General features: G+C 71.0%; 45 protein-coding genes and 3 pseudogenes (1 of these 48 running past the window's edge). 19 read left to right on the top strand and 29 right to left on the bottom strand.

From position 1 onward, the window contains the following. On the top strand, positions 1-291 hold the 3' portion of the coding sequence (locus tag ACWER9_RS07910; RefSeq protein ID WP_452301078.1) for an aldehyde dehydrogenase family protein. 1,134 nt of this gene lie to the left of the window's left edge; 291 of the gene's 1,425 nt are visible here — the last part of the coding sequence; the start codon falls outside the window, past its left edge; the stop codon is at positions 289-291. 276 nt (positions 292-567) lie between these two features. After that, positions 568-1,401, top strand: coding sequence for a helix-turn-helix transcriptional regulator (locus ACWER9_RS07905; RefSeq protein ID WP_452301077.1), 834 nt, complete (start codon positions 568-570; stop codon positions 1,399-1,401). Here the strand turns inward: ACWER9_RS07905 and ACWER9_RS07900 are convergent. Next, on the bottom strand, positions 1,393-1,566 hold the full coding sequence (locus tag ACWER9_RS07900; RefSeq protein WP_452301076.1) for a helix-turn-helix domain-containing protein: 174 nt from the start codon (positions 1,564-1,566) through the stop codon (positions 1,393-1,395). The two genes, ACWER9_RS07905 and ACWER9_RS07900, sit on opposite strands and share 9 nt — an antisense overlap. Between ACWER9_RS07900 and ACWER9_RS07895 the strand changes: the two are divergent. Both ACWER9_RS07895 and ACWER9_RS07890 read left to right on the top strand, forming a co-directional pair. Next, positions 1,557-1,754 (top strand): annotated as a pseudogene (locus ACWER9_RS07895) (DUF2000 family protein); the annotation flags it as partial. The gene ACWER9_RS07900 and the pseudogene ACWER9_RS07895 sit on opposite strands and share 10 nt — an antisense overlap. Before the next feature lie 95 nt (positions 1,755-1,849). After that, the gene (locus ACWER9_RS07890) at positions 1,850-3,463 is read left to right on the top strand and encodes a ricin-type beta-trefoil lectin domain protein (protein ID WP_452301075.1); all 1,614 of its coding nucleotides are present in this window, start codon (positions 1,850-1,852) and stop codon (positions 3,461-3,463) included. Between the two features lie 50 nt (positions 3,464-3,513). On the opposite strand, the gene ACWER9_RS07885 is transcribed toward ACWER9_RS07890, so the two are convergent. Together ACWER9_RS07885 and ACWER9_RS07880 are read right to left on the bottom strand one after the other, a co-directional pair. Beyond that, positions 3,514-6,045 carry an FtsX-like permease family protein gene (locus tag ACWER9_RS07885; RefSeq protein WP_452301074.1) on the bottom strand — a complete coding sequence of 844 codons (2,532 nt, stop codon included), beginning with the start codon at positions 6,043-6,045 and terminating at the stop codon, positions 3,514-3,516. After that, positions 6,042-6,800: an ABC transporter ATP-binding protein gene (locus ACWER9_RS07880; RefSeq protein ID WP_452301073.1), complete on the bottom strand. Its 759-nt coding sequence runs from the start codon at positions 6,798-6,800 to the stop codon at positions 6,042-6,044. The genes ACWER9_RS07885 and ACWER9_RS07880 overlap by 4 nt, the downstream gene beginning before the upstream one ends. Positions 6,801-6,946: 146 nt before the next feature. On the opposite strand from ACWER9_RS07880, the gene ACWER9_RS07875 reads away from it, so the two are divergent. The 4 genes from ACWER9_RS07875 (at position 6,947) to sthA (ending at position 11,624) form a co-directional block, all read left to right on the top strand. Then, positions 6,947-8,140: a sensor histidine kinase gene (locus ACWER9_RS07875; protein WP_452301072.1), complete on the top strand. Its 1,194-nt coding sequence runs from the start codon at positions 6,947-6,949 to the stop codon at positions 8,138-8,140. Next, positions 8,137-8,775, top strand: a complete 639-nt coding sequence (locus ACWER9_RS07870; protein ID WP_452301071.1) for a response regulator — start codon at positions 8,137-8,139, stop codon at positions 8,773-8,775. Before ACWER9_RS07875 ends, ACWER9_RS07870 begins: the two co-directional genes overlap by 4 nt. A 372-nt stretch (positions 8,776-9,147) precedes the next feature. Then, positions 9,148-10,167 (top strand): fibronectin type III domain-containing protein, encoded by a 1,020-nt coding sequence (locus tag ACWER9_RS07865; protein WP_452301069.1) that lies wholly within the window; start codon positions 9,148-9,150, stop codon positions 10,165-10,167. Positions 10,168-10,220: 53 nt separating this feature from the next. Further along, positions 10,221-11,624, top strand: a complete 1,404-nt coding sequence (gene sthA, locus ACWER9_RS07860; RefSeq protein WP_357353289.1) for a Si-specific NAD(P)(+) transhydrogenase — start codon at positions 10,221-10,223, stop codon at positions 11,622-11,624. Between the two features lie 154 nt (positions 11,625-11,778). On the opposite strand, the gene ACWER9_RS07855 is transcribed toward sthA, so the two are convergent. The 9 genes from ACWER9_RS07855 to ACWER9_RS07815 form a co-directional block, all read right to left on the bottom strand. Then, the gene (locus ACWER9_RS07855; RefSeq protein ID WP_452301068.1) at positions 11,779-13,164 is read right to left on the bottom strand and encodes an endo-1,4-beta-xylanase; all 1,386 of its coding nucleotides are present in this window, start codon (positions 13,162-13,164) and stop codon (positions 11,779-11,781) included. A gap of 39 nt (positions 13,165-13,203) precedes the next feature. Further along, entirely contained in the window at positions 13,204-14,532 is a 1,329-nt protein-coding gene (locus ACWER9_RS07850; protein WP_452301067.1) for an extracellular catalytic domain type 1 short-chain-length polyhydroxyalkanoate depolymerase, read from the bottom strand. A gap of 309 nt (positions 14,533-14,841) precedes the next feature. After that, positions 14,842-16,980, bottom strand: a complete 2,139-nt coding sequence (locus tag ACWER9_RS07845) for an alpha-glucuronidase (RefSeq protein WP_452301066.1) — start codon at positions 16,978-16,980, stop codon at positions 14,842-14,844. Next, entirely contained in the window at positions 16,977-19,010 is a 2,034-nt protein-coding gene (locus ACWER9_RS07840) for a beta-galactosidase (protein ID WP_452301065.1), read from the bottom strand. Before ACWER9_RS07840 ends, ACWER9_RS07845 begins: the two co-directional genes overlap by 4 nt. Further along, a complete protein-coding gene (locus tag ACWER9_RS07835; protein WP_452301064.1) occupies positions 19,007-19,696 on the bottom strand; it encodes a DUF624 domain-containing protein in 690 nt (229 codons plus the stop codon). Before ACWER9_RS07835 ends, ACWER9_RS07840 begins: the two co-directional genes overlap by 4 nt. A 66-nt stretch (positions 19,697-19,762) precedes the next feature. Continuing rightward, positions 19,763-21,400, bottom strand: coding sequence for an ABC transporter substrate-binding protein (locus ACWER9_RS07830; protein ID WP_452301063.1), 1,638 nt, complete (start codon positions 21,398-21,400; stop codon positions 19,763-19,765). A 53-nt stretch (positions 21,401-21,453) separates the two neighbouring features. Beyond that, entirely contained in the window at positions 21,454-22,362 is a 909-nt protein-coding gene (locus ACWER9_RS07825; protein ID WP_452301062.1) for a carbohydrate ABC transporter permease, read from the bottom strand. After that, the gene (locus ACWER9_RS07820) at positions 22,359-23,360 is read right to left on the bottom strand and encodes an ABC transporter permease (protein ID WP_452301061.1); all 1,002 of its coding nucleotides are present in this window, start codon (positions 23,358-23,360) and stop codon (positions 22,359-22,361) included. The genes ACWER9_RS07825 and ACWER9_RS07820 overlap by 4 nt, the downstream gene beginning before the upstream one ends. 10 nt (positions 23,361-23,370) lie before the next feature. Continuing rightward, complete coding sequence (locus ACWER9_RS07815) at positions 23,371-25,731, bottom strand: beta-xylosidase/alpha-l-arabinosidase (protein WP_452301060.1); 2,361 nt, start codon at positions 25,729-25,731, stop codon at positions 23,371-23,373. Between the two features lie 317 nt (positions 25,732-26,048). On the opposite strand from ACWER9_RS07815, the gene ACWER9_RS07810 reads away from it, so the two are divergent. Further along, positions 26,049-27,089 carry a LacI family DNA-binding transcriptional regulator gene (locus tag ACWER9_RS07810; protein WP_452301059.1) on the top strand — a complete coding sequence of 347 codons (1,041 nt, stop codon included), beginning with the start codon at positions 26,049-26,051 and terminating at the stop codon, positions 27,087-27,089. A gap of 21 nt (positions 27,090-27,110) precedes the next feature. Further along, positions 27,111-28,109, top strand: coding sequence for an acetylxylan esterase (locus ACWER9_RS07805; protein ID WP_452301058.1), 999 nt, complete (start codon positions 27,111-27,113; stop codon positions 28,107-28,109). A 171-nt stretch (positions 28,110-28,280) separates the two neighbouring features. Here the strand turns inward: ACWER9_RS07805 and ACWER9_RS07800 are convergent, their stop codons facing one another. The 6 genes from ACWER9_RS07800 to ACWER9_RS07775 form a co-directional block, all read right to left on the bottom strand. Then, entirely contained in the window at positions 28,281-28,745 is a 465-nt protein-coding gene (locus ACWER9_RS07800; RefSeq protein WP_452301057.1) for a MaoC family dehydratase, read from the bottom strand. Positions 28,746-28,762: 17 nt separating this feature from the next. Then, complete coding sequence (locus ACWER9_RS07795; RefSeq protein ID WP_452301056.1) at positions 28,763-29,911, bottom strand: acyl-CoA dehydrogenase family protein; 1,149 nt, start codon at positions 29,909-29,911, stop codon at positions 28,763-28,765. Positions 29,912-29,957: 46 nt separating this feature from the next. Beyond that, positions 29,958-32,780, bottom strand: a complete 2,823-nt coding sequence (locus ACWER9_RS07790; RefSeq protein ID WP_452301055.1) for an AAA family ATPase — start codon at positions 32,778-32,780, stop codon at positions 29,958-29,960. Positions 32,781-32,844: 64 nt separating this feature from the next. Further along, a complete protein-coding gene (locus tag ACWER9_RS07785) occupies positions 32,845-33,456 on the bottom strand; it encodes a TetR/AcrR family transcriptional regulator (protein WP_452301054.1) in 612 nt (203 codons plus the stop codon). A 335-nt stretch (positions 33,457-33,791) separates the two neighbouring features. Continuing rightward, complete coding sequence (locus ACWER9_RS07780; RefSeq protein WP_452301053.1) at positions 33,792-34,265, bottom strand: NUDIX domain-containing protein; 474 nt, start codon at positions 34,263-34,265, stop codon at positions 33,792-33,794. After that, on the bottom strand, positions 34,262-34,984 hold the full coding sequence (locus tag ACWER9_RS07775) for an XRE family transcriptional regulator (RefSeq protein WP_452301140.1): 723 nt from the start codon (positions 34,982-34,984) through the stop codon (positions 34,262-34,264). The genes ACWER9_RS07780 and ACWER9_RS07775 overlap by 4 nt, the downstream gene beginning before the upstream one ends. A 266-nt stretch (positions 34,985-35,250) precedes the next feature. Between ACWER9_RS07775 and ACWER9_RS07770 the strand changes: the two genes are divergently transcribed. After that, complete coding sequence (locus tag ACWER9_RS07770; protein ID WP_452301139.1) at positions 35,251-35,499, top strand: flavin reductase; 249 nt, start codon at positions 35,251-35,253, stop codon at positions 35,497-35,499. 113 nt (positions 35,500-35,612) lie between these two features. Here the strand turns inward: ACWER9_RS07770 and ACWER9_RS07765 are convergent, their stop codons facing one another. The 6 genes from ACWER9_RS07765 to ACWER9_RS07740 all read right to left on the bottom strand — a co-directional run bounded on the left by ACWER9_RS07765 (position 35,613) and on the right by ACWER9_RS07740 (position 41,546). Continuing rightward, entirely contained in the window at positions 35,613-36,899 is a 1,287-nt protein-coding gene (locus tag ACWER9_RS07765) for an ABC transporter substrate-binding protein (RefSeq protein ID WP_452301052.1), read from the bottom strand. An 84-nt stretch (positions 36,900-36,983) separates the two neighbouring features. Continuing rightward, positions 36,984-38,096, bottom strand: a complete 1,113-nt coding sequence (locus tag ACWER9_RS07760; protein ID WP_452301051.1) for a branched-chain amino acid ABC transporter permease — start codon at positions 38,094-38,096, stop codon at positions 36,984-36,986. Beyond that, positions 38,093-38,971 carry a branched-chain amino acid ABC transporter permease gene (locus ACWER9_RS07755; RefSeq protein ID WP_452301050.1) on the bottom strand — a complete coding sequence of 293 codons (879 nt, stop codon included), beginning with the start codon at positions 38,969-38,971 and terminating at the stop codon, positions 38,093-38,095. The genes ACWER9_RS07760 and ACWER9_RS07755 overlap by 4 nt, the downstream gene beginning before the upstream one ends. 30 nt (positions 38,972-39,001) lie before the next feature. After that, positions 39,002-39,727, bottom strand: a complete 726-nt coding sequence (locus ACWER9_RS07750) for an ABC transporter ATP-binding protein (protein WP_452301049.1) — start codon at positions 39,725-39,727, stop codon at positions 39,002-39,004. Beyond that, positions 39,724-40,509 carry an ABC transporter ATP-binding protein gene (locus tag ACWER9_RS07745; RefSeq protein ID WP_452301048.1) on the bottom strand — a complete coding sequence of 262 codons (786 nt, stop codon included), beginning with the start codon at positions 40,507-40,509 and terminating at the stop codon, positions 39,724-39,726. Before ACWER9_RS07745 ends, ACWER9_RS07750 begins: the two co-directional genes overlap by 4 nt. Positions 40,510-40,646: 137 nt before the next feature. After that, positions 40,647-41,546 (bottom strand): alpha/beta hydrolase family protein, encoded by a 900-nt coding sequence (locus ACWER9_RS07740; RefSeq protein WP_452301047.1) that lies wholly within the window; start codon positions 41,544-41,546, stop codon positions 40,647-40,649. Between the two features lie 184 nt (positions 41,547-41,730). On the opposite strand from ACWER9_RS07740, the gene ACWER9_RS07735 reads away from it, so the two are divergent. The 4 genes from ACWER9_RS07735 to ACWER9_RS07720 all read left to right on the top strand — a co-directional run bounded on the left by ACWER9_RS07735 (position 41,731) and on the right by ACWER9_RS07720 (position 47,415). After that, complete coding sequence (locus tag ACWER9_RS07735; RefSeq protein ID WP_452301046.1) at positions 41,731-43,992, top strand: catalase; 2,262 nt, start codon at positions 41,731-41,733, stop codon at positions 43,990-43,992. A gap of 122 nt (positions 43,993-44,114) precedes the next feature. Further along, on the top strand, positions 44,115-45,257 hold the full coding sequence (locus tag ACWER9_RS07730; RefSeq protein WP_452301045.1) for an acyltransferase family protein: 1,143 nt from the start codon (positions 44,115-44,117) through the stop codon (positions 45,255-45,257). Continuing rightward, positions 45,254-46,396, top strand: coding sequence for an alanine racemase (gene alr / locus ACWER9_RS07725; RefSeq protein ID WP_452301044.1), 1,143 nt, complete (start codon positions 45,254-45,256; stop codon positions 46,394-46,396). The genes ACWER9_RS07730 and alr overlap by 4 nt, the downstream gene beginning before the upstream one ends. Next, entirely contained in the window at positions 46,393-47,415 is a 1,023-nt protein-coding gene (locus ACWER9_RS07720) for a D-alanine--D-alanine ligase family protein (protein ID WP_452301043.1), read from the top strand. The genes alr and ACWER9_RS07720 overlap by 4 nt, the downstream gene beginning before the upstream one ends. A gap of 18 nt (positions 47,416-47,433) precedes the next feature. On the opposite strand, the gene ACWER9_RS07715 is transcribed toward ACWER9_RS07720, so the two are convergent. Genes ACWER9_RS07715 through ACWER9_RS07700 form a run of 4 tightly spaced genes read right to left on the bottom strand, consistent with a single transcriptional unit; the run spans position 47,434 to position 51,080 of the window. Continuing rightward, complete coding sequence (locus ACWER9_RS07715; protein ID WP_452301042.1) at positions 47,434-47,940, bottom strand: hypothetical protein; 507 nt, start codon at positions 47,938-47,940, stop codon at positions 47,434-47,436. Next, positions 47,937-49,397: an ATP-binding protein gene (locus ACWER9_RS07710; protein WP_452301041.1), complete on the bottom strand. Its 1,461-nt coding sequence runs from the start codon at positions 49,395-49,397 to the stop codon at positions 47,937-47,939. The genes ACWER9_RS07715 and ACWER9_RS07710 overlap by 4 nt, the downstream gene beginning before the upstream one ends. Continuing rightward, entirely contained in the window at positions 49,394-50,086 is a 693-nt protein-coding gene (locus ACWER9_RS07705) for a response regulator (RefSeq protein WP_452301040.1), read from the bottom strand. Before ACWER9_RS07705 ends, ACWER9_RS07710 begins: the two co-directional genes overlap by 4 nt. A gap of 16 nt (positions 50,087-50,102) precedes the next feature. Further along, positions 50,103-51,080 (bottom strand): phosphatase PAP2 family protein, encoded by a 978-nt coding sequence (locus tag ACWER9_RS07700; RefSeq protein ID WP_452301039.1) that lies wholly within the window; start codon positions 51,078-51,080, stop codon positions 50,103-50,105. A 268-nt stretch (positions 51,081-51,348) separates the two neighbouring features. Between ACWER9_RS07700 and ACWER9_RS07695 the strand changes: the two genes are divergently transcribed. Then, entirely contained in the window at positions 51,349-51,852 is a 504-nt protein-coding gene (locus ACWER9_RS07695) for a winged helix-turn-helix domain-containing protein (protein ID WP_452301038.1), read from the top strand. A 75-nt stretch (positions 51,853-51,927) separates the two neighbouring features. Here ACWER9_RS07695 and ACWER9_RS07690 read toward each other — a convergent pair whose 3' ends face one another. Beyond that, a complete protein-coding gene (locus ACWER9_RS07690; RefSeq protein WP_452301037.1) occupies positions 51,928-56,259 on the bottom strand; it encodes a S8 family serine peptidase in 4,332 nt (1,443 codons plus the stop codon). Between the two features lie 351 nt (positions 56,260-56,610). On the opposite strand from ACWER9_RS07690, the gene ACWER9_RS07685 reads away from it, so the two are divergent. From ACWER9_RS07685 to ACWER9_RS07675, 3 genes and pseudogenes are all read left to right on the top strand, one after another. Beyond that, positions 56,611-57,114: a winged helix-turn-helix domain-containing protein gene (locus tag ACWER9_RS07685; protein ID WP_452301036.1), complete on the top strand. Its 504-nt coding sequence runs from the start codon at positions 56,611-56,613 to the stop codon at positions 57,112-57,114. A gap of 91 nt (positions 57,115-57,205) precedes the next feature. After that, positions 57,206-57,580 (top strand): annotated as a pseudogene (locus ACWER9_RS07680) (VOC family protein); the annotation flags it as partial. Further along, positions 57,579-57,671: pseudogene (locus tag ACWER9_RS07675) on the top strand (non-reducing end alpha-L-arabinofuranosidase family hydrolase); the annotation flags it as partial. The pseudogenes ACWER9_RS07680 and ACWER9_RS07675, both read left to right, overlap by 2 nt.

Genomic DNA, 57,671 nt, shown 5'->3' with positions numbered 1-57,671 from the left:
GCCCAGGAGGAGATCTTCGGCCCGGTGCTGACGATCATCCCGTACGCCGACGAGGAGGAGGCCGTGGCCATCGCCAACGGCACGCCGTACGGCCTGACCAGCGGCGTCTTCGGCGAGCCGGAGCACGCGCTGGCGGTCGCCCGACGGCTGCGCGTGGGCCAGGTCGACGTGAACGCCGGTCACTGGAACCCGCTCGCCCCGTTCGGCGGCTACAAGCAGTCCGGCAACGGCCGCGAGTTCGGCCGCCTGGGCCTGGAGGAATTCCTGGAAACCAAGTCCATCCAGCGCTAACCCCTCCCCGCCCCCGCGCCCCGCCCTACGCCCCCGCCCTACGCCCCGCCCTACGCCCCCGCCGATCTTGCACTTTCGGTCGTCGACATGGGCTGATATACCCGTTATGTCTCGACAGAAAGTGCAAGATCGCGAAACCCCGGGGGCGGGGCGCGGGGCGGGGCGCGGGGCGGGGCGCGGGGCGGGGGCACGGGCGGGGGTGGAACAGGGGGCTTGGGGTGCTGTGTTGCACTCGATGTGCCGGTCGACTGCCGGCACCCACCGATCGGAGTCACCGTGGACCGCGCTCAACTCGCCAGCTTCCTGCGCACCCGCCGTGAAGCCCTCCAGCCCGAGGACGTCGGGTTGCCCAGGGGCCCACGGCGGCGTACCGGGGGGCTACGGCGCGAGGAAGTCGCCACGTTGAGCGGGATGTCCACCGACTACTACAGCCGGTTGGAGCAGCAGCGCGGGCCGCACCCCTCGGAGCAGATGCTCGCCGCGTTGGCGCGTGGTCTGCGGCTGTCGCTCGTCGAACGGGACCACCTGTTCCAGTTGGCCGGACACGCAGTTCCGCACCGCGCGGTACGGGCCGACCACGTCAACCCGGGGATGATGCGGATCCTCGACCGGATGCAGGACACCCCGGCCCAGGTGGTGAACCACCTCGGCGAGACCCTGGCGCAGACCGCGCCGGCCGTCGCCCTACTCGGTGACGAGACCCGTCACACCGGGCTGGCGCGCAGCGCGCACCACCGCTGGTTCACCGACCCGACGGCCCGGCGGCTGCACCCGGCCGAGTACCACCAGACGCAGAGTCGACTGCTCGTGGCACACCTGCACGCGGCGTACACCCGGGACGGGCGCGGCTCGCGGGCCGCCGCGCTCGTCGACGACCTGCTGGCCAGGAGCACCGAGTTCGCGCAGCTGTGGCGGGAGCACCCGGTGCCCGCCGGCTACTGCCCGCCCAAGCACTTCGTGCACCCCGAGGTCGGCGCGTTGGAGCTGCACTGCCAGACCCTTGTGGACCCCGACCAGTCACAGACACTGTTGGTCTTCACCGCCGCGCCCGGGTCGCCGAGCGACGAGAAGCTGCGGTTGCTCTCCGTCATCGGCGGCCAACTAGTCTGAGCACTTTCCGCTCCGGGCGGGATAGCGCGCGGGGCTGACGCCCAGGTAGCGCCGGAAGTGGCGGGTCAGGTGGGCCTGGTCGAAGAACCCGGCCGCGACGGCGGTCTCGACGGGCCGCTGCCCGGCGAGGAGCAGGCGACCCGCCAGCTGGACCCGCGCACTCACGCGCCCTCACCCGCGGTCTGCGGATGGCGATCTTCACGTCCGACTTGTTCGGCACCGGCAACGACCGGGACAACCGTGCCGCCGTGCGGGCGGTCGGACGGGAGAAGCTCGACCTGGTGGGCCTGGCGTTGCACGCGCCCCGCGCCGTGGTGGACAAGGTGCTCAAGGGTGCGTCCATGCACCCGTAACGGCATCCGTGGCGACGAAGACATTGATATCGGTCCGTACGACTGTAATGATTAACACACTTTACAGTTGTTTCGTCGCCCGGAAGGAACCCGACATGGCGCGCCGATTGGCCGGGCTCGCGCCCCGCCGCCCCCGCATCAGACTGACCTCCGCGCTCGCCGCGGCCCTGCTCGCCGTACCGACCGGTCTGGTCGTCGGCGCATCACCGGCGACGGCCGCCGCGACGGGCGCCATCACCGGGTACGGCGGCAAGTGCGTCGACGTGGCCGCCGCGAACCCGGCCAACGCCACACCGGTCCAGCTCTACGCCTGCAACGGCTCGACAGCGCAACAGTGGACGGTGGCCGACGACGGCACGATCCGGGCGCTGGGCAAGTGCCTCGACATCGCCGCCGCCAGCACCGCCAACGGCGCCCGGGTGCAGATCTACGACTGCAACGGCACCGGGGCGCAGCAGTGGTCGGCAAGCGCCGGGCAGCTTGTCAACCCGACCTCGGGCAAGTGCCTCGACGCGACCGGCCAAAGCTCGGCCGACGGGACGCCACTACAGATCTGGAGCTGCACCGGCACCGCCAACCAGACCTGGGCGCTGCCCACCGGCGGCGGCACCACACCACCGCCGTCGAGTGGGTTCGCCCACCCGGGCGTGCTGGTCAGCCGGGGCCAACTCGACTTCGTCCGGAGCCGGGTGCAGGCCGGCGCGCAGCCGTGGGCGGCGGCCTACAACCAGATGATGGGCAGCCGGTACGCCTCGCTGTCGCGCACCCCGGCGCCCCGTTCGGTGGTCGAGTGCGGTTCCTACTCCAACCCGAACAACGGCTGCACGGACGAGCGGGAGGACGCGATCGCGGCGTACACCGACGCGCTGGCCTGGTACATCACCGGCGACGCCCGGTACGCGCAGAAGTCGATCCAGATCATGGACGCGTGGTCGGCCACCATCACCGCGCACACCGGCAGCAACGCCCCGCTGCAGACCGGCTGGGCCGCCTCGGTCTGGCCCCGGGCGGCCGAGATCATCAAGTACACGTACACCAGCTGGCCCAACGCCAACCGCTTCGCCACCATGCTGCGCAACGTCTACCTGCCGATGGTGCGCAACGGCTCGAACAGCAACGGCAACTGGGAACTGACCATGATGGAGGCCACCGTCGGCATGGCCGTCTTCCTGGAGGACCGGAGCGCCTACGACGCGGCGGTCACCCGTTTCCTCAACCGCACCCGGGCCTTCGTCTACCTGCCCAGCGACGGCGCGTTGCCGTACACGATGCCCGGTAGCGGTCTGGACACCAGCTCCGAGATCATCGGCTACTGGCAGGGCCAGTCGACCTTCGTCGCCGGCCTCGCCCAGGAGACCTGTCGCGACTTCGTCCACACCGGGTACGGGATCTCCGCCATCTCGCACGTCGCGGAGACCTCGCGGATCCAGGGGCGGGACCTGTACCCACAGGTCGGTGAACGGCTGCGGCAGGCGCTCGGCTTCCACTCGCGCTACCAGCTCGGCGAGGCGCCGCCGTCCTGGCTCTGCGGCGGCAGCCTCACGCGGGGCCTCGGCCCGGTCACCGAGGTCGGCTTCAACGCGATGGGCAACCGGTTGGGCAACGTCATGACCAACACGCAGACCCTCACGCTGCAACAGCGTCCGGCCGGAACGAACAACCTCTTCGTCGCCTGGGAAACGCTGACCCACGCCAACAACCCCAACTGACCATGCTGCCGTGGGGTGGCGCCGAGTGCGCGGCGCCACCCACGGCGTGCTCAGGTGTCGGCCCCCAACGCCACCACCGGGCTGACCCGCGACGCCCGGCGGGCCGGTAGCACCCCGGCCAGCGCGGTCAACAGGACCAGGGCCACGAAGAGCCCGGTCAGCGGCAGCAGCGGCGCGGTCAGCGGTGCCTCGATCCCGAGAGTCTGCACCGCCAACCAGGCGTACGGGATGCCGAGCACCAGACCGATCGTCGCGCCGATCACCCCGTACAGGCCGGACTCGACGGTCAGCATGGTTCGCAGGCCGGCCCGGGACAGCCCGACCGCCCGGAGCAACCCGGACTCGCGGACCCGTTCCACCACCGAGAGCGCCGTCGTCGAGCCCACGCCGACGACCGCGATCAGCACGGTCAGCCCGACCAGACCGACGGCGATCCAGACCAGGGTGCGCACCAACGCGTCGTTGCGGTCGCGGTCGTCGGCGAGCACGGTGAGGCCCACGCCGTCGCTGCCGCCGATCGCCTGGCGCAGGGCCCGTACGCCGGCGGTGCGACCGTCCTCGCCGGTCCCGGCGGCGTCGGCAAGCAGACCGGTGTACGCGGCCGACACGTCGAGCCGGTCCAGGTCGGCCGGGTCGGCGAGGATGCCGGCGTGCAGCGGGCCGTCACCGGGCAGGATCGCGACGACCCGCACGTCGACTCTGCTGGTGGCGACGGCGAGCGCGACGGTGTCGCCGACCCGCAGGCCCGCGTCCCGCGCGACCCAGCTGTTCAGCACGATCCGGCCCGGGCCACGATCGGCCAGGGTGCCCTGGGCGACGTCCAGGTCGTCGGTAGTCGGCAACGCCGCCACGTCCAGGTCGCTCGTCGGATATCCGGCCTCGACGTGGCCGAGCTTGTCGGTGCCGCGCAGCAGCGTGGCGTCGCCGACCATCCGGTACGGCACCACCCGGGCCAGCGCGCCGTTGGCCGCCTCGGCCCGGGGCACCACCGCCGGCGGCAGCGTCCCACCGTTGCTGGTGACCTCGAAGTCGGTCGGGGCCGAGAGCGCCATCTCCCGGTCGGCGAGGATCTGCAGCGACGCGCCGCCGATGACCACCCCGGAGATCAGGGTCACGCCTAGCGCGACCACGACGGAGACCGCGGCCGCCCGGCGCGGCACCCCGCCGATCCCGCCGACCGACATCCGCCCGAGTGGGCCGAACTGCCGCAGCGGCCACCCCACCACGGCCAGCACCGGGCGCACCAGCAGCGGACCGAGGGCCACCAGCGCACAGAACGCCAGCGCGCCGGACGCGACAAGCAGGAGCAGCGGCATCGTCGGGTCGTAGGTCGACTGCTCCGGACTCGGCAACAGACCTATCGTCGCGACCGCCGCCAGGACCGCGCCGACGGCCAGGAGTAGCCCGGAGACCAGACGCAGCACGCCGATGCCGCGCCGGCCGGCGGTGGTGCTCGACGTACGCAGCGCCTCCAGTGGAGAGACCCGGGCGGCGGAGAGCGCGGGTGCCAGCACGGCCAGCACGGTGATCACGACGGCACCGATCACCACGGTGACCGCCGCCGCCAGCGGCAGGCCCGGCGAGGAGACCGGGTGGCCGGTGGCGCGCAGGACCGCCGGCAGCGCGTACCCGAGGGTGAGCGCTGCCGCGACCCCGACGACGCCGGCCACCAGCCCGGTCAGGGCTCCCTCGGCGGTCAGGGCCGCTACCAGCGTGCCCCGACTCGCGCCGACCGCCCGCAGCAGCGCGAGCTGCCGCATCCGCTGGGCGAAGACGATGCGGAAGGTCGAGGTGACCACCAGCGCCGCCGCGACGACCGCGATGGAGACGAACATGCCGACCAGGAGGAAGAGTTTCCCGACCTGCTCGGCCGCCGCGTTGGCCTCGGCTTCGCGTACCTCGGCGCCGGAGCGGATCGGCTGCCCGGCGACCGCCGTGGTCACCCGCTGGCGGACGACCTCCGACGCGGTGTCGGGGGCCACCCGCACGTCGACGCGCTCCACAGCCGTCAGACGCGCCCAGGCGATCACGGCGCGGTCCGGGGCGTACGCGTCGTAGCCGGCGTCGGCCGCGGCGTCCACCATGCCGGTCACGGTGAGCGGGGCGGGCGTGGTGAGTTCGCCGCCCATGGCGCGGGTGGTGGTGCCGACCGAGAGCCCGAGCCGCTCGGCGGTACGCGGGGTGATGGCGATCTCGCCGGGCTGGTCCGGGTAGCTGCCCTCGATCACGTGGACGGTGCTGAGCGGGCCGGTGCCGGGGTCGGCCTGGAGGTTGAGGTAGTCCTCGCCGATGGAGACCCCGGTCGCGACCCGGGCCACCGCCTCGGCCACCCCGGGCACGGCCCGGATCTGCCGCAGGTCCCCCACCGTCGGTGGCGGAACGTCGGTGCTGCCGATCACCAGATCGGTGACGGCCGGGGTGCCACTGAGGTTGTCCCGCACGGTCCGTTCGGTGATCTGCTGGACCAGCACGGTGCCGAAGACCACGAACGACGCGACAAGGACCGCCAGGCCGGTCAGGATCAGCCGGCCGGGCCGCCGGGCCGCGGCGGTCGTCTGGGTACGCAGCACCGTCGCCCTCATGCGCCTGCCGCCAGGTCACGCAGCGCGTCGGTGACCGACACCTGGTTCGGCTTGTCGATCTCGCCGGCCAACCGCCCGTCGGCGAGCAGCACCACCCGGTCGGCGTACGCGGCGGCGATCGGGTCGTGGGTGACCATGACGACGGTCTGGCCGAGGTCGCGTGCCGAGTCGCGCAGGATGGTGAGGACCTCCGCACCGGAGCGGGAGTCGAGGTTGCCGGTCGGCTCGTCGGCGAAGACCACCTCCGGCCGGGCCACCAGCGCGCGGGCCAGCGCGACTCGCTGCTGCTGGCCACCGGACAGCTCACTGGGCCGGTGGTTCAGGCGGTCGCCGAGGCCGAGCACCCGCACCAGGTGCGCCAGGAGTTCGGCGTCTGGCTGCCGACCGGCGAGGTCGAGCGGCAGGGTGATGTTCTGCGCGGCGGTGAGCTGCGGCAGCAGGTTGAAGGACTGAAAGACGAAGCCGATCCGCTCCCGGCGTACCCGGGTCAGCGTCCGGTCCGACTGGCCGGTCAGCTCCGTTCCGCCGAGCAGGACGCGACCGGAGGTGGCCGTGTCGAGGCCGGCGAGGCAGTGCATCAGTGTCGACTTGCCGGACCCGGACGCGCCCATGATCGCGGTGAACTCGGCACGGCCGAAGCCGACCGAGACCCCGTCCAGGGCACGGACGGCGGTGTCGCCACTGCCGTACACCTTCACCAGGTCGACCGCGGCGACCGCGGCGTGGCTGGTCTCCGGCGGGGCGTGGGTTGTCATCGTTCCTCCAGTGGCTGCGTGGTGACCCGGAAAGCCTCGCCAGCACCGCCGGTTTGGCGCATCGGCCCGGAGCCGGGTATCGCCGACGCCGGGTCTGCCTTTCGGCCGATCCGCCACCTCCGTCCGGCTGGCTACGCTGGGTCACCATGAGCACGCCGGATCTTCGACGATGGTGGGTACGCCTGGCCCAGGCCGCCGGACTTGTGGCCATCGGGCTGCTCGCCCTCTTCGACCTCCGGTACAGCTCGCCCAGCGGCCTGACCGCCCTGCTGCTCGTGCTGGTGCGGGTGGGGCTCGCGGTGGCCACGGTGCCGCTCTGGCTGCCGGTGCACCGGCCGGGCTCCCGCCGGCTGCCGCTGGGCGCGCTGATTCTCGCCTCGGCGTCACTGGCCGTGACCGCGGCGAGCGTGATCATTCCCGACGGCCGCTACGGGCTCGGCGGCAGCTGGGGCCTCGCCGAGTCGGCCGGGCTGATCGGGGTGGTCTTCGTGGTGGCGCGCTGGGGGGCACCCCGACTCGCCCCGGCGGCGGCGGTGGTCGCCGGCCTCGCCGTCGCCGCCCTGCCGCTGCGGTCCGGCGCCGAAAGCCTCCTGGTGATCTTCGGTCTGCTCCAGGTGATCGCCGCCGCCGGCGCCGCCGGCGTGGGCCTCTACCTGCGCATCGTTGCCGCCGGTCGGGAGCGGGCCATCGCGCTGGTACGGGCCGAGCAGCGTGCCGAGTTCGCCCGGGACCTGCACGACTTCATCGCCCACCACGTCACCGGCATCGTGGTGCAGGCGCAGGGCGCGCGGTTCGTCGCCGAACGGGACCCGCAGCGGGTGATCGTCGCCCTGGAGCAGATCGAGCATGCCGGCGCCGAGACGATGGCCTCGATGCGACGGATGGTCGGGATCCTGCGCAACCCGCACGCGCCGCCCGACGCGCCGCTGGCCCCACTGGCCGGGGTCACCGAGTTGGAGCCGCTGCTGACCGGGTTCAACGGCGCGGCGAACGCGCCGGCACGACTGCACGTCGACGGCGACCTGAACGGACTGCCGGTGGAGGTCTCGACATCGGCGTACCGGGTGGTGATGGAGGGGCTGACCAACACCCGCCAGCACGCACCCGACGCGCGGTCCGTGGACGTGGCCGTGCGGCGTACCCCGGACTGGCTCCTGGTCCGGGTCGCCGACGACGGGGCGTCGCCGCGCACCACGCCGGCCCGGGGGCACGGCTTCGGGCTCATCGGCCTCAGCGAGCGGGTACGTGCCCTCGGCGGCACGGTCACCGCCGGGCCGGGCGTCGCCGGTGGTTGGGTGCTCGACGCGGCGTTCCCGCTGCAGGTGGCGGCGGTCCGGTGATCCGGGTGCTGATCGCCGATGACCAGGCCATGGTCCGGACCGGCTTCGCAATGATCATCGGCGCCCAGCCGGAGATGGAGGTGGTCGGCGAGGCCGCCGACGGAGTCCAGGCCGTCGAGTTGGCCCGACGACTACGCCCGGACGTGGTGCTGCTGGACATCCGGATGCCTCGCCTCGACGGTCTCGAGGCCCTGCGGCTGCTCGCCGGGCCGGGCGTCGTCGAACCGGTCCGGGTGGTCGTCGTGACGACCTTCGACCTCGACGAGTACGTGCACACCGCGCTCTCCAACGGCGCCTGCGGCTTCCTCCTCAAGGACTCCGGCCCGGCCCTGCTGGTGGAGGCGGTCCGCGCGGCCGTGTCCGGCGACGCACTCATCAGCCCTTCGATCACGGTACGGCTGTTGGAGCACCTCAGCTCACCCGCCCCGGCGCGCGACGACGGCGGCCTGTCGCCACGGGAACTCGACGTCGTGAAGCTCGTCGCCCGGGGCCTGACGAACGCCGAGATCGCCACTCAGCTCTTCATCGCCGTGGGCACGGTCAAGACCCACCTGGCGAGCGTGCAGATGAAACTCACCGCCCGCAACCGGGTCGAGATCGCCGCCTGGGCCTGGGAACGACGTCTCCTCAACTGAGCAGACAGCCTGTCTGCTGTGAGAGGTCCCAGGTCAGGCTCTCGGGAGGCGGGCGGGACGGTGTCCTGCTCGATGGCTTTGGAGCTGATGTCGCGAATGAATCGACGACCCCGGCGACCCGCACGGCCGATGATCCCAGCGATACCGCCGCAGCGGTGACACCGACCGCACCGACCACCGACCACACCGATGTCGTGAACGATTCAGCTCCAAAGGCAGCGTTCGGCACATCATGCGCCAGCCCTGAGCCGAATCCTCGCACCGAAGTCAGCGTCCGCCCCTCGGCGGGGCAGCCTCCCGAACCACGGTGACCTAACATAGACAGTGCTGTATTGCTGCTGGTGGGCGCGCGACCGAGGCGGGGAAATCATCATGCGTGATCGTCGAAATCGAGGAATCCGGTCGAAGGCCGCCGCGCTGGCCGCCGCCGCGCTGGCGGTGACCCTGGTGGCCGTCGGCGCGACCCCGGCGTACGCCGCGGAGGACACCGAACGCCCCAGCGCTCCCGGCCCCATCTCGGTCGTCGCCATCGACACCACCTCGGTCGAGCTGACCTGGGCCGCCTCGACCGACAACGTGGGGGTGGTCCGTTATCCGGTCTCCGCGCGGTTCGAGGACAACGGCCTGACCTGGTCGACCGACACCAACAGCATTCGGATCACCGGCCTGCGGCCGTCGCGCACGTACACCTTCTTCGTGTCGGCGCTCGACGCGGCCGGCAACGGCTCGCCGTCGACCGCGCCCCTGCGGTTGACCATGCCACCGGGGGACGACCAACCGCCGGGCGCGCCGGGTCAACCGGTGGCGTTCGACGTCACCGCCACGGTGGTGCGGCTGCGCTGGACCCCCTCGGTCGAAAACGTCGCTCTTGAACGGTACGAGGTGTTCCAGGTCGACGCCGGCGGCGCCCTCACCCGGGTCAGTGAGGTGTACCAGTACCCACCACGCAACAGCACCCAGGTCAGCGGGTTGACGCCGAACACCCCGTACACCTTCGTGGTGCAGGCCAAGGACGAGGCCGGCAACCGGTCACCGCTGTCCACGCCGGTCACCGTGACCACCCTGCCGCCACCGCCGAGCTGCTCGGTCCGGTCGACGGTGAGTCAGTGGCCGGACGGCTTCGTGGCGCGTCTCGCGGTCACGAACACTGGCCCGACCCCGATCGACGGGTGGACGATGAGCTGGCGGTTCTACGCCGGCCAGCAGCTACGCAGCCTGTGGGGCGCGGAGGTCGTCGACCGCGACAGCAGCTACCTGCGGGTGCGCAACCTCCGCCACGACAAGCAGATCCCGCCCGGCGGCACGGTGTCGCTGGGAGTCGTCGCCAGCGGCACGCAGACTCCGCAGGAGGTCACCGTCAACGGGGGCGTCTGCGTGGTGGCAGACGAATAACACTCGGGTACGGAGTCTGGCGTGGGCCGCGACATCTTGCGACGCTAACGCCTGTGTATGACTACGACCTGTTGGTGCTGGGCTCCGGGCCCAGCGGTCAGAAGGCCGCGATCGCCGCCGCCAAGCTCGGCAGGCGGGTCGGCATCGTGGACCGCCGCGACATGATCGGTGGGGTGTGTATCAACACCGGCACCGTCCCCTCCAAGACGTTGCGCGAGGCCGTGCTCTACCTGACCGGTCTGAGCCAGCGGGACCTGTACGGCAGCAGCTACCGGGTCAAGGAGGACATCACCGTCAGCGACCTGGCGGCCCGGACCCAGCACGTCATCACCCGGCAGACCGATGTCATCCGCAACCAACTGTCCCGCAACCGGGTCACGATGATCACCGGCACCGGGCGTTTCGCCGACGCGCACTCGATCTGGGTCGACGGCGGCTCCGGTCGCGAGTCCAAGGTGACCTTCGACAAGGTCGTCATCGCCGCCGGCACCCGCCCGGCCCGACCGGACAGCGTCGACTTCGACGACCGGACGATCGTGGACTCCGACGGCGTCATCAACCTTCAGGCCGTACCTCGCAGCATGGTCGTGGTGGGCGCCGGTGTGATCGGCATGGAGTACGCCTCGATGTTCGCCGCGCTCGGCACCAAGGTGACTGTGGTGGAACGCCGCGACCGGATGTTGGACTTCTGCGACGACGAGATCGTCGAGTCCCTCAAGTACCACCTGCGCGACCTGTCCGTGGCGTTCCGCTTCGGCGAGGAGGTCGCCGCCGTGGAGAAGCACCAGACGGCGGCGCTGTGCATCCTCAAGAGCGGCAAGAAGATCGTCGCCGACACGGTGATGTACTCGGCGGGTCGACAGGGGCAGACCGACGACCTGGCCCTGGAGGCGGCCGGGTTGGAGGCGGACCGACGCGGCCGGATCGCTGTGGACGCCAACTACCGCACGGCGGTGGAGAACGTCTACGCCGTCGGTGACGTGATCGGCTTTCCCGCGCTCGCGTCCACCTCGATGGAGCAGGGCCGGTTGGCCGCGCAGCACGCCTGCGGCGAACCGATCCGGGAGATGCACGGCCTCCAGCCGATCGGCATCTACACGATCCCGGAGATCAGCTTCGTCGGGCAGACCGAGGCGCAGCTCACCGAGCGCTCGACACCGTTCGAGGTGGGCATCGCCAGGTATCGCGAGCTGGCCCGGGGTCAGATCGTTGGCGACTCGTACGGCATGCTGAAGCTGCTCGTCTCCCCCGACGACGGCCGGCTGCTCGGGGTGCACGTGTTCGGCACCGCCGCCACCGAGATCGTCCACATCGGGCAGGCGGTGATGGGCTGCGGCGGCACGATCGACTACCTGGTCGACGCGGTGTTCAACTACCCGACGCTCGCAGAGGCGTACAAGGTCGCAGCCCTGGACGCGTCCAACAAGATCCGCAACATCACCCGCATCGACGGCTAACCCCCACCCCACCCACCCCACCCCCACCCCACCCACCCCACCCCTCCTGGTGATCAAGAGGTTTCCGTCATGCGACCTGGCGTGTCGTGACGCAAACCTCTTGATCAACGAGAGGGTCGGAGGGGTGGGAGGGGGGCCGGTGGCCCGGTTCGCGTCAGCCTGCGGAGCAGGTGGGGCTCAGGCTGCCGGCGGTGCCGTTGGCCTGGAACCCGAACTCGGTGGACTGCCCGGCTCCGACCTGACCGTTGTAGGCGACGTTGGTCCAGTTCGTCGTGCCGGTGTTACCACTGCGGTTGGCGCTCCAGGCGTTGGTGACGGTGGCGCCCGACGGCAGCCCGATCGACACGGTCCACCCGTTGAGCGCCGACGAGCCCGCGGTGACCCGTACGTTCGCCACGAAGCCACCGTTCCACTGGTTCACCGACACCGTGGCGGTGCAGCCACCCGTGCCGGGCGGCGGCGTGGTGGGCGGGTTGGTCGGCGGGTCCGTCGGAGGGTCGGTGGGCGGGTCGGTGGGCGTGGTGCCGTTGTTCAAGGCGGCGAGGACCGCATCGTACGCGGGCTTCTTCGAGCCGTTGCTGTTGAACAGCAACGGGGTCTGGTTGGAGCGCCACGAGTCACTGTCCCGGATGCCCCACACCGTGATCCCGGTGCAGCGCGAGACGGCGAGGCAGTCCTCGACCACGCTGCGATAGGTGTTTGCCGAGGCCCCCTGGATGTCCAGCTCGGTGATCTGCACGTCCACGCCGAGGGCCGCGAAGCTCGACAGGGTGGTGCGGTAGTTGCTGACGTACGGGGAGTCGTTGTTGAAGTGCGACTGGAAACCGACGCAGTCGATCGGCACACCGCGCGACTTGAAGTCCCGGACCATGTTGTAGACGCCCTGCGTCTTCGCGTGGGTCCAGTTGTCGGTGTTGTAGTCGTTGTAGCAGAGCTTCGCGCCCGGGTCGGCGGCCCGCGCGGCGCGGAACGCCGCCTCGATCCAGTCGTTGCCCGTGCGCTGGAGGTTGGAGTCGCGCCGGCCACCGGAGCTGCCGTCGGCGAACGCCTCGTTCACCACGTCCCAGGCCACGACCTGACCCCGGAAGTGCGTCGCCACCTGCGTGACGTGGTTCAGCATCGCCGACCGCAGGGCACTGCCGCTCATGCTCTGCATCCAACCCGGCTGCTGCGAGTGCCAGGCCAACGTGTGACCCCGGACCGTCATTCCCCGACTCCGCGCGTGGTTGACGATCTGCTCGGCCGAGCCGTAGCTGAACCGACCCTGCTGCGGCTCGGTGGCGTCGATCTTCATCTCGTTCTCGGGCGTCACCGAGTTGAACTCACGATTGAGGATCGTCGTGTAGTTGCTGTCCGACAACCGACCCGCCGCCACGGCCGTACCAAAGTAGCGGCCCTTCTCGGCGGCGGACGCGCCAAGTGTCGTCCCGGCGGCGGCCGGCGGCGCCGTCAGGAACAGCGCCATACCGGCGACGAGGGCACCCGCGCCGGTCAGCGCGATCGCGGCTCTCGATGCCGCCTTCCATCTCGCTCTTCTCATCGTGCGACTCCTTCTCAGGTGGTGGGGTGGGAGGGGAAATCAGGACACCGAACAGGCGGCACCGTTGAGGGCGAACGACGAGGGTTTGCCGGTGTCGCCCTCGTGCGTGGCCTGGAAGCCGATCTGGACCGACGCGTTCGGGGCGATGGTGCTGTTGTAGGAGACGTTGCGGGCGGTCACCGCGCCGCTCGCCGGGGCGTACTGGGCGTTCCAGCCACTGGTGATGCGCTGCCCGGTGGGCAGCGTGAAGGTCAGCGCCCAGCCGTTCACGGCGGTGGCACCGGTGTTGGTGATGGCGACGCTCGCGGTGAGACCGCTGTTCCAGGCGTTGACCGTGTAACCGACCCGGCAGGCACCCTCGCTCGGCGGCGGAGTGGTCGGAGGCGGAGTGGTCGGCGGTGGAGTGGTCGGAGGTGGAGTCGTCGGCGGCGGTGGAGTGGTCGGCGGTGCGGTGCCGTCGAGCCCGAAGAAGCGGATCACCTGCGCCGCGTCGACCGGCAGGTTGTGCGTGACACCCTGCATGCTGATCGCCTCGACCGGCGCCATCGGGCCGTTGCTGCCGTAGCGGGTGCGGGTGTAGCCGGACTGCGGGGAGTCGGTGTACGTCGGGGTCTGGCTCAGCCCGTGCACGTTCGTCCACTGCTTGACCTGCTCACCGAAGTTCGGGTAGCGCAGCGTGTCGTCGTTGGTGCCGTGCCAGATCTGCATGCGGGGCCGCTGACCGGTGTAGCCGGGGTACGCCTCCCGGACGAGGTCACCCCACTGCTGCGCGGTCCGGATGAGCTGCCCGTTCGCGCACTGGCTGTTCCACTCCGAGGTGCCGCCGGTGGCGAAACAGGCGAACGGCACTCCGGCGAACGAGGCGCCCGCCGCGAAGACGTCCGGATAGACGCCGAGCATCACGTTCGTCATCATCGCTCCGGAGGAGGTGCCGGTGGCGAAGATCCGCGAGGGGTCGGCGGCGTACCGCTGCTTCACGTAGTCGACCATGGACATCAGCCCGACCGGGTCGCTGCCGCCGCCACGGCGCAACGCCTGCGGCGAGTAGACGTCCCAGCACTTGCTGCTGCGGGTAGCCGACGGGTAGATCACGATGAAGCCGTACCTGTCGGCGAGGGACGCGTACTGGGTGCCCGAGTGGAACGCGGGGCCCGTCCCGGTGCAGTAGTGCATGGCCAGGAGGATCGCCGGTCGGGTCGCCACCCGGTCCGGGACGTACAGGTGCATCTGCAGGTTGGTGGGGTTGGTGCCGAAGTTGCTCACCTGGGTGAGCGTCGCCGCCGACGCGGGGCTGGCGAACGTCAGCGCGGCGGCTGCCAGCGTCACGGCGGCCATGACGGCGCCAAGCGTTCTCGTCTTCAGTGTCATCGTCGCGATCCCTTGCGAAAAAGGCGCGTGGAAGGGGACTTGAGTCGAGGAGTGCCCTTCGCCCGACCTTGACCGCGGCTCGCGTGACCATGCCAGCTTCAATCGAACACACTCGATTGTCAAGACTTCCGGAAACCTTTCGCCGCAACGGTTTCCGCAGTCACCTGCGCAGCAACCGGCATCGGCGGGCATCGTCGCCGGTGGCTCGTCCCGAGAAATTATCGGGACGTTTTTCGGAATCTGCCGGACCTCCGGTGGGCGCGACTCAGAGCGGCCCGACCGGACGGTCGGGCCGCTGCGTGGGGCCGGTCAGTAGATGTCGCGCCCCCGCTCGTCCGGCACCCCGGACTTGCGGAAGAAGTAGGTGTTGATCTGGTCGCGCCACTCGGTGGCGCAGCGCACCTGCTCCTCCAGCCGTTCGGCGACCCGCTCGTACACGCGCGGGTCGATCATGGCGGTCAACGTCTGCCACCTCCGTCGCATCCCCGCCACCTCTTCGACCCCCGCGAAGTGGGTGTCGTAGATGTGCTGGATGACTGTCGTGCCGCTGTGCAGCACGTGCCCGTACGGCACATGGTGGAAGAAGAGCAACAGCTCGTCGGGGCAGCTCTCGGGTGACTCGTACACCTCGGACCAGTACGGCGGGTACTGCCCGGTGAAGCCGGTGCCCGACGAGCGGCTGCGGTCCACGCCGACACCGTCCCGGTCGGCGAAGTGGTAGGTACCCCACCGGGTGTACTCGTACCCGTCGACGCCGGGGCCGTAGTGGTCGCCAGGGTTGACCATGAAGCCGACGCCGAGCGGGGCGGTGTAGCGCTCGTAGGTGTGCCACGAGTCGTCCATGATCTCGTGCAGCGTCCGCCGCACCAGCCCTGCGTCGGCGGTCGCCGACGGCGGGAAGGTCAGCGTGATCCACTCGTCGAGGATCGCCGTCGGGTCCCGCCGAGGGTCCCAGGCCAGCCGGCCGAACGTGTACAGGTTGGCCTGTGCCAACGGGTGCCCGGTCCAGAAGACGTCGTCGCCGACGTTGGCGACGGCGACCATCCCGCCACCCGCCGACGCCTCTCCCGTGACCACGTCCGCGATCGTCCGTCCGCCCGGCCCCCAGGGGGCGAATGCCAGCACCTCGCTCCACCACGGGCCGAGGTGGCAGACGTGCCGCTGTTGGCCGGTGTACTCCTGGGTGACCTGCAACTCCACCGCCATCCGGGTCGCCGGCATCGCGGCGAGCACCGGCGAGATCGGCTCACGCGTCTGGAAGTCCACCGGGCCGAACTTCACCTGGACGACGACGTTGGTGCGGAACCGCCCGTCGAGCGGGGCGAAGTGGTCGTACGCGGCCCGCGCCCGGTCGGTGGACCGGTCCCGCCAGTCCTGGTGGTGGTTGTAGACGAACGCCCGCCAGTGCACCACTCCCCCGTGCGGGGCGAGCGCCTCGGCCAGCAGGTTCGCGCCGTCGGCGTGGTCACGGCCGTACGTGAACGGGCCGGGTTGCCCCTCCGAGTCGGCCTTCACCAGGTAACCGCCGAAGTCCGGGATCCGGTCGTACACCCGCAGGGTGGTGCCGGCCCACCAGATCCGCACGGACTCGTCCAGGGGGTCGGCGGTCGGCAGGCCACCGAGGAGCACCGGCGCGGCGAAGCTGACCGACAGGTGCACCCGGATGCCGTACGGCCGCAGCACGTCCGCGATCTCGGCCACGTCGCCGAGCCGTTCGGTGAGCAGCAGCGCCTCCGCGCGGGCCACGTTGACGTTGTTCACCGAGATCGCGTTGACCCCGCAGGACGCCAGCAGCCGCCCGTACTCCCGTACCCGGGCCAGGTCGCCGCGCGGACGGCCGTCCTGCCAGAAGATCGAGCCGCCCGCGTACCCCCGTTCGACCTGGCCCATCACCGGGTGCACGGCCACGTTGTCCCAGTGGTTCAGCATGCGTCGACGCAGCGCCGGCCGGTGCCGCTCCGGCGGGCGGGCCGGGTCGAAGGCCGCCGCGCAGAGCCGGACCACGTGGAAGAGCCCGTACAGCAGGCCGGCGGGCGCGTCGGCGAGCACCGCCGTCACCTCGCCGGCCCGCGCCAACACGAAACCCTCGTCGCCGAGCGTCCCGCCGTCGCCCAGTTCGACAAGCGCTGCCTCGCCTGCGGCGCGCGCCGCTTCCACCGCCGGGTTGGGCAGCTCAGCGGCGTCGCGCAGGGCGAGCACCAGATCCACGTCGACGTCCCAGGAGGGGGAATGCCACACCCGGCCGCCGTACCGGGCACAGGCACGTGAGACCTCGTCGAGGACGGTGTCGACGAGCAACCCCTCGCCGTGCAGGAGGATGCGCCGCGCGCCGAGCGACCGGAACGCCTCCGGGGGCAGCCAGGCCGGATGGACGCGCGGCTCGTCGCCGTCCATCGGCTCCTCGACGAACATCAGCTGCTCCAACTCCACCGACTCTTCGGCGTTCACCGGTCCTCCTCCAGCACGACGACCCCGTACGCCGGCAGCCGCAGCGCCGCGCCGGCCACCGTACGGTCGCCGCTGAGCAGGTCGACGCCGCTGGCCCGGGCGGTCACCTCGACCGGCTCCGCACTGTGGTTGAGCAGAAACAGCAGCCGGGACCCGTCCGCCGCGACCCGTACGGCGGACTCGAGGTCCGGGACGTCCGGGTAGGGCCCGAGCAGGTCGTGTCGGGCGAGCACCTGCCGCACCACCCAGGACACCCCGGCCTGGTCCAAGCCGGCGGCCACGTACCAGCCGTCGCCCGCACCGAAGGAGTTGCGGGTCACCGCCGGGGTGCCGGCGTAGAAGTCGGCCTGGTAGGTGCCGACCACCTGCGCGCCCTGCGGGACCACCAGTTCGAAGAGCAGCCGGGCGTCGACGTCGAGAGACTCCGTGCCGTCGTCGAGGCGTACCGGGTTGACCGCCTCCGGGCCGCGCGCATCCCACTCGTCGACCCGGACGCCCATGAGCTGCCCGAGCGGGCCCGGCACGTCCATCAGGAAGACCTGGTCGTTCTCGTCGACCCGGCCGGACAGGTAGGTGGTCAGCACCGAACCACCGCGCGCCGCCACCGCCTCCAGGCGCTGCGGCAGGTCGCCCTTGAGCAGGTGCAGGGCCGGGGCGACGACCACGTCGTAGTGGGACAGGTCGGCGGTCACCGCGACGACGTCCAGGTCCACACCGGCGTCCCAGAGCGCCCGGTGGTACGCGAGCACGACCTGCTGGTAACGGACCAGCCGGGACGGGCCGTCGGAGAGTTCCAACGCCCACCAGCTGTCCCAGTCGAACAGCAGCGCCACCCGGGCCGGTGTCCGCGCGCCGAGCGTCGCCGGGCCGAGGCGTTCCAGTTCGGCGCCCAGCTTGGCGACCTCCCGGAACACCCGGGTGTCGGAGCGACCGGCGTGGCCGATGACCGCTCCGTGGTACTTCTCGCTGCCCCCGCGCGAGGCGCGCAACTGGAAGAAGAGCACCGCGTCGGCGCCGTGTGCCACGGCCTGCCAACTCCACAGCCGCATCAGACCGGGGCGCTTCAACGGGTTGACGTCGCGGCACGCGGTGAAGCTCGGGGTCTGTTCCATCAGCCAGAACGGCTGGCCGTCCTTGAGCCCGCGCATCAGGTCGTGGGTCAGTGCCATCCGGGCCGCCGACCCGTCGTCGGGCGGGTAGTTGTCCCAGGAGACGAAGTCCAGGTGGGGGGCCCAGCGGTGGTAGTCGATCGGCCGGTACATGCCCATGAAGTTGGTGGTCACCGGCAGCGTCGGACTCGACTCCCGGATGGCGGCCTTCTCGTCGCGGAAGTTGGTGAGCATCGCGTCCGAGGTGAACCTCAGGTAGTCGAGGGTGATGCCCGGGAACGCGGTGTGGTCCGGCCCGCGCCAGTGCTCGGTCAGGGCCGACGGCGCCTCGATCTCGTCCCAGTCGGTGAACGTGTGCGCCCAGAAGGTGGTGTACCAGGCCTCGTTCAGCTCGTCGAGGCTGCCGTAGCGGTTGCGCAGCCAGTCCCGAAAGCCGGCCGCGCACAGCGCGCAGTAGCAGGCGCCGCCGTACTCGTTGCCGACGTGCCACGCGAGCACGGCCGGGGTGTCGGCGTAGCGGCGGGCGACCCGGCGGGCCAGCTCCGTCGAGAGCCGGCGGAAGACCGGTGAGCTGGGGCAGGAGTTGTGCCGCTGACCGAACCGGTGCTTGCGGCCCTCGAAGTCGGTCCGGGTCACCTCGGGGTACGCCTTCGCCAACCACGGCGGGTGGGCGCCGGTGCCGGTGGCCAGGCAGATCCCACGTCCCTCGGCACTGGCCCGCTCCACGATCTTGTCCAGCAGCGCGAAGTCGTAGGTGCCCTCGGCGGGCTGGGTGAGCGCCCAGTCGAACACGCCGAGGGTGACCAGGTCGATCCGGGCGCTGTCGAAGAGACGGTAGTCCTGCTTCCATACGTCCTCGGGCCACTGTTCCGGGTTGTAGTCGCCCCCGAAGGGCACCTTGGCGCTGAGGGGCAGGCTCATGCGGTGAACTCCTTCCGGATCAGGTGGATCATCGGGTCGCTGACGCGCAGGAACGCCAGCACCGCGACCGACGCGAGCAGCATCAACACCGCCTCGGAGGAGACCGCGGTGATCCCGGCCGCCGCGGCCAGCAGCAGGGCGTTGCCGACGGGAACACCGGGGGTACGCACGAGGAAGTGCACGGCCAGCCGGAGCACGTCCCGGGTACGGAAGTCGAACAGCGAGGTGATCACCAGGGCGTTCGCCGCGCAGAGTGTCACCACCACCGCGATCAGCACCAGCGGCACCGCCCACAGGCTCGACAGACCGACCGCGCCCCGGTAGGCGAGGTTCACGGCGAGCACTGTCAGCCACAGCAGCGTCGGCACCCACACGCGCAGCACGCCGAACACGTTCGCCCGGTAGCCGCGCCAGAACAGGGCGGCCGGGCTCAGGTCGGTCAGGTCGGTTCGCTGGTGGCGCAGGGCGTACAGGGCGGCGGAGATCGCCGGGCCGAGCGGCACCAGGAAGAGCGCGACAAGCGGCAGGTTGCTGGCGTCGCGGCCGAGCACCAGCAGTGGGAGCAGGGCGGGCACTGTGGTCAGCAGCAGGAGCAGTTCGAGGACGAGCAGGATGTAGACGCGCGAGGTGATCCGCGACAGTGGGCCGTCGCCGAACTGTCGCCAGGTCTGGCTCACGCCACTCACGATCGCTCCCTCTGGTCGCCCGGGGCCCGGTCGGGCGGCGACCACCGCCCGACCGGACGCCGCTGGTCAGCCGTTGTTCTTCTGGAACCGCTCGTACGCCTTGTTGACCAGGTCGATGTACTTGTCGGAGTTCTTGGCCTTCAGCTCGGCCACGTACGCGTCCCACTCACCGAGCGGACGCTGGCCCAGGGCGAACTTCAGCGTGTTCTGGGTGACGAAGTCCTTCAGCGGGGTCTCCCAGAGCGACACCTGCTCGCGCTCCTCGTCGGTGAACGGGCGCGGCGGGGGTACCTCCCGCGGCTTGCGGGCGTCCATCACCTTCTGGAACTCCAACTCCTCCGGCGAGAAGAACCCACGAACCAGGTCGGGGGTGCCGCCGTAGGCGAAGACGCCGTTGTGGAAGCCGAAGTCCTTCTGCAGGTGCTTGGGCGCCTTCGGGTGCAGGCCGAGGAAGTCGATGCCGGGGTCGAGCGAGCGCTTGCCGGAAGCGTCCTTGGTGAAGGTGGTGCCCTCGACGCCCCAGCGGGCGAACTCCAGGCCGGCATCCGAGTACCACAACCAGTCGATGAACTGCATCATGGCCACGAAGTTCTTGCTCTCCCGTGCCTTCGAGGAGATCATGATGCCGTTCTCCAGCCGGGGGAACGGGTTGACCTCGCCAGCCGGGCCGATCGGCAGCGGGATCTTGGCCATCTTCGCGTTCGGCAGGGTCTTGGCCAGGTCGGGGCGGTGGTTGTTGACGAGCGTCTGCGCGTTGCCGGTGACCACGAAGGACTTGCCGTTGGCGAGCTTCTGCCGGGCCTGGTCGTCGGTCTGGGTGAAGCTCTCCGGGTCGAGCAACCCTTCGGAGACGAGCTTGTGCAGGTACGTGACCACCTGCTTGTACTGCTCGGACGAGCCGGTGTAGGTGAACTTCTTCGCCGTCGGATCCCAGGTGGCGTGCTGGAAGTCCCAGCCCGCGTAGGTGCCGTGGGACGAGCCGAGGATCCCCAGCAGTGCGCCCGTCGGGTTGGGCTTGCTGAAGAGGTCGGAGTACGGGTAGACGTTCGGGTACTTCGCCTTCATCGCCTTGAGGACCGTGTACAGCTCGTCCCAGGTCTTCGGGATGGCGAGGTTGAGCTCCTGCATGATGTCGGTGCGCACCAGCACCGTGTAGTCCTGCGTGGGCTTCTCGTGCATGCCGGGCAGCAGGTAGAACTTACCGTCGGCCTGCCGCAGGTTGTCGATCTCCGGCTTGAGGTTCCACTTGGTGATCTTTTCCTTGAGGTTGGGCATCAGGTCCAGGTAGTCACTCACCGGGAGGATCGCCCCGGAGGACACGAACGCGTCCTCCTGCGGGTGGTACGTCTTCGGGATGATCAACGGCGCGTCACCGGCGCCGATCAACAGGCTGCGCTTCTGCTCGTAGTCGCTCAGCGGCACGGCCACCGGATCGATCTTGACATTGGTCCGCTTGGTGAGTTCCGACCAGAACAGCCAGTCCTCCTTCAGCGGGTAGAACGTGTGGTTGTTGTAGAGGGTGGAGAACGACAGCGCCTCGGTGGCCTTGAACTGGTCGCCGATGCCGTAGGTGGCCATCGCGCCGACCCGGTTCTCGGAGAGGTCCGTGGACTCACCGGGGTCTTCGGAGCAGGCGGTGGCAAGGGAGAGCGCGAGCAGACCCGCGGTGGCTGCCGCCACGCGGCGCCACGTCTTGTGGAGCATGGCTCGTCCTTTCGGTGGTGGGGTTCGGAGGTGCAGCAGTGCGGTGCTCGCCGTCATCCCTTGACCGCGCCGAGCATCACGCCACGGACGAAGTACCGCTGGACGAAGGGGTAGACCGCCAGGATGGGCAGGGTGGTGAGCACGATCGTCACGGCCTGGAGGGTGGCCGCGGCCTGGACCTTGTCGGCGTCGGCGGCGGACGACTCCGCGCTTGTGGCGCCCGCGATGAGGTTGCGGAGGTACACGGTGACCGGCAGCAGGTCCTGCCGGTCGATGTAGAGGAACGCGGTGAACCACGAGTTCCAGAAGGAGACGGCGTAGAAGAGCACCATCGTGGCGATGATCGCCTTCGACAGGGGCAGGACGACCCGCAGCAGGATGCCGTACGTGTTCAGCCCGTCGACAGCCGCGGCCTCCTCCAACTCGCTCGGCAGACTCTCGAAGAAGGCCTTCATCACCAGCAGGTTGAACACACTGATGGCGTTGGGGACCACCACGGCCCAGATGGTGTTCTTCATTCCCAGGCTGGTCACCAGCACGTAGTTGGGGATCAGTCCACCGGAGAAGAACATGGTGAACAGCGCGACACCGATGAGGAAGGGCCGCCCCTTGAGCTGCGGCTTCGACAACACGTACGCGTAACAGGTGGTCAGCACGATGGAGATGAGCGTGGCGACCACTGTGTACACCACCGTGTTGCGGTAGTTCGTCCAGAACATCGCGTCGGACATGACCAGCTTGTACGCGGTCAGGTCGAACCCCCGCGGAACGATCGTCACCTTGCCCGCGAGGATTGCCGCCTCTTCGCTCAACGACCGGGCCACGATGGTGAGGAACGGGTACAGCGTCGCCACCACGACGCCGAGCAGGACGACGGTGTTGACGACCCGGAAGGCCCGGTAACCCCGGCTGTCGTCCGGCCCGCGCGTCGTCGGGGCGTCGGTCTTCGTACCGAGGGTCACCACAGGCTCGTCCCCACCGTGCGACGGGAGATGACGTTCGCCGACAGGACGAGGACCAGCCCGATCACCGCCTCGAAGAGGCCGATGGCGGCCGCGTAGCTGAAGTTGCTCGACTGGAAGCCCATCCGGAAGAGGTAGGTCGAGACCACGTCGGCGGTCGGGTAGGTCAACGGGTTGTAGAGCAGCAGGATCTTCTCGAACCCGACCGCCAGGAAGCTGCCGATGTTGAGGATCAGCAGGGTCACCATCGTCGGCCGGATGCCGGGCAGCGTGACGTGCCAGGTCTGTCGCAGCCGCCCGGCGCCGTCGATCCGGGCGGCCTCGTACAGGTCTTCGTCGATGGTGGTGAGGGCGGCGAGGTAGAGGATCGTGCCCCACCCGACGGTCTGCCAGACCTCGGACGAGACGTAGATGGTGCGGAACCACTCCGGTTTCTGCAGGAACGCGACCGGGTCGCCACCGAACAGGCTGACGACCTGGTTGGCGGTGCCCTCGATCGAGGTCAACTGCATGACCATCGCCGCCACGATCACGATCGACAGGAAGTGCGGCAGATAGGACACGGACTGGACGAACCGCTTGAAACGGCGGGCCCGGACCTCGTTGAGCAGCAGCGCCAGCACGATCGGCAGCGGAAAACAGAACAGCAGGGTCAGCGTACCGAGCACGAGGGTGTTGGTGAACACCTCCCAGAACGTCGGGTCGGTGAGGAACATCCGGAAGTAGCGCAGGCCGACCCAGTACTCGCCGAAGATGCTGCCGCCGGGCTTGAACCGGCGGAAGGCGATGATGTTGCCGATCATCGGCAGGTACCGGAAGACGAGGAAGAACAGCAACGGCAGGATGGCCAGGGAGTAGAGCTGCCAGTCCCGGCGCAGTGCCTGCCGCCAACTGCGACGGCGTCGCGGTGAGCGCGGGGCGGGGCGGTGCGCCTCCTGCGGGGGACGCGGGGGCGCCGGTGGCGGTGGCGGTGGCGGTGGCCGCAGGGTGGATGTCATCCTCGGCCTCCTATGCCGACTGTCGAACAGCCACGAGGGGCTCGACCCGCACCGAGGTGAGCAGTTCCCGGTCGTGACCGACCTGACGCTCGGCGCCGACAAGTCGCAGCGGCAGGGTCGCCGCCACGTCACCACTCGACCGGCCGAACCGCAGCTCGACGTCGCCGGGCTCGACGACCCGCCGGCCGGACAACCCGGTGAACGACGCCACGTCGGCGGGTACGCCGAACGTCACGTGCGCCGCCTCGCCGGGCGCCAACGGCAGTCGGGTGTAGCCGATCAGCCGGACCACGGGGCGGGTGGTCTGCGCGACCGGGTCGTGCAGGTAGAGCTGGACGACCTCGGTGCCGGCCCGCTCACCGGTGTTGGCCACGGTGATCCGCACCCGCACCTCGCCGTCGACGGGCCAGTCAACCGGGTCCTCGCGCGGCTCGACCACCGTCGCGTCGGACCACTCGAAGGTGGTGTAGCTCAACCCGTGACCGAAGGGGTAGGCCGGGGTCGGGTCGATCGAGGAGACCTTGTTGCGTCGACCGAGCGGTGGTGCGAGGTAGGTGCTCGGCAGCCCGCCGGCGTCGCGGGGAACGCCGACCGGCAACCGCCCGGAGGGGTTCACCGCGCCGGTGAGCACCTCGGCGAGCGCCTGCGCACCGAGCTGACCGAGGAAGAACGCCTGCACCACGGCCGCCGCGCCGTCGAACTCCGGGCCGAGCGCGTAGGGACGGCCGGCCATCAACACCAGGACGACCGGGGTGCCGGTGGCCAGGACGGCGCGGACGAGGTCGGCTTGCACGCCGGGTAGTCGCAGGTCGACGGCGTCGCAGCCCTCGCCGGAGGTGCCTCGGCCGAACATTCCCGCCCGGTCGCCGACGGCCAGCACGCACACGTCGGCGGCGGCAGCCGCGGCGACCGCGGCCGGGATACCCGAGGTGTCCTCGCCGGTGATCGCGCACCCCGGCTCGTGGGTGAGCAGCGGGACGCGTCGGGTCAACTCGTCGCGCAGTGTGGGGATGTCCAGGCCGAGCCCGAACTCACTGTGGTGGACCCCCACGTGGTTGGGGAACGTGTAGCAGCCGAGCATGGCCATCGGGTCGTCGGCGGCCGGGCCGACCAGGGCGACCCGCCTCCCCACCGGCAGCGGAAGGACGCCGGTGTTGCGCAGCAGGACGACGGACTCCCGGGCCAGGCGTACGGCGACGTCCCGGCTGGCCTCGTCGTCGAAGCGCAGGGACTCGACGTCGTCGGGCAGCGCCTGCCAGCCCTCGTCGAGCAGACCGACCTCGATCTTCTGGATCAGCACCCGGCGCAGCGCGCCGTCGATCAACGCCTCGTCGACGTCGCCTCGACGCGCCGCCTCCACAAGCGGCTCGCCGAACGCGTCGACAGTGGGCAGTTCGACGTCGATCCCGGCCCGCAGGGCGAGACGCGCCGCGTCGGCGGCGTCCCCGGCGACCCCGTGCAGGGTCTGCAGGAACCGTACGGCGAAGTAGTCGGCCACCACGGTGCCGGTGAAGCCCCACTCGTCGCGCAACAGCCCGGTCAGCAGCCCACGGTCGGCCGCGACGGGCAGGCCGTCGATCTCGGCGTAGGAGTTCATCACCGAGCGAGCGCCACCGAGGCGCAGCGCCATCTCGAACGGCGGCAGGATGACGTCGGTCAGCTCGCGGTGACCCATCGGCACCGGCGCGAGGTTGCGCCCGCCGCGGGAGGCGGAGTAGCCGGCGAAGTGCTTCAGCGTGGCCACCACGCCGGCGCGCTCCAGCCCTCGCACGTACGCGGCACCTGTCGTCCCGACCAGGTAGGGGTCCTCGCCGATCGTCTCCTCGGTGCGGCCCCAGCGGTAGTCCCGGGTGACGTCCAGGACCGGCGCGAGCCCCTGGTGCACACCGGCGGCACGCATCGACCGTCCGATGCGGTCGGCCATCGCCTCGACCAGGTCGGGGTCGAAGGACGCACCCCAGCTCAGTGGAGTCGGGTAGACGGTGGCCCGCCACGCCGCGAACCCGGTGAGGCACTCCTCGTGGACCTGCGCCGGGATGCCGAACCGACTGGCGGCGACGATCTGCGCCTGCGAGGCCGCCAACGACCGGGCGCCGAGCACCGGGTCGACCGGGGCGGTGCCGAACGGACGGGTGAGTTGACCCAACCCGTACCTGATGACGGTGCTCCACGGCGGCAAGTCGCTGATCATGTCCGACTGGTGCGGTGCGACGCCCTCGCCGCTGGCCTCGGCGCCGACCCAGACCCCGACGAGCTGGGCGATCTTCTCTTCGAGGGACATCAATTGCAGAAGTGCCTCGGCGCGGTCGGTCGGCGACAGCCGCTGATCACGCCACGGCGCGACGCCGTCCCCGAGCGACTGACCACTCATGCCATGACCCCTTAGCTCCGGCCACATCCCGCCGCCTCCGTGGAACCAGCTCCGTAGCCGCCGTTTCTCACGATCCGAAACTTTCCGGAAGCCCGCGTAACCTTTTCGGCAACTTAAGTGCCCCATCGACGCCTGTCAAGGGCATCAATCGAACTACCAGCGGGTGTTCCCTGCACACGGTGGCTCCACAATCGGCGCCCAGTCGTCGATGGGCCACATGGCGACCGCGAATGTGCGGACCGACTTCGGCACCGACTGGCGTGAATGTCTCGTCATGTTAAGGTCGGCCGAAACTTTCGATGCTGTATGAGGCTGCGATGACAGAGCACCGCCCGCTCGACCCACCCGCCTCCACCACCACCATCGCGACCATCGCCAATGACGTCGGCGTCTCGGTCGCCACCGTGTCCAAGGTCCTCAACGGACGCGGCGATGTCGCCCCCGGCACCAGAGCCCGCGTCGAGGCGAGCCTCGACCGCCACCAGTACCAGCGCCGCACCCGCCGGAGTGCGACAAGCGCCGGTCGGGTGGACCTCGTGTTCCACGAGTTCGACACGGGATGGGCGATGGAGATCCTGCGAGGCGTCGAGGCGGTGACCAGCGCGGCCGGCATCGGCTTGTCGATCGCTCAGCTCGACGGCGCGCACCGCCCACCAGCCCGATGGCTGGAGGCACTCCTCGCCGACCGCCCCCTGGGTGTGGTGTTCGTCCTCTCCCACCTGGCCGATGCCCAACAGCAGCACCTGCGGCGGCAGGGCATACCGTTCGTGGTCGTCGACACCGACAGCGCGACCTCGGCCTCCGTACCCACAGTCGGGTCGAACAACTGGAACGGCGGCCTGCTCGCCGCCCGGCACCTGCTGGACCTGGGGCACCGACGGATCGCCATCATCTCCGGGCCACCCGACGTGCTGTGCAGCCGCGCTCGTGCCGCCGGCTTCCAGTCGGCCCATGACGAAGCCGGGATAACTGTCGACCGCGAGCTGATCCGCTACGGCAGCTTCTCGGCCGGCGCGGGGCACGCCCACGGGCTGCAACTGCTCCAGCGACCGGACCGACCCACAGCGGTCTTCGCCGGTTCGGACATCCAGGCCATGGGGGTGCTCCGGGCCGCCCGGCAGTGCGGCCTGCGAGTGCCCGAGGACCTGTCGGTGATCGGGTACGACAACCTGCCCGTCTCCGCCTGGACCGACCCGGCCCTCACCACGATCAACCAGCCGTTGCGCGACATGGCCGGCATCGCCACCCAGATGCTGCTGGACCTGACCAGGGGAAACGAGCCGGCGACAAGCCGGATCGACCTGGTGACCGAACTGGTCGTGCGGGAGAGCACCGCGCCCCCCGCAAACCCGCACTGACCCCGGCCCCTGCGAGGACCTGTGCCCCACACCGCCTTCACCTTCGACGAACTCCAGCGGTACGCGCCCGAGGTCGCCGAGCCGGACGACTTCGACGAGTTCTGGCGCGACACGCTCGCCGAGGCGACCGACGTGCCGGTGCTCGTCGACGTCCGTCCCGAACCCACCGACCTGCGGTTGCTCGACTCCTGGGACGTCACGTTCGCCGGCTTCGGCGGTGACCCCGTACGCGCCTGGTACACCCGGCCGGCCGGGATCCGGGAGCCACTGCCGGCGGTGGTCGAGTACGCCGGCTACGGCCGCGGCCGCGGTCTGCCTCACGAACGGTTGACCTGGCCGGTGGCCGGTTACGCGCACCTGCTGATGGACAACCGGGGCCAGTCGGGGCAGCACGGCGCCGGGGACACTCCCGACCCGCACGGGGCGCCCGGCGGGCCCTCGCCGGTCACCTGGGGGATCCGCGACCCGCGGGACTACCACTACCGCCGCCTGATCACCGATGCGGTCCGGGCCGTCGAGGCGGTCCGCGCGCTGCCGGGGGTCGAGCACGACCGGGTCACCGTGCTGGGCAACAGCCAGGGCGGCGGCATCGCCCTGGCGGTGGCCGGTCTCGTCGACGATCTCGGCGCGGTGCTGACCACCGCCCCGTTCCTCTGTGACATGCGCCGGGCCGTCGCGCTCACCGACCTCGCGCCGTACGGCGAGATCGCCCGGTACCTGGCCGTGGACCGGGAGGCCGAGGAGGCCGTGTGGCGCACCCTGTCCTACGTCGACGGGGTGAGCTTCGCGCGTCGCGCGACGGCACCCGCGCACTTCGGGGTCGGCCGACGCGACACCGTGTGCCCGCCACGCACCGCCTTCGCCGCCTACAACCACTACGGCGCCGCGAACGGGAAGCCGGTCCCACCCGAGCGGGAGATGCACGTCTACCCGTTCAACGGCCACGAGGGCGGCGAGGCGGTGCACGTCCGGCGTCAGCTCCGCTGGCTGGGCGCGGTGCTCCCGACAGCCGTGGTCTGAGCGACCCAACGCCCCGTCCCGACTGGCCACGCTCGTCGACCGGATGTCACCTGACACCACCGTCGCGGTGCCGGGCCCACCGGCTCGGCACCGCGCGGACCGTTCCGGCGCGGTGCCGCACCGCCTACCGGGCACCCCAGCACCCCGGCATGCCAGCGGCAAGCCGGGCGGTCACTGCTGCGTGGCGCGGTAGAGACGACTCACGGTCTCGGCGACGCAGACGGGCTTCCCACCGCCGTCGCTCTCGACGGTGACCGTGGCGACCACCTGCACCCCACCGCTCACCGGAGACACCTCGGCGATGGTCGCGGTGGCGCGTACGGCGGCGCCGACCCGCAGCGGCGCGGGGAAACGCACCCGGTTCAGCCCGTAGTTGACCCCCATCGCCACCCCCTCGACCCGGTAGAGCCCGCCGGCCAACGCCGGCAACAGCGACAGGGTGAGGTAACCGTGTGCGATCGTCCCGCCGAACGGCCCCGCCGCGGCGCGGACCGGGTCGAGATGGATCCACTGGTGGTCGTCGGTGGCGTCGGCGAAGAGGTCGACGCGGCTCTGCTCGACGCGCTGCCACGGGCCGGGCCCGAAGCTCTCACCCGTCGCGGCGGCCAGGTCCTCGAACGAGGTGAACACTCTCATGCCGGGTCTCCAGAGGGCTAGAAGGCGTTGACGCCGGTGAGCGCGCGTCCGATGAGGAGTTGCTGGATCTGACTGGTGCCCTCGTAGAGGGTGGCGACCCGGGCGTCGCGCAGGTACTTGCCGACCGGGTACTCGTCGATGTAGCCGTACCCACCGAAGACCTGGACCGCGTTGTTTGCCGCGCGGACGGCGGCCTCACTCGCGAAGAGCTTGGCCACCGACGCCTCGGTGGCGAACGGCTGGTCCCGGTCGATCAGGTCGGCCACCTGCCACACCAGCAGCCGGGCGGCAGCGGTGTCCACCGCGATGGCGGCGAGCAGTTGTTGGACGAGCTGGTGCCCGGCGATCGGCTTGTCGAACTGGGTCCGCTGTCCGGCGTAACCGACCGCCGCGTCGAGGCAGCCCTGGGCGATGCCGACGCACCCGGCGGCCACCGACATCCGGCCCTTGGCGAGGGTGGCCAGGGCCAGCCGGAAGCCGCCGCCCTCGGCACCGAGAAGGGCCGTGTCGGGCACGCGGACCTCGTCGAAGCCCAGCTCGCCGGTGGCCTGGCCGCGCAGGCCGAGCTTGCCGTGGATCTCCCGCCGGGTCAGCCCCGGGCTGTCGGTGGGCACCAGGAAGGCGCTGATCCCTCGGTGCCCGGGGGCGCCGGTGCGGGCGAAGACGAGCGCGACGTCGGCGGTGGTGCCGTTGGTGATGAACGTCTTCGTGCCGGTGAGCAGCCAGTCGGTGCCGTCGCGGACCGCGCGGGTGCGCAGCGCCGCCGCATCCGAGCCGCTGTCCGGCTCGGTCAGCGCGAAGCAGCCGAGCGCGGTGCCGGCGCAGAGCTTCGGCAGCCACTCGGCCCGCTGCTCCGCGCTGCCGTGTGCGGCCACCGACTTCGCGACCAGGCCGAGGGAGACCGAGACGATGCCCCGCACCGCGGAGTCGCCCCGGCCGAGCTCTTCCAGGACCAGGCAGTACGCGAGGTGGTCGCCGCCGGAACCGCCGTCGGCCTCGGCGATGGTCAGCCCCAGGAAGCCCAGGTCACCGAGCATGCCGACGATGGCGGGGTCGACCGACTCGCGGCGGTCCCAGGCGGGCGCGTGCGGCAGCAGCTCGCGCTCGGCGAACTCGGCGGCCAACTGGCGGACCGCCGCCTGCTCGGCGGAGAGGGTGAGGTCCATGACGCTCAAACTAGCGGTGATAGTTAAACGCGTCCAGACCGGATGGTCACCGGTCGGAGGCCAGACCGACATGCCGTTCGGCGGTGAACGTGCGAGCCAGTTCGGTACGCGAACGGATGCCCAGCCGGTGGAACACGTTGCGCAGGTGGTGGTCGACGGTACGGGTGGAGAGGAACAGCCGGGCCGCGATCTCCCGGTTGGTGGCGCCCTCGGCGACCAGCTCGGCGATCCGCAGCTGCTGGCCGGTCAGCAACCGCGCCGCGGGCAGGTCCGGCGGACCGATCGACTCCCCGGCCGCCCGCAGCTCCGTGGTCGCCTGCTCGGCCCAGCGCTCCACCCCGAGCAGACCGAACATCTCGCGGGCCTGGTGCAGGTGCGTCCGCGCGTCGCGAGGGCGTCGACTGCGGCGCAGCTCCTGACCGAAGAGCAGTTCGGTGCGAGCCCGCTCGAACGTGCCGGCCTCCGTCGGGTGCAGGCGCAGCGCCGCCTGGAAGGCGCGCTCCGCCTCGGCGCCGCCGCGAGGCGCGAGCAGCGCGTGGCAGCGCGCGGACAGCGCCCGGCGCAGCGGGCTCGCGGTGCTGCTGGCCCACCTGTCGAACGCGGCGAGCGCGGCCGTCGCCGCCGGCCGGTGCGCCAGGTGCGCCGCCGCCTCCACCAGGTACGGGGTGGCCATCACCTGCACGAGGACCTGACCGCGGCCGGTGCCGAGCCGGGCCAGCGACGCCAACCGGGCCGCGGCCTCGGCGTGCCGACCGTCGACCAGGTCGAGCACCGCCAGGGCCCACGCGGCGAGCGCGTGCGGACGGCTACCCGGAGTCGGTGACTCGCCGATCTCGCGGATCCGCCGCAGGCTGGCGTCGCGGTCGGCCCGGATCGCGGCGAGGACGGCGAGCATGCCCAGGTGGACGTTCGCGCAGTTGACCTGGCCGGTGGCACGGGCGACGCGCAGCCCGTCGCGGGAAGTCTCCGCCGCCGCCTCGTGCCGACCCAACCAGTACTCGGCGACCGCCCGCAGCTCCAGGGCCCGCGACAGCATGGACAGCTCGCCCCGTTCCCGGGCCAGCTCGACAGCACGCTCGGCGAGCCGATGGGCCGCGCCGTCCACGGCCACCAGCAGGCCGGCCGCCGCGGCGCAACTGAGCGCGGTGGGGGTCGACGCCGCACCGGTCAGCCGGCCGCCCAGCACCACGGCACGGCGCAGCGCGGGGCCGGCCCGCTCGTGGTCGCCGCGCAGGGTCGCCGCCACCCCGGAGATCAGCGAGCCCATGAGTTCCACGGCCGGCGGGTCGTTCGGCCGCCGCAACGCCAGCGCCCGGCGGTCGACCTCGGCGTACCGGTACTGGTCACCGGAGAAGCAGACGGCCTCGCCGGCCCGGACCAACCCGCACAGCGCCAGGGCGCGGTGGGTGCCGGCCACCGTCGCCGCGGACGTCAGCAGCGTGACCGACGCACTCGACGCGGTGCCACAGCGCAGCTCCAGCTCACCGCGGAGCAGGTCGGCGCGTCCTCGGACGATCGGGTCGGCGCAGACCGCGCGGAGGCGGTCGAGCAGCAACCGGGCCGCGTCGGGCTTCCCCCCGGCCCAGGCGTAGCGGGCGGCGGTCAGCAGACGGGCAGCGGTCAGCGTCGGGTGGTCGCTCAACTCGGCGGCCCGGCGCAGGGCCGCCGAGGCGGTGGACCAGCCGTCGGACCCGCCGACCGCCGCCTGTTCCAACTCGGCGGCGAGGACCGGGTCGGCACCCGCCGTCGCGGCGGCCCGGTGCATCGCCCGACGGAGCCGCTGCCCGTCCGCGACAAGCACCTCGGCGAGCAGTCGGTGCGCCGCGCGGCGCTGCGCGAGTGGCGCGCTGGCGGCGATCATCGCGCGCACCAGCGGCTGCGGAAAGGTGACACCTCGTTGCTCCACGCGGACCAGGCCGGCGACCTCCGCCGGGGCGAGCGCCTCGACCTCGGCGCCGGCGGCCGCCGCGGCTCGGATCAGGGTGCCCGGTTCGCCGTCCTCGTCGAGCGCGGCGAGCAGCAGCACCCGTCGGGTCTCCGGTGGCAGCCGGTCCAGCCGGGCGCGGTACGCGCGAGCCAGCGCTCCGTCCGCCGGTGGCGCGGCCGGCAGCGACTCCTCACCCCGCCACTGCCCCGCGCTGAGCACCTCGGCGAGGTCCACCAGGGCCTGCGGGTTGCCACCGCCGATCGTGGCCAACGCGGCCAGGGCCGATGCGGCGGGCCTCTCGGGGAGTGCGTCGACGCCCGCACGCTCGACCAGCCGATCGAGCCGGTCGGTGAGGACTGCGGCGCTCTCGTGCTCGGTCAGTGCGCGCAGTCGGCGTGCCGGTATCCCGTCGAGGTTGGCGGTGACGTCCGCGGTGAGCAGGACGGCGAGCGGCAGGTGCCGCACGCGGCGGGCCACGAACGCCAGCGCCTGCGCGGTCTGCGGATCACCCCGGTCGATGTCGTCCATGGTGACGAGCAACGGCCGGTCCCCGGCGGCGGCGCTGAGCAGCCCGAGCACCGCCATCGACAGTGTCAGTTGCCGGCCGGAGGGGCAGCCCTCCCCGGCCAGCGCACGCCGCAGCGCCTGCCGTTGCTCGGTGGGCAGGCCGGCGGCCCGGTCGAGCACCGGGTCGAGCAGACGTTGCAGCCCGGCGTACGGCAGGGCGGCCTCCTCGGCGAGCCCACTGCCGGCGAGCACGTTGCAGCCCTCGGCGTGCCGATGGGCGTAGCCGACAAGCGCGGAGCGGCCCGATCCGGGCTCTCCGCACACCAGCAGGGCACCGCCGGCGGTGGTCATGTCGTCGAGCAGGCTTCGGACAGCCCGGCACTCGTCGTCCCGGCCACGCAGCACGGTTAGTTGCACTCTTGATGCAGTAACCATGTCTGCAAGTGTTACCCATCGGAAACCGAATGGAAAGAGCTGTCGATATCGGGCCGGGCCGCAATCAGTCGGGCGCGACCTCGGCAAGCAGGGCGCCCACGGTCCGGGACATCACCGCGCGGGCCTGGTCCACGCCGAGACCGAGCCCGTAGCGCAGCATCGACCAGGCCTGCCACGTGCTGGCCGCCACCAGGGCGTTGCGCAACTGCTCCCGCCCCTGCCCGGCCTCGGCCAGCTCGGCGGCGAACAGCTCCTCGACCTCGTCCCGGACCCGTTCGATGTGCTTGAGACGGTTGCGGTGCAGCTGCTCGGAGACCGGCTCACGCATCTGGGCGGCCCGCGCCGACGGCGCGATGAGCTGGAGCAGCCGAGCCCGCTGGCGGCAGTACGCGTCGACCCGCTTCGCCAACGGCAGCCCTGGCGAGATCGGCCGGTGGGCGGCGTCCTGCTGGCGCAGCACCTCCGCGCCGCTGGCCTCGAAGAGCGTCTCCATGTCCTTGAAGTTGGTCCAGAGGGTGCGCAACGAGATGCCGGCCCGTTCGGCGATGCGTTCGCCGGTCGGGCGGAGGTCACCCTCGGAGATGAGCGCGAGGTGCGCCTCGACGATGGCCGCGCGGGTCCGCTCGGCGCGGGCGGTGCGCCCGTCGACCCGGCCCGCCACATCGACCCCGTCCATCCGCCCCCGCCCCTTCACCGCCATGGCGTCCCCCGACGCACCGCCGAGTCTAGACAGGCGGTGATCAGCGGCCTCGGACGCTCCGCCGACGCCGTCATCCGGCCCGACCGCCCAGCGAGACGCCGCCGACACCGGCTGGCGACACGATCCGCCAGCCGGCACAATGTGCATTCATGGTGCAGATACTAGGTGGGTGATTCGGAGCCGGTCAACGCCTCGCACAATCGGCCGGGAGGTTGACCCCACCGGAGCCGCCATGACCTATCAATGATGATCATCGTGTATCCGGGGTGCACGCAGCGGCGTGGCCCCACTCCAGTCAGCTCCCGGTGGCGCTATCCGAGGTAGGGGGTGTCGCGGTGCTCGGCGTGGTGGTGGAGGCGAAGGCGAACGGTGTCGTGGATGGGGATGTGGTCGAAGTCGGTGGGGTGAATGAAGCGAACCTCGGTGGACTCGTCACTGACGGTCAACGTGCCGCCCGTGACTCGGGCGAGGTAGGTGACCGTGAACTCTTGCCGCACCTCACCGTCGGCGTACGCGATGACGTGCGCCGGGTTGGTATAGATGCCGAGCAGACCGGTGATCTCGATGTCGAGGCCGGTTTCTTCTTTGACTTCTCGGATGGCGCATTGTTGGAGGGTTTCGCCGATATCCATGGCACCGCCTGGTGGTGCCCAGTTGCCGGAGTCGGTGCGCCGTTGCAGGAGCACCCGGCCGTGCTGGTCGGTGAGGATGGCTGCGGCGCCGGGGACAAGGCTGTTCGCGGTGGGCGCGTGCGGGTCGTGGTAGTAGTCGCGCCGGCCCGTCACCGGGTCGCCTTCGGGTAGGCGGTGGTGGTCTGCCAGATCTGTTCGAACTGGTCGGCGTGGGCGGCGAAGATGCCGTGCGGTGAGAGTTCGCGCAGGTGTAGGGCGGGGTGTTGGTAGCCGCGGGCGCGGTACAGGTGTGGGGTGACGATCATCTGGTGGTCGAATCGGAACACCGAGTTGTACAGGTGAACGGTGTGCAGGCCGACCTCGACGCCGGGGACGTGGTGGAGTGGTTCGCAGAAATTTAGGGCGTTGCGGATCCGGCCGGGCAAGGTGCCGCCGATCTGTTCGAGAGCGTCGCGTTCAACGACGTGCGGGCAGTCGGGGTCGGCGAACGCGAGCCGGACGTGGGTGCCGTTGGTGGCTTTGTCGGTAATGAGTTGCATGGTGTTGGGCAGCAGTTCCAGCAAGAACGGGTAGGCGTAGCCGAGCAGATCCATCCGGGTGGTGGTGCCGGTGAGCAGGGCGGCCCAGACATGGTGGGGAATGTCGGCGCGGTGGGCGTAGGCGGCGACAACCTCGGCAGTGGCTTCCGCGCCGGGTGCCTGATCGGGGCGGGTCTGCGGCCACAGGTCGGCTTCGGATTCGCCGAGGGCGTCGGCGACGGCGAGGCGGGTGCGTTGGTGGGGGACACGGCCGGTGAGCCACCGGGTGACGGTCTTGACGTCGACACCGACGGCTGCGGCGAGGGCGGCCGGGTCGAGGTGGGCGCGGAGCATGGCTGCGCGCAGGCGGTGACTCATACCGTCCCACAGTAGTGGACATGGTGGGACGCGCCGGTGTCGTGGAAGTGTCCGGCGCGGTGTCCATCGGGATGTTCAGGTGCCCGAGGCTGGTTCGTAGGTTCTGGCGCAGGGCCTCGCCGGTTCGCCTGCGGCAGATTTGCCGGGCTGGTGGGTGCCAGGGAAAGGGGCACCGTCCGACCGAGCTGTGGTCGGGCCCGGTCGCACGGTGCCCCTTTCCCTTCCAACGATCCGGGAGGGTGGTGGGGTGGGTGTCGGTGCATCAGCCGGTACGGCCGCAGTGGACCTGCGCTGGATGCGGGGCGCCGTGGCCGTGTCGGACCCGTAAGCGGCAGCTCGTGGCGGAGTTCACCGGTGCGCGGATCTCGCTGATGCTGCACCTGTCGGCGTACCTGGTTCAGGCGTGCGAGGATCTGCCGCACACCCCGTCAGGGGTCCTGCACGCGCGGTTCCTCGCCTGGCCACGCTCGGCGGCACTGCGCAACGAGTAGCGGCACCCCGACCAGGATTCTGCTCCGGTCGGGGTGCCGCTGATCGGGTGTCAGTCGTCGGCCGGTGGAGTGCCGTCGTCAGCGGTCACGCCCCACTCGGGGGACGGGCGAGCTCAGGAGGCGGTCGGCACTCCGTTCGCCGGCGGCACGGCCGGGCTGGCGGTGTACTCGTTGACCGGCCCGTCCGCCTCGTCCGTCTCGTACGCCGGCCCGAAGTAGGTCTGCACTCCCCCGGTGACCCGGCTCAACCGCTGGCCGCCGTACCCGGAGTGGTCCTTGGCGGAGAAGCGCAGCGGCACCAGCCCGGGGCCCTGGAAGCCACCCTTCCGCACGGCGTCGACGACCTTCTCCCGGGTGAGGTCCTTGCCGGCGGCGAGCAGCGTCTGCACGAAGAGGTAGCCGACCGACATGCCGTAGACGGTGTTGCCGTCGAACGGCGCGTCTCCGTTGTGCTCCTTGTTGACCTTCATGAAGAGCTGGATCCACGGGTTCGCGGTGTCGTTCTGCATCGGCAGGTAGTTGGTGCCGACCATCCCCTCCAGCAGCGGCGCGGCCGCGCCGAGCTGCTTGGCCAGGGTCGGGTGGTCGGCGCCGACGTTGGAGACCAGCCACTGCGGCTTGAAGCCCAACCGGGCCGCGGTGCCGACGGAGAGCGCGGTGAAGCCGGGCACCGTGGCGAGCACGACGACCTGGCAGCCGGCCGCCTTGAACGCGCCGATCTGCGGTGCCACGTTGGTGTTGCTGGTGACGTACGTCTGCTTGACCGCCACGGCGGAGGCGCCGAGCACCTTCTCCACACCGGCCAGGCTGTCCCGGCCGAAGTCGTCGTCCTGACCGAGGAAGCAGACCTTCTGCCCGGCCAGGTCCCGCTTCGCGTAGTTGGCGAGGATCTTGCCCTCGACGGTGTAGTCCGGGTTGAAACCGAACGTGCCCGGGTACTTGTCCGGCTGGTCCCAGCTGCGGCTGCCGGAGGCGACGAAGAGGTCGGGCACGCGGTTGCTCTTGAGGAAGTCGAGCACCCCGGTGTGCGTCGGCGTACCCAGACCATTGAGGACGGCGAAGACCTTGTCCTGGAGGACGAGCTGGCGGACCACCTGCTGGGTGTTCGCCGGGTTGTAACCGTCATCCATGATCTTGTAGGTGATCTTCCGGCCGTGCACCCCGCCGTTGGCGTTGACGTAGTCGAAGTACGCCTTCGTCGCCGGGGCGATCTTCGAGTAGCCGGCCGAGGCCGGACCGGTCAGCGGCATGTGGGTGCCGACGGTGACCTCGGTGTCGGTGACGCCCGGCACCGACGCCCCGCCGGAGCCGGGACCGTCGTCGCCACTACAGCCGGCTGCGGTGATGAGCAGGGCGATGGTGCTGGCGATCGCGAGGCCGCGATGCGCTTTACGGTGCATGGGAGACACCGACCTTTCTCGGTCCGGTTTGCTGGGGAACGGTGTGGTGGTGGGGCGCCCGGCCGAGGCCGGACCGAGGACAGCTCAGGAACGCCGGGTCGGCCGCCTGGCCAGCAACGCCCGGCCGAGACGCGACAGCAGACCCTGCACACCGCCGGGGGCGGCGATCATGACGACGATCAGGGTGAGTCCGAAGATCGCCAGAGGAAGGTTGCCCTCGAGCCGCTGCGCCACCGCGGGCGAGAGCGTGAGCATCTCGGTCAGCGAGTGGGTCAGGTCCGGCAGGGCGACAAGCAGCACGGCCCCCCACAGCGCGCCGGTCAGTCGACCCAGACCACCGATCACCACCGCCATCAGCAGGAACAGCGACAGGGTCAGTGAGAACGCCCCGGGGGACACGCTCTGCGCGAGCACCGCAAGCAACGCACCGCCGAGCCCGGCGGTAGCGGCGCTGACCACGAACGCGAGGACCTGGGTGCGGGCCACGTGGATGCCCGCCAGGCGGGCGGCCACCTCGTCGTCACGGACCGCCCGGAAGGTGCGCCCGTACCGGCTGCGGATCAGGTTCGCCAACAGCAGCAACGCGAGCAGGGTCGCGGCGCCGGTGACCCAGAGCTGCCACCGCTCGTAGGGAAAGTACGCGCCGAGCGACAGCGGTGGCGGCTCCACCGGCACCGACAGCCCCTGCTCACCGTTGAACACGCCGTCGAAGGTGACGGCCAACGCCGGCACCACCACTGCCACGGCGAGGGTGACCCCGGCCAGGTAGGGACCGCGCAGCCGGGCCGCGGCCACACCGACCACCGCGCCGACCGCGACCGTGCTGACGATCGCCGCACCCAACGAGAGCGGCAACAGCCAGCCGCCGGTCATCCCCCGGTCGGCGAACGCGGTCTGGCACAGCGCCACCGTGTACGCCCCGGTGGCCATCAGCGCGCCGTGCCCGAGCGACAGTTGACCGTTGAGCCCGGTCAGGACGGTCAGCCCGGCGGTCGCGCAGAGGTAGGCGGCCACGGTGGCGAGCTGGAAGTTGCGGAACGGCTCGACGGCGTAGCTGACAGCCACCAGCAGCAAACCGGCGGCCAGCACCACCGCGAGGTGACGCAGCAGGGTGGAGCCGCGTCGCCTGTCGACAGGTCGACCGGCCGGGGCGTCGAGTTGCTGTGGCGGCGGCAGGGCCGCCCGGGTGGCGCTCACACCCGCCTCGCCGCGACCGGGGCGAACAGCCCACCGGGCCGTACCAGCAGCACCGCCAGCAGCAGGACAAGCACCGCGAGCGGGGTGAGGTCACTGCCGGCGTAGCCGCTCACGTAGGAGAGCAGCAACCCCACCACCAGGCCGCCGACCACCGCCCCCGGTGGACTGTCCAACCCGCCGACCACCGCGGCCGTGAACGCCGAGACGAACACCAGGTCCATCGCGTGCGGGTGCAGGCCCAACTCCGTCGGTAGGACCAGCATGGCGGCAAGCGCGCCCACCCCGGAGGCGAGCGCCCAGCCGAGGGTCAGCATGCCCCCGACGTTGACCCCCAGCAGCCGGGAGACCTCCGGGGCGAAGGCCGCCGCGCGCATCCGCAACCCCACCGGCGTACGGGCGAACATCCAGGCCAGGCCGCTGACCACCACGCCGATCGTGGCGAAGACGAACAGGTCGTACGGGGACAGCACGGCGACCCCGCCCACGGTCAGGGCGGACCGGCTGAACGGGGCCTCGGCAGGGCGGAACTCGCTGCCGTACACCATGCCCAGTACGGCCTGGATCAGCAGCACCAGCCCGAGCGCGACGATCACCGGGTTGAGCGGCGAGGCGTGGTCGACGTGCCGCATCACCACCCGGTCCACGAGCGCACCGAGCAGCAGGCCGGCGACGATCGCGACCACGAAGCCCAGCCAGTAGGAGCCGGTCGCGGTGCTGACGCTGTAGGCGACGTACGCGGCGGCGACGGCCATCGCCCCCTGGGCGAAGTTGACGACCCGTGCCGCCCGCCAGATGAGCACCAGGGCCAGCGCGAACGCGGCGTACACCGCGCCCCGGGACAGGCCGTCGACGGTGAGGAAGACGAAGCGGTCCAACAGTCCTCCCTCCGGGGGACGAGGTGGCGGTCAGAAACCGAGGTACGCGTGGCGCAGGTCGACGTCGTCGCGCAGCTTCGCCGCCGGAGCGGCGATCACCACCCGACCGAGGGACATCACGACACCCTGGTCGGCGACGGCGAGCGCGCTGCGCACGTTCTGCTCGACGAGCAGGACGGTCAGGCCGGTGCGGTCACGCAGTTGGCGGAGCAGGGCCATGGTCCGGGCGACCACCCGGGGGGCCAGGCCGAGCGACGGCTCGTCCAGCAGCAGCAGACGGGGTCGGCCGACCAGGGCCCGACCGAGCGCGAGCATCTGCCGCTCACCGCCGGAGAGCTGGTGACCGAGGTGCCGGCGGCGGCGGGCCAGCGGCTCGAAGAGCTGGTAGACCTCGTCGAGGGCCCGCCCCGCGTCGGCCCGGTCGCGCCGCCACAGCCCGCCCAGCCGCAGGTTCTCGTCGACGGTCAGCTCGCTGATCACGCCCCGGCCCTCCGGGACGTGCGCCATGCCGCGTCGGACGAGCTGCTCCACAGGCGTACCGCGAAGGTCCTCCCCGGCCAGCAGGACCTGGCCGGCGGCCGGGCGGATCATGCCGGAGAGCGCGCGCAGGAGGGTGGTCTTGCCGGCACCGTTGGCGCCGACGACCGCGGCGATGGTGCCGGCCGGGACGGTGAGGTCGATGGCCCGCAGCACGGGCGCGGCACCGTAACCGGCGACCAACCCCCGCACGACGAGCAGATCGGAGGCGGCGGTCATGGGGACACCTCCTCGACGGTCGCGCCGAGGTACGCGTCGGTGACCGCGGGATCGTCACGGATCTCGTCCGGGGTGCCGGTGGCGATGACCCGGCCGAAGTCGAGCACCACGATCTCGTCGCAGACCGCCATCACCAGGTCCATGTGGTGTTCGACCAGGAGCACGGCACAGGCGTCGGTGTCCCGCCGGGGCAGCTGCCGAACCAGCTCCGCCAGCTCGGCGATGTCGTCGGCGCCGAGGCCACCGGCCGGCTCGTCGAGCAGCAGCAACCGGGGGCGGGCGGCGAGCGCGCGGGCCAGGGCGACCCGCTGGCGTACGGCGAAGGGCAGGGTGGTCGGGGCGGCGTCGGCGTGCTCGGCGATGCCCAGCTGGTCGAGGATGGCCAGGGCGTCCGCGCGGAGTCGGCGCTCGTCGCGGTCGCTTGCCGGCAGCCCGAGCAGCGCCGGCACGAAACCGGCACGGGCGGTGTGCGAAGCGCCGGTCATCACGTTCTCCAGCACGCTCAGCCCGGCGAAGAGCCCGGTGCCCTGCAGGGTCCGGGCGATGCCGAGCCGGGTCAGCCGGTGCGGCCGTGGCCGCAGCGGCCGGCCATCGAGGGTGAGCGAACCCGTCTCCGGCGCGACGAAGCCGCAGATCACGTTGAACAGCGTGGTCTTGCCGGCGCCGTTGGGCCCGATGACGCCCACCACCTGTTGGGGTGGCACTCGCAGGGACACGTCGTCGAGGGCGGTGAGGCCGCCGAAACGGACGCCGATGTGGTGCAGTTCGAGGCCGCGCTCCATCACCCATCCCTCTGTCGTGGCGGGTGTTTATTTACACTCGCAGTGTACGTTTCTCGGGTTTGTCGTCAAGACCTTCGATACCCCCGTACGCAGGCGGACGGGGCGGTCGCCAGTGGCGACCGCCCCGGTGACCGCCGTCAGGCGCTGGGGCAGGTGTTGCGGTACTCCTCGATGGCCGAGCCGCTCGGGCCGGGGCAGAGGAACTGCTCGTAGCGGGTGTCGTCGTCGACGAACCGCTTCAGCCAGGCCACCATCTGCCGGGCCGTCGGCGTGTTCGTGGTCTGTGGGAAGAAGTGGCTCGCGCCGTTCAGCTCCAGGTAGGCCTTCTCGGCCGAGGACGGGATGCTGTTGTAGAACGGCACGGAGTGCGTCGCGACAGGTGCCACACTGTCGCTCTCGCCACCGATGATCAGCGTGGGTACCCGCAGCTCGGACCAGCTCTTGTCGGTGTTCCACGGTGCCAGCGGCACCGCGGCCTGCAACGACGGCCGCGACGAGGCAGCCTCCAGGCTGCCCCCGCCACCCATGGAGTGGCCGGCCACCGCGAGTCGGCTGCTGTCGATCCGGGACCGCACCGAGCTGCGCTGGGTGAGGTAGTCCAGCGCGGCGAGCAACTGCCGACCCCTGCTGTCCGGCTGGTCCAGCCGGGTGTTGGTCTCGATGCCGATGACCACGAAGCCGTGCGAGGCGATCCGTGGTCCGAGCCAGCTGATGCTGGACCAGGCGGCGGTGTAGCCGGGCGAGATGGCGATGGCCCCGAAGGTGCCCTCGCTGGTGCTTGTCGGGTAGTAGATGACGCCGCCGCCAAAGCCGGTGACGCTCAGCGAGGACACGCTCTGCGAGGACGTCGCGAACGGGCCGCGGCTGGCCTCCAGGATCGCGGTGGTCGGGGCGGGGCCCCGCTCGTACGGGCCGGCGGCCTGGGCGGCGCCGGACGACCCGGCCACGACGCCGCCGGCGGCCAGGACGGCGGCAAGCGCGAACCGGGTGGCACGGCCTACGACGGTACGGGGACTGGTGGTGGTTGGTGAGGACACGTCGGGCACTCCCTAGAGTCGAGGGATATCGACGTGTGTCAGTTTTGGCTGCTCCGCCGATCCTGGCATCGGCGAAATCACCAGTCCCGACGCGAAATGCCGAGTTGACGTGTGTTTCGACCCTCTGACCAGGGGTAGCAGGGCAGGCGCCGGCCCGCCCACGTGCCATGGAGAGGTTCATTCAGTGGATTCCAGCAAGCCCGCCGAGGCGGTCAAGAACGCCGTGAAGACCGCTTCAGGAAAGACCGCCGACGCCCTCGGCCCGGATGTGCCGGGTGCGCCGGGAAGCGCCCCACCGACAGTCGAGGAGCCCACGACGCCGCACGACCCACTGCCGCCGAAGTCGGAGCAGGGGGCACCGCAGACGCGTACGCCGACCGGCGCGCAGACCGGCGCGCCGGCTGTCGCGAATGGTCAGCAGGGCGCCTACCTCACGACCGCGAACGGGGCGCGGCTGCGCGACACCGACCACTCGCTCAAGGCCGGTCCGCGCGGCCCGGTGCTCCTGCAGGACCACCACCTACGCGAGAAGATCACGCACTTCGACCACGAACGCATTCCGGAGCGCGTCGTGCACGGCCGGGGCGCCGGCGCGCACGGCGTGTTCACCGCGTACGGCACCGCCGAGGCGATCACCAGGGCCGGCTTCCTCAAGAAGGGGCGGGAGACCGAGGTCTTCGTCCGGTTCTCCACCGTGCTCGGTTCCCGGGGCTCGGCCGACACGGTCCGCGACACCCGCGGCTTCGCCACGAAGTTCTACACCGACGAGGGCACCTTCGACCTGGTCGGCAACAACATGCCGGTCTTCTTCATCCAGGACGCGATCAAGTTCCCGGACATCATCCACGCCGGCAAGCCGCACCCCGACCGGGAGATTCCGCAGGCGCAGAGCGCCCACGACACCTTCTGGGACTTCGTGTCGCTGCACACCGAGGCGCAGCACCACACCATCTGGAACATGTCCGACCGGGGCATTCCGCGTTCGTACCGGACGATGGAGGGCTTCGGCGTGCACACCTTCCGCCTCGTCAACGAGGCCGGGGAGACGGTGCTGGTCAAGTTCCACTGGAAGCCGAAGCTCGGCGTGCACTCGCTCACGTGGGAGGAGGCGCAGCTCCTCGGCGGCATGGACCCGGACTTCCACCGCCGTGATCTCTACGACGCCATCGAGGCCGGCGCGTACCCGGAGTGGGAGTTGGGCATCCAGGTCTTCCCGGACACTCCCGAGGAGACCTTCGCCGGCATCGATCTGCTCGACCCGACGAAGATCGTGCCGGAGGAGCTGGCCGAGGTGCAGCCGATCGGCAAGCTGGTGCTCAACCGGACCCCGACGAACTTCTTCGCCGAGACCGAACAGGTCGCGTTCCACCTCGGCCACCTGCCCCCGGGCATCGACGTCACGAACGACCCGCTGTTGCAGGGCCGGCTCTTCTCGTACCTCGACACGCAGCTCACCCGGCTGGGCGGGCCCAACTTCACGCAGATCCCGATCAACCGCCCGCACGCGGCGGTGAACGACATGCTGCGCGACGGCTTCCACCAGCACGCCGTGCACGCGGGCGTCGCGCCGTACCGGCCGAACTCGCTCGACGGCGGCAACCCGTTCCCCGCCGGCGACGCCGAGCAGGCGTTCGTCGACGTGCCGGTGACCGTGGCCGAGGCCCCGAAGGTGCGCGCGAACCCGGCCTCGTTCGACGACCACTACAGCCAGGTCCGGCTGTTCTGGCTGAGCATGTCGCCGGTCGAGAAGGAGCACATCATCCGGGCGTACACCTTCGAGCTGGGCAAGTGCTACCACCAGGCGATCAAGGAACGGCAGCTGCAGAGCCTCGCCAACATCGACCCGGTGCTGTGCGAGCAGGTCGCCACCGGCCTGGGCCTGCCCGCACCCCAGCCGACCGTCGCCCTCCCCGACGTCACGCCCAGCGCGGCGCTGTCGCAGGTCGGCCGGGAGTGGCCGAGTGACGGTCGTACCGTCGGGATCGTCGTCGACCCGGACGGCGACCTGGACGGAGTCGACGAGGTCCGCCGTGCCGTGTTCGCGGCCGGCATGGTCCCGCTGCTGATCGCCCCGCACGGCGGCGTGGTGGGCGACCTGCCGGTGCAGCGCACCTTCGCCACCGGCCGGTCGGTGGAGTTCGACGCGATCCTGCTGTCCGGAGCGCCGGTACCCCCACCGGACGCGCTGCCCGCCCGCGACGACAAGGCGGGCCAGCCCGGCCCGGCGACCGTGGATCCGCGGGTGCGGCTGCTCGTCGAGGAGGCCTGGCGGCACGCCAAGGCGATCGGCGCCTGGGGCACCGGCGTCTCCGTGCTGGAGCAGGCCGGTGTCGTCGGCACCCCGGGCGTGGTGGCGGCCGACTCGGGAGCGGAGGCGCTGACGGCGGTGCGGCAGTTGATGGCCGCACACCGGGTGTGGGAACGGTTCCCCGCCTCGGTCGCCTGACCCGACCGCCCACGAGGGGCCGTCCTCCGCACCACCGGGAGGACGGCCCCTCGCCGGTGTCGTGACCCGTTCATGACACTTCGAGGATCACGTGCGGATATCCCGCTGGCAGCGTCTGGCGGGTGATCCAACAGCTGTCTCGCACCGGACCCAGTCCCACCGGCGTGGAGTCCGACGCGACGCGCGTCCGATTCCGTCACCGGACCCGGACCACCCCTGCGACGGGACGACCACAGCGCGCCGAGTGGGCCGATGCCGCGAAGGGCGTCTGCATCATCCTCGTCGTCCTGTGGCACGTCGTCGTGAAGGACTACCTCCAGGTCGACTGGCACGTCGGCGTACCGGTGCCGGGCTTCTGGGGAACGCTCGGTGAGCAGTTCCTTCCCCTGCGGATGCCGCTGTTCTTCACCATCTCGGGCGTCTTCGCCGCGAACGCCGTCCTACGGCCGTGGCGGGTCGTCGCTCGCAGCCGCATCGCCGGGTTCCTCTACCTGTACGCCGTCTGGCTGCTGATCCACACCGTGGTCCTCACCGCCGTACCGGAGTTGCCGACCGACCGTGCCACCTCGGCTCTCGGCCTGCTGGAGCAGCTCACCATCACGCCGTCCAACCTCTGGTACCTGTACGCCCTGGCGCTGTACTTCACGATCGCCAAGGCGACCCGCCGGGTGCCCCGGGTGCTGGTCCTGGTTCCTGCCGCCGCGCTGTCCGTCATCGCCGCCGCGGGTCTGCTGGACACCCCCGGCAACCGCGCCGGCCTCTACCAGAACCTGGTCTTCTTCCTGGCCGGCCTGCACCTGCGGCCGCAGATCCAGCGTTGGGCTGCCACCGCAAGCCGCCGCCGGCTGGTGCTGACCTCGGGGGCCTACGTCCTGGCGCTCGCCGCGATGGCGCTGACCGGCGCCCAGCAGTGGTTCGGTGTGTGGACGACGGTCTCCGTGCTGGCAGTGATCTTCGGCATAACCGCCGCTGCCCGGCTGGTCAGATGGTCGGCGCTCAGCAAACCGCTGGCTAGGCTCGGCCGCATCACCCTGCCGATCTACGTCGTCCACATGCCGGTCCTGGCCCTGCTGCACCGGCTGTTGCTCGTACCGGTCTCCGGACTGGATCGGTCCGCTCAGGGCCTGGTCGTGCTCGGTTATCCGATTCTGCTGACCGGCCTGGTGATCGGCCTGAGCCTGGCCGTCCACCGAGGGCTGCTTGCGGTCCGCGCGGGCTGGCTCTTCGCGCTTCCCGGCTCGCGCCGGCTGGAGGCGGCCGGATGAGCACCCTCGCCGAAGCCCTTGTGGATCTGGAGGCCATCGCCAGCAACGTACGGACGATCGCCTCGATCACCGGCACCGGACTGATGGCCGTGGTGAAGGCCGACGGGTTCGGCCACGGCGCGGTGCAGGTGGCCCGGGCCGCGCTGCGCGCCGGTGCCGCCTGGTTGGGGGTGACCTCGACGGCCGAGGCGCTGGCCCTGCGCGACGCGGGTGTGACCGCGCCCACGTTGAGCTGGCTGCACGGCCCCGGTGACGACTTCGCTATGTTGATCAAGGAAGGCGTCGACATCGGCGTCTCCACGACGACACACCTGCACGCGGTCGCCGACGCGGCCCGTCTGCTCGGCGTACCCGCGATGGTGCACCTCAAGGCGGACACCGGGTTGTCCCGCAACGGGGCCGCCGGGGACGACTGGCCCGAGTTGGTCGGTTGGGCCCGCAAGTACGAACGGGAGGGCGGGGTCCGGGTGCGCGGGGTGTGGTCCCACCTCGCCGACGCCGACCTGCCGGGCGCACCCACGCTCACCCGGCAGGTGGCGGTCTTCGAGGAGTCGGTGCGGGTGGCCCGGTCGGCCGGTCTGGACCCCGACCTCGTCCACCTGGCCAACTCGGCGGCAGCGCTCTCCGTGCCACGGACCCGCTTCGACCTCTGCCGGATCGGGATCGCCCTGTACGGCGTGGACCCGTTCGGTGCCAGCGGTCCGGGCGAGGTCGGGTTGCGCGCCGCGATGACCCTGCGGACGAGCGTGATCAACGTCAAACGGGTGCCGGCCGGCACGGGCGTCTCCTACGGTGCCGAGCACGTGACCGGCGCACCGACCACGCTGGCGCTACTGCCGCTCGGCTACGCCGACGGGCTGCCCCGGGCCGCAGGTGGCCGCGCCTCGGTGTGGCTCGCCGGCCGGCGCTGCCCGATCGTCGGACGCATCGCCATGGACCAGTGCGTGGTCGACGCCGGGGATCTTCCCGTGACGATCGGCGACCCGGTCGTGGTGTTCGGCCCCGCCGGGGGTGACCAGGGTCCGCCGACAGTCGTCGAGTGGGCCCGCTGGGCCGACACCAACCCACACGAGATCTTGACCGGCATCGGGGCCCGGGTGGCCCGCGACCACCACGACGGAAGGGCACGGGTTTCATGACGATCCGACTTGCAGTGCTGTACGGCGGGCAGAGCGGCGAGCACGAGGTGTCGCGCCGCTCGGCGGAGAGCATCCTCGCCCACCTGGACCGTGCGCGGTACCAGGTCACCGAGGTGCTCATCGACCGTGCCAGCGGGTGGCACGTCGACGACCGGCCGACGCCCCTTCCCGTGGCGTTGCGGGTCCTGCGCGCCCAGGACGTGGTGTTCCCCGCCCTGCACGGCCCGTACGGCGAGGACGGCACCGTGTCGTCACTGCTGGAGTGGCTCGGTGTGCCGTACGTCGGCAACGGCGTCTTCGCGAGCGCCGCCGGCATGGACAAGGGCGTCACCAAGCGGCTTCTCGCGGCGGAGGGCCTGCGGGTCAGCCCCGGGGTGACCCTGCGTCCCGGCGAGGACCTGTCGCCCGACGACAAGCGTCGGCTGGAGCTGCCGGTCTTCGTGAAGCCGGCCCGGGCCGGGTCGAGCCTGGGCGTGGTCAGGGTGGACGACTGGGCGGGGGTTCCCACCGCGCTGGAGCAGGCCCGCCAGGTCGACCCGAAGGTGCTCGTCGAGCAGGGGGCGCGGGGGCGCGAGATCGACGTGGCTGTCCTGCAGCACCCGGACGGTCGGGTGCAGGCCGGTCCGCCGCTGGAGATCCGGGTGACAGGTGCCGGCTTCTTCGACTACGACGCGAAGTACGACGGCGGGGCGGTCTTCCAGATCCCCGCCCCGCTCGACGCGGCGACCACCGAGGTGCTTCAGGACCGGGCTATCCGCGCCTTCCGGGCCCTCGACTGCCGCGGGTTGCTGCGGGTCGACTTCTTCCTGCCCGACGAGGGGTCGCGTGAGCCCATCGTGAACGAGGTCAACACCTTCCCCGGTTTCACCGCCGCGTCACAGTTCCCGCAGATCTGGCAGCAGGCCGGCATCGGGTTCGCGGCCCTGATCGACATTCTGATCGCCGGCGCGCTTGTCGACCAGGAGCGCGGCCACCACAGCGGGTTGCCCCGGCAGGCTCGGGCGGTCGATCTGGTGTGAGGCGGTGGCGGTGTCCGGTCAGCCGATCGGGCACCGCCGGGGCGGCCGAGCGCCGCCCGGCCCGACGAGGGTGACCGGGGCGGAACTGTTCGCGAGGCCGGTCTGGGGCGCGGCGTCGGCGAGCGTACAGACGATCTGGTTGACCGCGTTCACCGACAACGCCCGCGCAGAGGTGGCCGTCCGTACGGTGAGGCCGCCGTTCTGGTCGGCCGTGGAGGTCACCGTGACCGGGTCGAGCCCGGCCGGCACCTCACTGGTCAGGCCCTGGCGGCGTTCGTTCTCCTCCGGACCGGCCGCGAGCAGGGCGAGGATGCCGGCGGGGGTGAGGTCCGCCGTCGCCGGGCGTATGACAAGCACGAGTTCGCCCTGCGCGAGCAGGTAGACCCCGATGCCCCGCACCGGGCCGCTGACCGCGGGACGACCGGTGATGACGGCGCTGGGACGTACCCCGCAACCCGCCGTCAGCAGCGTGCCGAGCAGCACCGCGCCGGCGAGCAGCGCGCGGCCGGCGCGCCGGCCGGTCATCGGGCACCGCCGACGTCGGTCGTCTCGCGAGGCAGCCGGAGCGTGAAGACCGCCCCGCCGTCGGGGCCGTTGCCGGCGACGAGAGCACCTCGTCGCTCGCCGTGGCGGTGCAGCCGGGCGTTCTCCCAGGAGATGGCGAGGCCGAGGCCGCTGCCCTCGGAGCGGGTACGCGCGGTGTCGGCCTTGTAGAAGCGGTCGAAGACGTGCGGCAGCACCTCCGGGTCCAGGCCCGGCCCCTGGTCGGCCACCTCGATGGTGACCCAGTCCGGGTCGGCGCTCAGGCGCACGGACACCGGCTCGGCGCCGTGCCGAAAGGCGTTGCCGACCAGATTGGCCACGATGACGTCCAGCCGCCGGGGATCGAGCCGGGCCACCACCGCGGGCGGCAGGTCGGCGCGGACCCGGTCGGTCCAGCCGCGGATCCGCAGGGTGGCGGCGACCGCCGCGGCCACGTCCACGTCGTCGAGGGCGAGCCGCACCGTGCCGGAGTCGAACCTGCTGACCTCGATGAGGTCGTTGACCAGTTGGGTGAGGTTCTGCGTCTCCTGGCTGACCAGCCGGGCGGCCCGACCGGCGTCGCCAGGCAGGTGGTCGGCCTCCTCGTCGAGCACGTCGGTGACCGCTGTCATGGCCGCCAGCGGGGTGCGGAGTTCGTGCGAGACGTCGGCCACGAAGCGACGGGCGTCGGACTCCATCCGCCGCAGCTCGCCGACCTGCCGCTCCAGCGTGCCAGCGGTGTCGTTGAAGGTCCGCGCCACGTCGGCCAGCTCGTCGACGCCGCGGACCGTCAGCCGGGTGCTCAGGTCGCCCTCGCCGAGGCGGCGCGCCGCCCGGCCCAGCTCGCGGACGGGTCGCAGGACGCCGCGGGCGGAGAGCAGCGCCAGCAGGACGGCGAGGACCAGGGACAGCGCGCCGGTCAGCCAGGCCCTGGCGGCGAGCTGGTCGATGCTCTGCTGCTCGGGCACCAGACTGCGCACCGAGTAGACCTCCAGCCCGGATGCGCGCGACGTGCCGTCCGGGCGGTCGAGTCGCAGTTGGGTGCCGATGAGCAACCAGGGTTGGCCGTCCAGCGAGACACGCTGCCAGGCGATGCGGCCGTCCCGCACGTCCTGGCGCAGCTCGCTGGTCAGCGGGTCGGCTGCGTCGGAACCGGCCTGCGCCCGCATGTCCCGGTAGACGACCACGGCGAAGCCCTCCCGGTCGCTCAGGCGCTGAGCCAACAGGTCGAGGTCGTCCTGGGTCGGCGGAAGCTGGGCGATCGGGTAGATCTTCGGGAGCTGGTCGGTCAGCGACGACACGGCGGCGTCCTGCGCCTGCTGGAGGATGACGGTCCGGGCCTGGAAGTAGCTGCCGCTGGCCACGACGGCGGTGGTGGTGACCCCCAGCAGCGCGAACGCCAGGAGGAGCCGGACCCGTAGGCCCGAGACCTGGGCGGCGGCCGAGCGCCAGAAGGTCACAGCGGCCCGAACCGGTACCCGAAACCACGCACGGTCTGGATGAAGACCGGCGCCGACGAGTCGGCCTCGATCTTGGCGCGTACCCGCTGGACGCACGCGTCCACAAGTCGGGAGTCACCGAGGTACCCGTGCTCCCACACTGCCTCCAGCAGTTGCTGGCGGCTGAGCACCTGACCCGGCGTGTGCGAGAGTTCGAGCAGCAGTCGCAGCTCCGTCGGGGCGAGGCTGACCGGCGTCCCGTCCTTGCTGACCACCAGCGCGGCCCGGTCGATCGTCAACGGGCCGTGGTGTTCCAGGCCGGTCCGGTCGCCGCCGCGCCGCGAGTCGCCGCCGGTCCGTCGGAGCACCGCGCGGATGCGGGCCTCGAGGACCCGGGCCTGCACGGGCTTGACGACGTAGTCGTCGGCACCGGCCTCCAGACCGGCCACCACGTCCATGTCGTCGTTGCGGGCGGTGAGCATGATGATCGGCAGGTCACCGAGCTGCCGGATCCGGCGGCAGACCTCGAACCCGTCCATTCCGGGCAGCATGAGGTCGAGGACCACGACGTCGGACGGGGTCGTCCGCAGCCGCTCCAACCCCTGCTCGCCGGTGCCCACGGCCTGCACCGTGTGGCCCTGCCGGGTGAGCGCCAGCTGCAGTCCGTCGCGCACCGTCTGGTGGTCTTCGATCAGCAGCACCTGGGACATGTCGTCAAGTATCCCATCATGAGATCTTTCGCGTTTCGGTCGACGGCTGCGGTGGCGCGGCGCTCGACGCGGCGAGCGGGACCGCGAAGTCCGTCGAACGCACCAGGAACACCACAGCGCCCACCAGGAACATCGTCGACGCGGTTGCGGCCACGATGGCGGCCAGCAACCCCCACTGCACCGACGCGGCCAGACCGGGCATGACCACCACCAGCACCCAGACCAGCACGACCAGGCCCACCCCCGCCTCGGCCAGCCGGCGACACAGGCCGCCACCGTTGGCACCGCCGGCCGCGTCGCGCTCGCCGGGCCACGCCGCCAACGCGGCCGCGGCCAGGCAGAACAGGGTCACCCCCAGCAGTACGCCACCGAGCACGTCACTGAACCGGTGCCACCCCGCGATCATCGTGGCGGAGGCGATCACCGAGACACCCGCCGCACCCGGCACCGCCAGCCAGCGCCGGGCCCAAGGGGGTAGGACCAGCAGGAACGCCAGCAGCAAAGCGGTCGCCGCCGCGACATGCCCGCTGGGGAAGCTGTTGTGGGTGGTCGAGCTCGCGATCTGCAGATCCGGGCGGAGCAGCTGCGACTTCACCGCGCCGGCCACCAGCACCGCGCAGACGACCATGCCCACGCCGACGACCCCCGCCACCAGCCGTCGGCGGAGCACACCCACAAGCAGCACCGCGCCGAGCAGGGCGGCGATGAGGGTCGGGCTGCCGAAGCTGGCAAGCACGGTCTTGGCCGGGCCGACCAGCACGGTCCGCTGCTCGTACCCCCCACCCCGCTCGGCGCGCGGCAGGAGCACCCCGTCCAGCCACTGCCCGGGGTACGTCCGCACGAAGAAGGCCGCGCTGGAGGTCAGGGCGAACAGACCGCAGAGCGCCGCCGCGAGCAGTCGAAGGCCCAGCGGCACCGCCGCGCGGACGTGGGGCAGCGGTCGCGCCGGACCGGGCGTCGACCGCCCGACGGAGTACGACGATCCGATGGACATGGCGACCATGCTCGCCCCGGCGGGTCCGTACGCCGTCCTCGAATTGTCTTGGTTCTGTCACAACCACCGCACCGCTCCCGGAAGAGCGCATCGTCGGCGTTGGGGTCGGATGGGCCGCAACGGTGCGGCGGGATTCACATGCTTACATGCAACGATGGTTTACCCAGCCGAGATCAGCCACCACTAGGGTCAGGACGTCGATCGATGTCTCGGTCGGCGGTGCGGAAATCCATCCGGAGTGAGTTGGGGAACCGGAAGGTGTTGGAAGATGCAGGGAATTCCAGCCGCCAGCCTGGTCATCGGCATCGCCTCTTCGCCGGCCGAGCGGCGACATCTGGCCCGGCTGCTCGGTGGCAGTGACGCCTTCCTGATCGTCTCGTCAGTCGACCAGGCACGAGAGTTCCTCGGGGTGGTCGCGGCGCCTCCCGCCCCGGCTCCCCCGACCAGGGCGGTGCTTGCCGAGGTGACACCGAGCCCACAGCCGCCGCCGGATCTGGCCGTCGACTCCGACCGCCGGGTGCTGCGGTGGCGCGACCAGGAGATCGACCTGACCCGGTTGGAGCACGACGTCCTGCTCTGCCTGGTGCACGCGCCCGGTCAGGTCTGGACCTACGAGCGCCTGCACCTCGAAGTCTGGGGCAACCGGCACCTCGGTCGGGGCTCCGACATGCATTCGGTGGTCCGCCGGGTGCGCGGCAAGCTCGCCCGGCTCAACGCCGCGACGACAATCCACTCGGTACGCGGGGTCGGCTTTCGGCTCGCCCCGGTCTGACCACCCCGGACGCGGTCCGGCCCGCCCGGTCTTCAGACCAGGCGGGCCGGACCCTCTTCGGCTAGCGCTCGGGCGTCAGCACCTGATCGGTGCCAGCCCGAAGTTCTCCACGGTGGGAGTGGAGGTGTCGATCCTGGTCTGACGGGTCTGCGGCTTCCAGCCGTCCTTGGCCACGATCATGGTGAGCGGGTTGTTGCGGCGGTCCATCCAGTAGGCGTACTTGCCCTCGGCATCGGTGGCGAAGGTGTACGACGAGGCCCACGAGTCGACCTGCACGACCGCGCCGGTGAGCGGCGAGGTAGCGCCCTGGCAGCTGGTGCCGGTGACCGCACCCATGAGCTTGCCCCAGGTCTTCGGGGGGTTCGCGGTCATGGTCACCGCGACCGGCGCCACCGAGTACGGGGTGTTCTCGGAGATCGCGACCGCGCCGGAGTAGGTGCCCGGCTGGTCGACGTTCGCCGTCAGACCGACGGTGACGGTGACCTTCGCACCCGGTGCGAGGGTGACCGCCGACTTGTCGATGGTCATCCAGCTGACGTCGGCCGCCGACTCGGCGCACCCCTCGAAGCCCGGGAGCACCTCGCTGTCCGGCGCCGCGTTGAAGTTGCCGGACGAGCCGCCGATCTTGTAGAAGCCGCACGCCGCGCCGCCGCGGTACCGGGCGGTGTTGGCGTTCGGCAGGTTGGACCACGAACCCGTGGCCGGGTCGAAGGCGAAGCCGGCGTTGCTGATGGCCCCACCCTGCGAACCACCGACGACCAGGAGCTTGCCGCTGGCGACGGCGTACGAGCTGGCCCAGTTGTCGGTCGGCGCGTCCGCCACGGCGGTCCAGGTGTTGGCACCCGGGTCGAAGGCGTAGCTGGACTTCTGCGCGGCGGACCCGTCGTTGCCGCCGGTGCAGTAGAGGACGCCGTCGATCCCACCGCAGGAGGCGAAGGCCACCGACTTCGGGTAGTTGGGCAGCGTCTCCCACTTGTCGGTGCCCGGGTCGTACCGGACGACGCTGTTCGACATCGGCAGGCAGGCCGCCGTCGTGCAGCCACCGACCGCGTACAGCTTGCCGTCGACGACGCCCTGTCCGGCGGCGGCCCTCGGCGCCGGGTTGTCGGCCAGCTCCGTCCAGGTGTTCGCCCCCGGGTCGTACGACCAGGTGGCCGAGTCCGGGCCGGCGTCGCCCCAGCCACCGGTGACGATGATCTTGCCGTTCACCACGCCCGCGGTCACGGCGTTGCGCGCGCCCGGCAGGTCGGCGATCGCCGTCCAGGTCTGCGCGACCGGGTCGTAGGCGTAGTTCTTGGTGGTGGACGCCTCACCGTCGCCGCCACCGAGCGAATACACCTTGCCGTCGAGGTTCACCACCCGGTTGTCCATGACCGTGGCCGGGTAGTTGGCGATGTCGGTCCACGGCGCCGCCTGCGGTCCGGCCGCCGGGGCGGCGGCCTTGGCCTCCTTGCCGGACGCCTTGGCGGCGAACGACGTCGGCACGGTCAGCCGCTGCTCCGGCGCACCGCTGGAGCCGAGCACCTGCTGCCGGGTGACCGTGGACCCGTCCGCCCGCAGCAGCTCGAACCCGTTGTCCCGCTCACCGAACTTGACCTCGACCGGCGCGCCGCCGGTGTTGGTCACCGTGAAGGTCTTGCTGGTCTTGCCGTTGGGCATCTGGAGCGTCGCGCTCAGCTGCGTCGGCGTCACCGACAGCCGGCCTGCCGCGAGCTGGAAGTTCGCGGTGGTCGCCCAGTCGGCCTCGGCGTCGACAGTCTTGGTCTGGCTGACGTAGTTACCGGCGGTCGCCGTGAACTGGTGCTCACCGGTCAGCGACGAGTAGATCCAGTAGAAGCCGTCGGCAAGCCCCGGGTCGTCCGGGGTCGCCACCGTGACGGCCTTCTCGGCGGGCCGGTCCTTGCTGGTGACGGTCGCGCCGTTGACGTAGCTGTCGTCGTTCTTGTCACGGACGTTGCCGACGACCAGACCGCCGTCGAGCGGCACGCAGGTGATCTGGCTGCCGATCAGGACGTTGTCGACCTCCCACCACCACTCGTACGAGGCGTCGTAGTAGTGGAACCGCACCTGCACCTGGGCCTTGCCGGCCGCCTGCGGGATCGGGATCTCGGTCACCTTCGGCCCCCGGACGTCCGTCTCCTGGCGGAGCACGTTGGTCCAGGTGGCACCGCCGTCGATGCTCAGGTCGACGTCGGCGGTGTCGTCGTTGAGCTGGTTGAAGTCCTGGTTGAACCGGATGACCGGAGCCGTGACGCTGGTCAGGTCGACCACCGGGCTGACCAGGGAGGTGTCCTGGCTGGTGCCCGCCCCGTACGCGTCGCTGTCGATCATCGCGAAGTTGCCGGTGCCACCGGTCAGGTTGCCCCGGTCGCCGTCGTCGGTGAACTTCCAGACCTGTCCGCTGCCGGCGTTGTCCACGACGGTCCAGCCGGCCGGCGTGGTCGTGGCGTCGAAGGTCTCGTACTCACCGTCGGAGCCGGTCGTGTATCCGGGCGCGGTGGTGCAGGCGTCGCTGTCCACCGGCACGGCCACGTTCGCGGTGGCGTTGCCCGAGCCGACCACGACCTGCTTCGTGACGGTCTGGTAGCCCGGGTACTGCGGCTCGTACTTGAGGGTGTACGTCTGCCCGGCCGGCAGCTTGATGCTGTAGCGACCGTTCGACGGGGTGGTGTAGTCGTAGACGCCGGACACGCCCGTCACGGTCACCTTCGCGTACAACGGCCAGCCGTGACCGGAGCCGTCGGTGACTGCTCCGGTGACGTTGACGCTCGGCACCGCCGTGAGGGCGACGTTGAGCGTCGTGGTCGCGCCCTTGGTGACCGTCGCCGTCCGGGTGGTGCTGCCGTACCCGAACGCCGCGACGGCGACCTGATAGTCACCGGCGGGGAGCAGGGTGGAGAACGTGCCGTCGGCGCCGGTGGTCAGCTCACGCTCGGACGCGCCGGTGAGCGTCAGGGTCGCGCCGGCGATCGGGGCGCCGGAGGTCGCGTCGGTGACCGTGCCGGCAAGCGTGCCGATGTCGCCGGTCGGGGCGGCGTTGAGCAGTGCGAGGGCGTCCAGTCGGCCTTCGCCGTAGACGTTGTTGTCGGCGGCGGTGCCACCGCACTGGTCGTCGGCCTTGTCGATCGCGGCGCCGTTGAGCAGCGCGCGGGTCGCGTTGACGTCACCGATCAGCGACGGCGCCGCCGAGTACAGCAGCGCGATCGCGCCCGCGAGGTGCGGTGCGGCCATCGAGGTGCCGCTGATGCTGCCGTAGGCGCTGCCCGGGATGCTCGACCGGACGTTCACGCCCGGCGCCGAGATGTTCGGCTTGATCTCGCCGTTCTGACCGGCGCCGCGGGCGGAGAAGCCGGCGACGTTGTTGTTGACGTCGTACGCGCCGGTCGAGTAGTTGCTGGCGAGGCTGCCCGGCGAGCCACTGGTCTGGCAGGCCGGCCCGCTGTTGCCGTTGGACCAGGTGCCGAAGATCCCGGAGGCGGCCCAGGCGTCCGTCACGTCCTCCATGAACGGCTCGTTGGACGGGTCGCGGGTGCCCCACGAGTTGTTGATGATGTTCGGTCGCTTGCTCGCGTCCGCGTTCTGACCGTTGAGGTCCAGCGGCTCCAGCATCCACTGACCGGACTCGACGAGGGCGGCGTCGCTCGGGCAGCACCCGTTCGCCGCGATCCACTTGACCCCGGGGGCGACACCGATCTGGTTCGCGCCGTCGGAGCCGGCCATGGTGCCCATCGTGTGCGTACCGTGGCCGTCCCCGTCGCAGGGGGCGGTCGTGCAGGTACCGGCGCCGGGGGCGTTGAACCAGTTGTAGTTGTGGTCGAACGTGCCGTCGCCGTTGTTGCCGCGGTAGGAGTTCACGAGCGCCGGGTGGTTGAACTGCACGCCGGTGTCGATGTTCGCGATGGTGATGCCCTCGCCCTTGACGCCGTACTGGGACCAGACGTCGTCGGCGTTGATGTTGGCGATGCCCCACTCCAGGGCGTTCACCGTCTTCTCGTCGGTGCCCTTGGTCGTCTCCGGCACCTTGTACGTGACCGGGGCGTAGAGGCCCTCGACCTCCGAGTGCCCGGCGAACTTCTGCGCCATCGCCAGCGAGCCGCTGTTGACCTTGATGGCGTTGGTGGCCCAGAAGGTCTGGTACTTCGTGCCGGAGCTGTCGAGGTCGGCCCGGATCTTGCCCTGGCTCGCCGCGGCGGTCTTGCGCAGCGCGTCCGCCACCGCCGTGCCGCGCTTCGACCAGTCCTTGATGGCGCTGGCCTTGCTGAGGTCGGCCCGGTCCTTGAACCGGATCCAGAAGTCCCCTTCACTCTTGGCCTGGAGCTGCTTGGCGAGCTCCGGTCGGATCTTGTCCCCGGTCGGGGCGGTCGCCCCCATCGCACCGCCCGGCGCGGCCTGCGCGCCCGAGCCCATGGTGGCCAAGCATGTCGCGGCGAGAATCGTCGCCGCGCCGGCGCTCACCAGTGATCTGGCCGCGCGTCGCCATTGTGGACGTCTGAACATCGGTGCTGCCTCCCTCAGAACGACCCAGGGTGTAAATGGGCCATGGTGGACCTCCCCATGCACCGCGCGGGTCACGCCGGTTGCCCGAGTGGACACTATGATCGAGAAGAACGGACGATCAAGAACTTGCCGTGAGCAACTTGTCGCTAAGAGTTGCCCTGGCTGGCGGCGCGCTTGCCAATCATTGTCAGGACCGTGACGAGAGTTGGGCAGGGATGCCCATCGATCCCGGGTGGTGCGGTGGCCGAGGACGAGGCAACGGTGAACAGGGGCGATCCGGCCGACGAGCCGTTCCCACTGCTGATCGCGGTGACCCCGTCGCCGGCCGAGCGCATCCGGCTCGCGGAGCTTCTCGACGGCATCGCACCACTGCTGCTGGTCGCCGACCTCGACGAGCTGCGCCGGCTGATCGCCGCCCCGCAGCAGGTGGCCGCCCGGCCGGAAACGGCCCCGGTCACCGCCCTGGTGATCAACTCGGCCCGCTCCAGTGCCCGCTGCGGAGAACGTGAGGTCGACCTCACCCGCCTAGAACACGACCTGCTGACCTGCCTGGTCACCGAGCCAGCCCGGGTCTGGAGCTACGCCGAGCTGCACCGCTCGGTCTGGGGTGACGAGGGCCGCGAACGCAAGGCGGACGTGCAGTCGCTGGTGAAGCGACTGCGTCGCAAGCTGCACGACCTGGGCACCGGGGCCACCATCGATGTCGTTCGCGGTGTGGGGCTGCGGCTGACCGACCACCAGCAGGCACGCGTCGAACGGGCCTGACGCCGCAGCCGGTTGAACTGACCAAGGGTGGGTACGACCCGAAGATCAGCACCAACAGAGGCGACGAAGAACGCTGGTAAGGAGAGTCAAGATGGCATTCCCCCACCCCTCGACCGTGTCCATCGGGCTGAAGAAGGCCGCGCACGTCGGGATCGCGGTGAGTGACCTCGACCGCTCGGTCGCGTTCTACCAGGCCCTGATCGGCGCGGAGCCGGTCGTCCGGGACGAGAGCATGCACGGCGCCGGGTTCGCGCAGTCGCAGGGGCTGCCGACGACGAAACTGCGGTACGCCACGTTCAACCTCGACAACCTCGGGATCGACCTGATCCAGTTCCAGGAGCCGGTCGGCGAGGCCGCCCAGGTGGCCGCCAACCGGCCCGGCTCGATGCACCTGTGCTTCCACGTCGACGACGTACACGCGGTCCACGAGCGGATGAGCGAGGCCGGGTTCGAGTTCCTCGGTCGCCCCGCGCAACATCTGGGTGCTCGCCTACCAGTGGGGTGGGCCGGCGTTCTCGTACCGGACCTCGTCCGACCCGACCAACCCGAACGGCTGG

The sequence above is a fragment of the Micromonospora sp. NPDC003944 genome, from assembly GCF_053605225.1.
This window is presented reverse-complemented; position numbering and strand designations above follow the sequence as displayed.

Excerpts from the sequence above, each read along its gene's own strand:
- ACWER9_RS07865 (WP_452301069.1), top strand. The coding sequence starts at position 9,148 with ATGCGTGATCGTCGAAATCGAGGAATCCGGTCGAAGGCCGCCGCGCTG.
- ACWER9_RS07820 (WP_452301061.1), bottom strand. The coding sequence starts at position 23,360 with ATGACATCCACCCTGCGGCCACCGCCACCGCCACCGCCACCGGCGCCC.
- ACWER9_RS07745 (WP_452301048.1), bottom strand. The coding sequence starts at position 40,509 with ATGGAGCGCGGCCTCGAACTGCACCACATCGGCGTCCGTTTCGGCGGC.
- ACWER9_RS07880 (WP_452301073.1), bottom strand. The coding sequence starts at position 6,800 with ATGACAACCCACGCCCCGCCGGAGACCAGCCACGCCGCGGTCGCCGCG.
- ACWER9_RS07715 (WP_452301042.1), bottom strand. The coding sequence starts at position 47,940 with ATGACCGGCCGGCGCGCCGGCCGCGCGCTGCTCGCCGGCGCGGTGCTG.
- ACWER9_RS07790 (WP_452301055.1), bottom strand. The coding sequence starts at position 32,780 with ATGGTTACTGCATCAAGAGTGCAACTAACCGTGCTGCGTGGCCGGGAC.
- alr (WP_452301044.1), top strand. The coding sequence starts at position 45,254 with ATGAGCACCCTCGCCGAAGCCCTTGTGGATCTGGAGGCCATCGCCAGC.
- ACWER9_RS07810 (WP_452301059.1), top strand. The coding sequence starts at position 26,049 with ATGACAGAGCACCGCCCGCTCGACCCACCCGCCTCCACCACCACCATC.
- ACWER9_RS07775 (WP_452301140.1), bottom strand. The coding sequence starts at position 34,984 with ATGCTCCGCGCCCACCTCGACCCGGCCGCCCTCGCCGCAGCCGTCGGT.
- ACWER9_RS07765 (WP_452301052.1), bottom strand. The coding sequence starts at position 36,899 with ATGCACCGTAAAGCGCATCGCGGCCTCGCGATCGCCAGCACCATCGCC.
- ACWER9_RS07750 (WP_452301049.1), bottom strand. The coding sequence starts at position 39,727 with ATGACCGCCGCCTCCGATCTGCTCGTCGTGCGGGGGTTGGTCGCCGGT.
- ACWER9_RS07885 (WP_452301074.1), bottom strand. The coding sequence starts at position 6,045 with ATGAGGGCGACGGTGCTGCGTACCCAGACGACCGCCGCGGCCCGGCGG.
- ACWER9_RS07850 (WP_452301067.1), bottom strand. The coding sequence starts at position 14,532 with ATGACACTGAAGACGAGAACGCTTGGCGCCGTCATGGCCGCCGTGACG.
- ACWER9_RS07815 (WP_452301060.1), bottom strand. The coding sequence starts at position 25,731 with ATGAGTGGTCAGTCGCTCGGGGACGGCGTCGCGCCGTGGCGTGATCAG.
- ACWER9_RS07695 (WP_452301038.1), top strand. The coding sequence starts at position 51,349 with ATGCAGGGAATTCCAGCCGCCAGCCTGGTCATCGGCATCGCCTCTTCG.
- ACWER9_RS07890 (WP_452301075.1), top strand. The coding sequence starts at position 1,850 with ATGGCGCGCCGATTGGCCGGGCTCGCGCCCCGCCGCCCCCGCATCAGA.
- ACWER9_RS07875 (WP_452301072.1), top strand. The coding sequence starts at position 6,947 with ATGAGCACGCCGGATCTTCGACGATGGTGGGTACGCCTGGCCCAGGCC.
- ACWER9_RS07830 (WP_452301063.1), bottom strand. The coding sequence starts at position 21,400 with ATGCTCCACAAGACGTGGCGCCGCGTGGCGGCAGCCACCGCGGGTCTG.
- ACWER9_RS07795 (WP_452301056.1), bottom strand. The coding sequence starts at position 29,911 with ATGGACCTCACCCTCTCCGCCGAGCAGGCGGCGGTCCGCCAGTTGGCC.
- ACWER9_RS07785 (WP_452301054.1), bottom strand. The coding sequence starts at position 33,456 with ATGGACGGGGTCGATGTGGCGGGCCGGGTCGACGGGCGCACCGCCCGC.
- ACWER9_RS07800 (WP_452301057.1), bottom strand. The coding sequence starts at position 28,745 with ATGAGAGTGTTCACCTCGTTCGAGGACCTGGCCGCCGCGACGGGTGAG.
- ACWER9_RS07690 (WP_452301037.1), bottom strand. The coding sequence starts at position 56,259 with ATGGGCTCGGGCGCGCAGGCCGCGCCGGGCGGTGCGATGGGGGCGACC.
- ACWER9_RS07855 (WP_452301068.1), bottom strand. The coding sequence starts at position 13,164 with ATGAGAAGAGCGAGATGGAAGGCGGCATCGAGAGCCGCGATCGCGCTG.
- ACWER9_RS07700 (WP_452301039.1), bottom strand. The coding sequence starts at position 51,080 with ATGTCCATCGGATCGTCGTACTCCGTCGGGCGGTCGACGCCCGGTCCG.
- ACWER9_RS07720 (WP_452301043.1), top strand. The coding sequence starts at position 46,393 with ATGACGATCCGACTTGCAGTGCTGTACGGCGGGCAGAGCGGCGAGCAC.
- ACWER9_RS07840 (WP_452301065.1), bottom strand. The coding sequence starts at position 19,010 with ATGAGCCTGCCCCTCAGCGCCAAGGTGCCCTTCGGGGGCGACTACAAC.
- ACWER9_RS07705 (WP_452301040.1), bottom strand. The coding sequence starts at position 50,086 with ATGTCCCAGGTGCTGCTGATCGAAGACCACCAGACGGTGCGCGACGGA.